The organism is Sulfurimonas indica (genome assembly GCF_009192995.1).
GTDB lineage: Bacteria > Campylobacterota > Campylobacteria > Campylobacterales > Sulfurimonadaceae > Sulfurimonas > Sulfurimonas indica.
In genome coordinates this window covers 57,672-115,342 of the sequence record NZ_SDID01000002.1, presented here as the reverse complement: position 1 = coordinate 115,342, position 57,671 = coordinate 57,672, and the positions used below count along the sequence as shown (strand labels likewise).

At 37.6% G+C, this 57,671-nt stretch carries 58 protein-coding genes, 1 tRNA gene and 1 pseudogene (2 of these 60 cut by a window edge); 15 read left to right on the top strand and 45 right to left on the bottom strand.

The genetic code is table 11. The features are described 5' to 3' along the window. Positions 1–5, top strand: the 3' end of a protein-coding gene (locus tag ES948_RS01625; protein ID WP_152183183.1) for a nicotinate-nucleotide--dimethylbenzimidazole phosphoribosyltransferase. The gene continues 1,051 nt to the left of window position 1, outside the view; only the last 5 of its 1,056 coding nucleotides appear in the window; its start codon lies off the left edge, out of view; its stop codon occupies positions 3–5. A gap of 26 nt (positions 6–31) precedes the next feature. Beyond that, positions 32–1,651, top strand: coding sequence for a methyl-accepting chemotaxis protein (locus ES948_RS01620; protein WP_246153794.1), 1,620 nt, complete (start codon positions 32–34; stop codon positions 1,649–1,651). 6 nt (positions 1,652–1,657) lie between these two features. On the opposite strand, the gene ES948_RS01615 is transcribed toward ES948_RS01620, so the two are convergent. Next, entirely contained in the window at positions 1,658–4,450 is a 2,793-nt protein-coding gene (locus tag ES948_RS01615) for an SUV3 domain-containing protein (RefSeq protein ID WP_152183182.1), read from the bottom strand. Positions 4,451–4,500: 50 nt separating this feature from the next. Here ES948_RS01615 and ES948_RS01610 point away from each other — a divergent pair, with 50 nt between their 5' ends. Together ES948_RS01610 and ES948_RS01605 are read left to right on the top strand one after the other, a co-directional pair. Then, positions 4,501–4,824, top strand: coding sequence for a hypothetical protein (locus ES948_RS01610; protein WP_152183181.1), 324 nt, complete (start codon positions 4,501–4,503; stop codon positions 4,822–4,824). Continuing rightward, positions 4,811–5,128: a DUF309 domain-containing protein gene (locus ES948_RS01605; RefSeq protein WP_188109419.1), complete on the top strand. Its 318-nt coding sequence runs from the start codon at positions 4,811–4,813 to the stop codon at positions 5,126–5,128. Before ES948_RS01610 ends, ES948_RS01605 begins: the two co-directional genes overlap by 14 nt. Before the next feature lie 22 nt (positions 5,129–5,150). Here the strand turns inward: ES948_RS01605 and ES948_RS01600 are convergent, their stop codons facing one another. Both ES948_RS01600 and ES948_RS01595 read right to left on the bottom strand, forming a co-directional pair. Next, positions 5,151–6,230 (bottom strand): HD domain-containing phosphohydrolase, encoded by a 1,080-nt coding sequence (locus ES948_RS01600; RefSeq protein ID WP_152183179.1) that lies wholly within the window; start codon positions 6,228–6,230, stop codon positions 5,151–5,153. Positions 6,231–6,269: 39 nt separating this feature from the next. Continuing rightward, positions 6,270–7,394, bottom strand: coding sequence for an MFS transporter (locus ES948_RS01595; RefSeq protein ID WP_152183178.1), 1,125 nt, complete (start codon positions 7,392–7,394; stop codon positions 6,270–6,272). Between the two features lie 73 nt (positions 7,395–7,467). Here ES948_RS01595 and ES948_RS01590 point away from each other — a divergent pair, with 73 nt between their 5' ends. From ES948_RS01590 to ES948_RS01570, 6 genes and pseudogenes are all read left to right on the top strand, one after another. Beyond that, positions 7,468–7,953, top strand: a complete 486-nt coding sequence (locus ES948_RS01590) for a PAS domain-containing protein (protein WP_152183177.1) — start codon at positions 7,468–7,470, stop codon at positions 7,951–7,953. Further along, positions 7,925–8,932 (top strand): annotated as a pseudogene (locus ES948_RS11120) (methyl-accepting chemotaxis protein); the annotation flags it as partial. The gene ES948_RS01590 and the pseudogene ES948_RS11120, both read left to right, overlap by 29 nt. After that, positions 8,915–9,370 (top strand): CZB domain-containing protein, encoded by a 456-nt coding sequence (locus ES948_RS11210; RefSeq protein WP_246153800.1) that lies wholly within the window; start codon positions 8,915–8,917, stop codon positions 9,368–9,370. The pseudogene ES948_RS11120 and the gene ES948_RS11210, both read left to right, overlap by 18 nt. A gap of 176 nt (positions 9,371–9,546) precedes the next feature. Beyond that, entirely contained in the window at positions 9,547–11,043 is a 1,497-nt protein-coding gene (locus tag ES948_RS01580; protein ID WP_152183175.1) for a B12-binding domain-containing radical SAM protein, read from the top strand. 47 nt (positions 11,044–11,090) lie between these two features. Then, positions 11,091–11,714 carry a transglutaminase-like cysteine peptidase gene (locus ES948_RS01575; RefSeq protein ID WP_152183174.1) on the top strand — a complete coding sequence of 208 codons (624 nt, stop codon included), beginning with the start codon at positions 11,091–11,093 and terminating at the stop codon, positions 11,712–11,714. Beyond that, complete coding sequence (locus ES948_RS01570; protein ID WP_188109418.1) at positions 11,711–13,627, top strand: bifunctional diguanylate cyclase/phosphodiesterase; 1,917 nt, start codon at positions 11,711–11,713, stop codon at positions 13,625–13,627. The genes ES948_RS01575 and ES948_RS01570 overlap by 4 nt, the downstream gene beginning before the upstream one ends. A 2-nt stretch (positions 13,628–13,629) precedes the next feature. On the opposite strand, the gene ES948_RS01565 is transcribed toward ES948_RS01570, so the two are convergent. The 8 genes from ES948_RS01565 to ES948_RS01530 form a co-directional block, all read right to left on the bottom strand. Further along, positions 13,630–14,076 (bottom strand): hypothetical protein, encoded by a 447-nt coding sequence (locus ES948_RS01565; RefSeq protein WP_152183172.1) that lies wholly within the window; start codon positions 14,074–14,076, stop codon positions 13,630–13,632. Positions 14,077–14,224: 148 nt separating this feature from the next. Next, on the bottom strand, positions 14,225–14,656 hold the full coding sequence (locus ES948_RS01560; RefSeq protein WP_152183171.1) for a methyltransferase family protein: 432 nt from the start codon (positions 14,654–14,656) through the stop codon (positions 14,225–14,227). Next, positions 14,653–15,408, bottom strand: a complete 756-nt coding sequence (locus ES948_RS01555) for a metal ABC transporter permease (RefSeq protein WP_152183170.1) — start codon at positions 15,406–15,408, stop codon at positions 14,653–14,655. The genes ES948_RS01560 and ES948_RS01555 overlap by 4 nt, the downstream gene beginning before the upstream one ends. Continuing rightward, the gene (locus tag ES948_RS01550) at positions 15,399–16,277 is read right to left on the bottom strand and encodes a metal ABC transporter substrate-binding protein (protein WP_152183169.1); all 879 of its coding nucleotides are present in this window, start codon (positions 16,275–16,277) and stop codon (positions 15,399–15,401) included. The genes ES948_RS01555 and ES948_RS01550 overlap by 10 nt, the downstream gene beginning before the upstream one ends. Before the next feature lie 9 nt (positions 16,278–16,286). Then, positions 16,287–17,510 (bottom strand): hypothetical protein, encoded by a 1,224-nt coding sequence (locus ES948_RS01545; RefSeq protein ID WP_152183168.1) that lies wholly within the window; start codon positions 17,508–17,510, stop codon positions 16,287–16,289. A 43-nt stretch (positions 17,511–17,553) separates the two neighbouring features. Beyond that, positions 17,554–17,829, bottom strand: coding sequence for a hypothetical protein (locus tag ES948_RS01540; protein ID WP_152183167.1), 276 nt, complete (start codon positions 17,827–17,829; stop codon positions 17,554–17,556). A gap of 133 nt (positions 17,830–17,962) precedes the next feature. Further along, complete coding sequence (locus ES948_RS01535; protein ID WP_152183166.1) at positions 17,963–18,316, bottom strand: HepT-like ribonuclease domain-containing protein; 354 nt, start codon at positions 18,314–18,316, stop codon at positions 17,963–17,965. Beyond that, positions 18,309–18,617, bottom strand: coding sequence for a nucleotidyltransferase family protein (locus ES948_RS01530; RefSeq protein WP_152183165.1), 309 nt, complete (start codon positions 18,615–18,617; stop codon positions 18,309–18,311). Before ES948_RS01530 ends, ES948_RS01535 begins: the two co-directional genes overlap by 8 nt. Positions 18,618–18,699: 82 nt before the next feature. Between ES948_RS01530 and ES948_RS01525 the strand changes: the two genes are divergently transcribed. Beyond that, complete coding sequence (locus ES948_RS01525) at positions 18,700–19,095, top strand: hypothetical protein (protein WP_152183164.1); 396 nt, start codon at positions 18,700–18,702, stop codon at positions 19,093–19,095. Positions 19,096–19,673: 578 nt separating this feature from the next. Next, positions 19,674–19,847 (top strand): hypothetical protein, encoded by a 174-nt coding sequence (locus ES948_RS10810; protein WP_188109417.1) that lies wholly within the window; start codon positions 19,674–19,676, stop codon positions 19,845–19,847. Positions 19,848–20,038: 191 nt separating this feature from the next. On the opposite strand, the gene ES948_RS11205 is transcribed toward ES948_RS10810, so the two are convergent. The 11 genes from ES948_RS11205 to ES948_RS01470 form a co-directional block, all read right to left on the bottom strand. Then, positions 20,039–20,212, bottom strand: a complete 174-nt coding sequence (locus ES948_RS11205; RefSeq protein ID WP_152183163.1) for a type II toxin-antitoxin system YafQ family toxin — start codon at positions 20,210–20,212, stop codon at positions 20,039–20,041. Between the two features lie 357 nt (positions 20,213–20,569). Continuing rightward, positions 20,570–22,315, bottom strand: a complete 1,746-nt coding sequence (locus tag ES948_RS01515) for a DUF3987 domain-containing protein (RefSeq protein ID WP_152183162.1) — start codon at positions 22,313–22,315, stop codon at positions 20,570–20,572. 51 nt (positions 22,316–22,366) lie between these two features. Next, complete coding sequence (locus ES948_RS01510) at positions 22,367–22,891, bottom strand: hypothetical protein (RefSeq protein ID WP_152183161.1); 525 nt, start codon at positions 22,889–22,891, stop codon at positions 22,367–22,369. Position 22,892: 1 nt separating this feature from the next. After that, positions 22,893–23,753, bottom strand: a complete 861-nt coding sequence (locus ES948_RS01505) for a tyrosine-type recombinase/integrase (RefSeq protein ID WP_152183160.1) — start codon at positions 23,751–23,753, stop codon at positions 22,893–22,895. Continuing rightward, positions 23,753–23,944: a helix-turn-helix transcriptional regulator gene (locus ES948_RS01500; protein ID WP_152183159.1), complete on the bottom strand. Its 192-nt coding sequence runs from the start codon at positions 23,942–23,944 to the stop codon at positions 23,753–23,755. Before ES948_RS01500 ends, ES948_RS01505 begins: the two co-directional genes overlap by 1 nt. A 163-nt stretch (positions 23,945–24,107) precedes the next feature. Beyond that, positions 24,108–24,830 (bottom strand): hypothetical protein, encoded by a 723-nt coding sequence (locus ES948_RS01495; RefSeq protein WP_152183158.1) that lies wholly within the window; start codon positions 24,828–24,830, stop codon positions 24,108–24,110. Beyond that, complete coding sequence (locus tag ES948_RS01490) at positions 24,823–25,989, bottom strand: tyrosine-type recombinase/integrase (RefSeq protein ID WP_152183157.1); 1,167 nt, start codon at positions 25,987–25,989, stop codon at positions 24,823–24,825. The genes ES948_RS01495 and ES948_RS01490 overlap by 8 nt, the downstream gene beginning before the upstream one ends. 165 nt (positions 25,990–26,154) lie before the next feature. Beyond that, a tRNA-Ser gene (locus ES948_RS01485) sits at positions 26,155–26,242 on the bottom strand. Positions 26,243–26,273: 31 nt separating this feature from the next. Further along, positions 26,274–26,837 carry a histidine phosphatase family protein gene (locus tag ES948_RS01480; protein WP_152183156.1) on the bottom strand — a complete coding sequence of 188 codons (564 nt, stop codon included), beginning with the start codon at positions 26,835–26,837 and terminating at the stop codon, positions 26,274–26,276. Next, a complete protein-coding gene (locus tag ES948_RS01475; protein WP_152183155.1) occupies positions 26,834–27,556 on the bottom strand; it encodes an adenosylcobinamide-GDP ribazoletransferase in 723 nt (240 codons plus the stop codon). The genes ES948_RS01480 and ES948_RS01475 overlap by 4 nt, the downstream gene beginning before the upstream one ends. Next, entirely contained in the window at positions 27,553–28,050 is a 498-nt protein-coding gene (locus ES948_RS01470; RefSeq protein ID WP_152183154.1) for a bifunctional adenosylcobinamide kinase/adenosylcobinamide-phosphate guanylyltransferase, read from the bottom strand. Before ES948_RS01470 ends, ES948_RS01475 begins: the two co-directional genes overlap by 4 nt. A 67-nt stretch (positions 28,051–28,117) precedes the next feature. Between ES948_RS01470 and ES948_RS01465 the strand changes: the two genes are divergently transcribed. Next, positions 28,118–30,058: a DUF1538 family protein gene (locus ES948_RS01465; RefSeq protein WP_152183153.1), complete on the top strand. Its 1,941-nt coding sequence runs from the start codon at positions 28,118–28,120 to the stop codon at positions 30,056–30,058. Positions 30,059–30,070: 12 nt separating this feature from the next. Here ES948_RS01465 and ES948_RS01460 read toward each other — a convergent pair whose 3' ends face one another. The 5 genes from ES948_RS01460 to ES948_RS01440 form a co-directional block, all read right to left on the bottom strand. Next, positions 30,071–31,441, bottom strand: coding sequence for a chloride channel protein (locus ES948_RS01460; RefSeq protein WP_188109416.1), 1,371 nt, complete (start codon positions 31,439–31,441; stop codon positions 30,071–30,073). Between the two features lie 78 nt (positions 31,442–31,519). Further along, positions 31,520–32,962, bottom strand: a complete 1,443-nt coding sequence (locus ES948_RS01455; RefSeq protein ID WP_152183152.1) for a TrkH family potassium uptake protein — start codon at positions 32,960–32,962, stop codon at positions 31,520–31,522. After that, positions 32,952–34,268, bottom strand: a complete 1,317-nt coding sequence (locus ES948_RS01450) for an NAD-binding protein (RefSeq protein WP_152183151.1) — start codon at positions 34,266–34,268, stop codon at positions 32,952–32,954. Before ES948_RS01450 ends, ES948_RS01455 begins: the two co-directional genes overlap by 11 nt. 5 nt (positions 34,269–34,273) lie before the next feature. Next, positions 34,274–34,909 carry a DNA-binding protein gene (locus ES948_RS01445; RefSeq protein ID WP_152183150.1) on the bottom strand — a complete coding sequence of 212 codons (636 nt, stop codon included), beginning with the start codon at positions 34,907–34,909 and terminating at the stop codon, positions 34,274–34,276. An 11-nt stretch (positions 34,910–34,920) separates the two neighbouring features. Further along, positions 34,921–35,418, bottom strand: coding sequence for a YajQ family cyclic di-GMP-binding protein (locus ES948_RS01440; RefSeq protein WP_152183149.1), 498 nt, complete (start codon positions 35,416–35,418; stop codon positions 34,921–34,923). A 119-nt stretch (positions 35,419–35,537) separates the two neighbouring features. Between ES948_RS01440 and ES948_RS01435 the strand changes: the two genes are divergently transcribed. Further along, on the top strand, positions 35,538–37,253 hold the full coding sequence (locus ES948_RS01435; RefSeq protein WP_152183148.1) for a nitrite/sulfite reductase: 1,716 nt from the start codon (positions 35,538–35,540) through the stop codon (positions 37,251–37,253). Between the two features lie 5 nt (positions 37,254–37,258). Here the strand turns inward: ES948_RS01435 and ES948_RS01430 are convergent, their stop codons facing one another. The 9 genes from ES948_RS01430 to fliK form a co-directional block, all read right to left on the bottom strand. Then, positions 37,259–37,975 (bottom strand): succinate dehydrogenase/fumarate reductase iron-sulfur subunit, encoded by a 717-nt coding sequence (locus ES948_RS01430; protein WP_152183147.1) that lies wholly within the window; start codon positions 37,973–37,975, stop codon positions 37,259–37,261. 3 nt (positions 37,976–37,978) lie between these two features. After that, positions 37,979–39,487, bottom strand: coding sequence for an FAD-dependent oxidoreductase (locus tag ES948_RS01425; protein WP_152183146.1), 1,509 nt, complete (start codon positions 39,485–39,487; stop codon positions 37,979–37,981). Between the two features lie 95 nt (positions 39,488–39,582). Beyond that, on the bottom strand, positions 39,583–39,987 hold the full coding sequence (locus tag ES948_RS01420) for a YqaA family protein (RefSeq protein ID WP_246153793.1): 405 nt from the start codon (positions 39,985–39,987) through the stop codon (positions 39,583–39,585). A gap of 6 nt (positions 39,988–39,993) precedes the next feature. Then, positions 39,994–40,917, bottom strand: a complete 924-nt coding sequence (locus ES948_RS01415; RefSeq protein WP_188109415.1) for a D-2-hydroxyacid dehydrogenase — start codon at positions 40,915–40,917, stop codon at positions 39,994–39,996. Position 40,918: 1 nt separating this feature from the next. Beyond that, a complete protein-coding gene (gene purT / locus ES948_RS01410) occupies positions 40,919–42,082 on the bottom strand; it encodes a formate-dependent phosphoribosylglycinamide formyltransferase (RefSeq protein ID WP_152183144.1) in 1,164 nt (387 codons plus the stop codon). A 54-nt stretch (positions 42,083–42,136) separates the two neighbouring features. Then, complete coding sequence (gene flgE, locus ES948_RS01405) at positions 42,137–44,278, bottom strand: flagellar hook protein FlgE (RefSeq protein ID WP_152183143.1); 2,142 nt, start codon at positions 44,276–44,278, stop codon at positions 42,137–42,139. Positions 44,279–44,515: 237 nt separating this feature from the next. After that, positions 44,516–45,787 (bottom strand): flagellar hook protein FlgE, encoded by a 1,272-nt coding sequence (locus tag ES948_RS01400; protein ID WP_152183142.1) that lies wholly within the window; start codon positions 45,785–45,787, stop codon positions 44,516–44,518. 11 nt (positions 45,788–45,798) lie between these two features. Next, positions 45,799–46,467, bottom strand: coding sequence for a FlgD immunoglobulin-like domain containing protein (locus ES948_RS01395; RefSeq protein ID WP_152183141.1), 669 nt, complete (start codon positions 46,465–46,467; stop codon positions 45,799–45,801). Between the two features lie 10 nt (positions 46,468–46,477). Then, positions 46,478–47,971: a flagellar hook-length control protein FliK gene (gene fliK, locus ES948_RS01390; RefSeq protein WP_152183140.1), complete on the bottom strand. Its 1,494-nt coding sequence runs from the start codon at positions 47,969–47,971 to the stop codon at positions 46,478–46,480. Between the two features lie 108 nt (positions 47,972–48,079). Here fliK and ES948_RS01385 point away from each other — a divergent pair, with 108 nt between their 5' ends. Continuing rightward, the gene (locus ES948_RS01385) at positions 48,080–48,298 is read left to right on the top strand and encodes a hypothetical protein (protein ID WP_152183139.1); all 219 of its coding nucleotides are present in this window, start codon (positions 48,080–48,082) and stop codon (positions 48,296–48,298) included. Positions 48,299–48,301: 3 nt separating this feature from the next. Here the strand turns inward: ES948_RS01385 and ES948_RS01380 are convergent, their stop codons facing one another. The 9 genes from ES948_RS01380 to ES948_RS01340 all read right to left on the bottom strand — a co-directional run. Beyond that, the gene (locus ES948_RS01380) at positions 48,302–48,721 is read right to left on the bottom strand and encodes a hypothetical protein (RefSeq protein ID WP_152183138.1); all 420 of its coding nucleotides are present in this window, start codon (positions 48,719–48,721) and stop codon (positions 48,302–48,304) included. A gap of 119 nt (positions 48,722–48,840) precedes the next feature. Further along, on the bottom strand, positions 48,841–49,290 hold the full coding sequence (locus ES948_RS01375; protein WP_152183137.1) for a hypothetical protein: 450 nt from the start codon (positions 49,288–49,290) through the stop codon (positions 48,841–48,843). A gap of 15 nt (positions 49,291–49,305) precedes the next feature. Continuing rightward, positions 49,306–50,973: a DNA primase gene (dnaG, locus tag ES948_RS01370; RefSeq protein ID WP_152183136.1), complete on the bottom strand. Its 1,668-nt coding sequence runs from the start codon at positions 50,971–50,973 to the stop codon at positions 49,306–49,308. A gap of 36 nt (positions 50,974–51,009) precedes the next feature. Continuing rightward, positions 51,010–52,059, bottom strand: a complete 1,050-nt coding sequence (locus ES948_RS01365) for a sensor histidine kinase (protein ID WP_152183135.1) — start codon at positions 52,057–52,059, stop codon at positions 51,010–51,012. After that, the gene (locus ES948_RS01360; protein WP_152183134.1) at positions 52,046–52,684 is read right to left on the bottom strand and encodes a response regulator transcription factor; all 639 of its coding nucleotides are present in this window, start codon (positions 52,682–52,684) and stop codon (positions 52,046–52,048) included. The genes ES948_RS01365 and ES948_RS01360 overlap by 14 nt, the downstream gene beginning before the upstream one ends. Positions 52,685–52,693: 9 nt before the next feature. After that, positions 52,694–53,539 carry a porin family protein gene (locus ES948_RS01355; RefSeq protein WP_152183133.1) on the bottom strand — a complete coding sequence of 282 codons (846 nt, stop codon included), beginning with the start codon at positions 53,537–53,539 and terminating at the stop codon, positions 52,694–52,696. 58 nt (positions 53,540–53,597) lie between these two features. Further along, positions 53,598–54,104: a hypothetical protein gene (locus tag ES948_RS01350; RefSeq protein ID WP_152183132.1), complete on the bottom strand. Its 507-nt coding sequence runs from the start codon at positions 54,102–54,104 to the stop codon at positions 53,598–53,600. A gap of 477 nt (positions 54,105–54,581) precedes the next feature. Further along, positions 54,582–57,638: an efflux RND transporter permease subunit gene (locus ES948_RS01345; protein WP_152183131.1), complete on the bottom strand. Its 3,057-nt coding sequence runs from the start codon at positions 57,636–57,638 to the stop codon at positions 54,582–54,584. 11 nt (positions 57,639–57,649) lie between these two features. After that, positions 57,650–57,671: the 3' end of an efflux RND transporter periplasmic adaptor subunit gene (locus ES948_RS01340; protein WP_152183130.1), read on the bottom strand. Its footprint extends 1,064 nt past the window's final position; 22 of the gene's 1,086 nt are visible here — the last part of the coding sequence; its start codon lies beyond the right edge, outside the window; it ends in the stop codon at positions 57,650–57,652.

Genomic DNA, 57,671 nt, shown 5'->3' with positions numbered 1-57,671 from the left:
TGTGACAATTCAAAGACAATCTTTAGCTACAATGGTAGAAAAATTTTTCACAGGGCTTGTCATGTTTCATTCAGTAAAATCAAAAGTAATCATTTCTATTTTGGGGCTTAGTATTGCCGGACTTGTCTCTATCAGCTACTATCTATCATCTACGCTTCATGAACTCTCCAATACAACTGCTAAAAAATCACTCAAAATGCTCAGTGAATCCATCTTTCAAACCATGACAACAAGTATGATGATGGGTGATCCAGAAATCGTTCAGGATGCTTTTAAACATGCCAGAAAAATTGATGGTATCGAATATTTGGATATAGGCAAATCAAAAGCAGTTATCGAAGTTTATGCCCCTGCAGAAAAATTTACAAATGATCCACTTCTTATAGATGCGCTTACCAACAAAACAACAAAAATTTTGGAGAAGGATATAAACAACCATCATACCATTCGTATGATAAAACCGATGATAGCAGAAAAACGATGTCTGCAGTGTCACTATAACGTAAATGTAGGTGATGCACTCGGAGCAATGGATCTTGTTATCTCCCTTGATAAAAACGATGCAGAAATTCAAAACACAAATATGATGCTACTCATCTCTCTTGTTGTAGCAGGTATTCTTTTTGCCATTCTTGCTTCTATCTTCTTTGTCAAAGAGATCTTTTCACCACTTGAACGACTCAAAGCAAAAATCGCCAATCTCGTCAGTGGTGATAAAGATTTGACAAAAAGACTTGCCTATAAAAAAGGAAATGAGTTCGGTGCGGCTGCCAATGAGGTCAACAACTTTATAGAGATGATTCAGACTACTGTAAACAGTGTCAAATCATTAGGTCACCAAAACAAAGCTATTGCCAATGAGATAGAGATGGCATCACATGTTATTCGCAAAGGAACACAACAAGAACAGGCACTCGTTGAAAAAACTAGTCAAAAAAGTGCAGCTATTCAAGATATCTTACGAGAGACAATAGAAGCTGCTACTGAAACCCAAGCAAAAATTCTCGCAGCAGAAGAGGAACTCTCCAGTGCCAAAGAGTCTCTAGATACTTTAAGCTCTGAAGTTACCAGCTTTGTAGAGACAGAAGCTGAACTGCATCAAGAGCTCTCTTCTCTTAAAACTGATGCCGATCAGGTAAAAGATGTACTCAACATCATCCGTGAAATTGCAGAACAGACAAACCTGCTCGCACTCAATGCTGCCATAGAAGCGGCACGTGCGGGAGAGCACGGACGTGGTTTTGCCGTTGTTGCCGATGAAGTAAGAAAACTGGCGGAGAGAACACAAAAAGGACTCAGTGAGATAGATATCAGTGTCAATACAATTGTTCAAGCCATTAATGATGTCAGCGATAAAATGGCACATAATACCAAAAACATTGAAGCACTTGCTGATATCTCTGCAGATGTCGAAGCAAAAATCAACATCACAACCGATGCGATGGACAACTCGACACAAGTTGCAAACAAATCAAAAGAGGATAGTCTTAAGATGAGTGAAAATCTCAAAGAGATTATTCAATATATTACCGACATAGAGACCCTCTCTACTGCAAATAAAACAAGTGTAGAGAGTATTGAGAGTGATCTGCAGAAACTTGTTGATGTTGCCTCCTCTTTACAGGCAACCATCAATGAGTTCAAAAGCTAGAAATTTTTAATGGGGGCGTCTTGGTCCCCGTCTATGCGTGTAGTTTTTTCGAAAACAGGACTGGCAGATCGCATACTTTGAATTGAGCGGCAGTGGAGCTGAACAGAGTTTACAAACCTGTGCAAGCTGTGTCTGTTGCAAAGTATTTTCTATGTACTTATTCAACACACCTCGATAACGCCGTGCTTTTTCTTCATCTACAAAATTCTCACCAAACCTGTAAGAGAGCCAAAGATAAAGAGATATCTCTTTGACCATATCTTCTGCACGCAAAAGTTCATCAGAAGTTTGTGCATGTGAACCCTGCAGGCGTGGTGGATGGTAGTAAACAGGTTCCTTTTTCTCCAACGCATGGATATAACTCTCATAGGCCTCTATAATATAGGCAGATTTCAGTGTCAGTGGTGCACATGCCAAATGATACTTCGTAGCGATATCCAAATCATATGAATCCACTATACGTGAGGCCTCAAGCATATCATCCAAACTTGCCGCATAAAATGGACCGTTAAATTCCATGTTTTTAATAAAAAAGCGTAAAATCTCCTCGAGCGAGTTCTCTTCCAAAATAGAGCTGACAAGCCTGATATGGTCAAGCGAGGCCATCACTTTAAACGGTGTTTTTATCTTTTTTGGCTCTTTTGCAAAATTTTTCTTTATAATTGAAAGAGCTTCTTTATTGAGTGCTCCCACATAGCCGTTTTCATGTAGACCGTATCGCCCTGCCCGACCGGCGATTTGTTGAATCTCTGAAGCAAAAAGATTACGTTGCGCAATGCCGTCAAATTTCTCAGCCTTTGAGAAGAGTATAGTCTTAATCGGCAGGTTCATCCCCATGGCAATAGCATCTGTGGCAACAAGGATCTGTGTCTCTCCTTCACGAAAACGTCGAGCCTCTTCACGTCTGACCTCTGGGGAAAGATTTCCATAAACAACACTCACACTAAACTCTGCAGAGAGACGCTGTTTGAGACCAAGCACATCTTTACGACTAAAAGCTATCACAGCGCTCCCTGCCTCTATCTCTTTAAAATCACACGGTTTTTCTAAGAGTTCAAGCGGATTTTTTCGCTCAAACTCTATGATCTCAAGCTCTTCTCCAAGATACTCTGCAAGGGCTATAATGGCATCTTTAACATTTGGTGAGCCTGTCATTATCACCTCAGATGCGGGTGCTCCAATAATGGCATTTGCCCATGCCCAGCCACGATCACGGTCATCTATCATCTGCACCTCATCGATAACACAGACATCCACATCCACATCATAGTTCATCATCTCAATCGTTGAACTGATATGTGTCGCATCATCATCAAGTATCTGCTCTTCTCCTGTTATCAAAGAAGCATCTATTCCCTTTGATTTAAGTGTCTCATACCCCTCTAGAGCAAGCAGTCGTAATGGTGCAAGATAGTAACCGGTATCTGCCTCTTGAAGTTGCTGCATTGCCGTATATGTTTTACCGCTGTTCGTCGGACCTATATGCAGTGTCAGTTTTCGTTGCATTCCCCGTGCAACAGGAAAAAGGTTTTTAAAATCACGAATCGTTCGTGCAAGCAGTTCCTGACGTTGTTTTTTAATCAACTCACCTTGGATGGAGTGTAGAAACCTTCGGGTAATCTTTCGCTTGATCTTCTCCGTGAGATGAAGTGTTCCTGGTAATAACTCCAAAACGAACTCATAGACTCTTGCGTGAAGCTCCTCCTCACTAAAGTGAAGCAATTCGGCATATCCTCTGCACTCCTCTACCAGCTCACACAGCTCTTCTAAAAACTCATCCTCATACTCTTTTTTTACTTCAATATGGACTGCATCAAAATTAAAACGCTTGGACTCCCATATCTCTTCTAAAAGTCCATCAAGTTCTATATGCAGTTCCAGATTGTAAGCAACTTCCAGCTCCGAATATGGCAGTGTAAGACGCTCATCTACAACAATAAGTACCTCTTCACTGTGCAGCTCTATCTCTTTGGCATCAATCTTCTGGGCGACGATACGCTTTAAAACTTTCGCACTCATTAAGGGATATGTTAGTGTTGTTTTAGGAGGTGAAGCTCGCAGGGAATCCAAAATCTCTTTTGTAGAGAGATATGCGTGAGGATATTTAAGCCCTTGTAAAAAGGCATCTATTTGCTGCTGTTTTTGTTCTACGACTGCTACTTTGTCCCTGCCTATGATTGCAACTATCTCTTCATAGGGATTGTCTTCTATGAACTCATAGAAGTAGGGTTTTGTATGCAGTGTTAAGATCTTATGAAAACTCTGCTCATACAGTTCGTATTTGAGTGAAGCATTAAACTCAAAACTGTTATCAAGATCAAAAAAACCCTCCAGCTCACGCTCGAGCTTCTCTTTTTTCAACTCAAAACGAATATATCGGAGCTTTGACTCCATCTTCTCAATCGTTATCTTCTTAGAGCGCACTGTAGAAAACACCTCACGCAGACGCAGTGCCTCTTCATCATTGACATCTAACTCTGCCAAGATAGCTTCAATCTTCTCTTGGCGATTAAAGTGTGGTTCATCTTTTGGCTTTTGGGACTTATAAACTTTTCCGTCTGCTTCAAAAAAGTGCAAGATATCCTGACGCATCGCACTCTCGGCTTCTGACCATATCATACGAAGTGTTTTGACCATCAGTTTTTTGTTATGCTCGATATCATAGATACCAAGTGCACTAAAAAGCTCGCTGAGTGTTTTACTCTCAACACGCTCTATCCCTACATCAAAAGGATCTCCATCAAAAAATTTTCGTATCCGCTGATTGATTTTGCTGTTTTTCTTATTTTTCTTTGCCATTATGTTATTGTACTTATCTTAACTTAAAAGTGCCACAATATAATTACACTATGAATTACCCAAATGAATGGACTCAAAAAGAGTTTTTAGAAAACAAAAAGCGTTTTGAAAAAGAGGGAAAAAAAGTAGTTCTTGTTGACACAGTTCTCTCTCCTATAGAAAAAGCCGATACCGTTACATACAATCCTTATGAGCTGAAAGAGTACCCAGAGGGAAGTGTTTTTGTCTTTTACTGTGATACAGGGAAAGCTACACTGGAGAGACTTCAAGAGTATAAAGAGAAGTTTCCAAAGCACCACTGTATCTCACTCAAAGGCGGACGTGGCTACTGGCGTAAAAATATGCAGCTGTTGGATGACAATGACACAGAGTAAAATTGACGAATTCAAAGCGTGCCTGCGTGAGGAACGCTTTTATGATGCGCATGAGGCACTTGAAGTACTCTGGTTCCCTCAACGTTTTGAGGCGACAAATGAGACAAAACTCCTCAAAGGCTTTATCAATGCTGCTGTAAGTTTGGAGCTTATCAAACGCGGAAGAGTAAAACAGAGCAAAAAAGTATGGCTGAACTACCTCAAATACAGACAACTTCTCTTCTCTATAGACTCTCCTTATCTCAATGAGTACTATAAACTCTCACGTACACTCGAACACATTCAAAGGGAATTAAATCAGTGAGAGAGTCAATTAATTTTCTCATTTAACAGTCACTAAATCTATCTCTTATCTTTAAAAAATCATCTCTATTATTAAGAAATATATCAATCAAAGTCGGGTCAAAATGTTTTCCCTTCTCTTCTTCAAACATTTTAAAAATATCTTCATCTCTCCAAGCTTTTTTATAGACTCGACTACTTCCAAGGGCATCAAAAACATCTGCAATGGCCGTAATCCTTGCGTATATACTAATCTCTTCACCTTGCAGACCTCTCGGATATCCACTTCCATCATATTTTTCATGATGCTCATAAGCAATTGTTGCAGCAATTTGCAAAAGTTCCTTATCAGAGTGTCGTAACATATCATAACCCAACGTTGTGTGTGTATTCATTATCTCTTTTTCTTCAAAAGTTAACTTCGAGGGTTTGTTTAAAATACTGTCAGCAATACCGATTTTGCCAATATCATGCATTGGACTTGCCTCTTTTAACATCTCTGCATAATAGTTGTCAATACCACAGTATTTTGCTAAAAGTTTTGAATACTCAGCAACTCTTTTGACATGATTACCTGTCTCTTTTGAGCGAATCTCACCGATGGCTCCCATGGTAAATATAATCTCTTTTTGTGTTTCACGTATCTCTTTATTAAGCGCTACAACCTCTACAACTCTTTTTTCTACCTCTACTTCCAAATACTCATTAATACTCTCTATCTCTTCTTTGAGCTTCTCTATCTTCTTTTGGTTTGTAATATTGTGTCGTAGAGCATGATAGCCTATATGTTTACCCTTTGCATCAAAATAGGGCTCAATATGAGCAAGAACCCAATAGTCACTCCCATCCTTTGCTCTGTTTTTTATCTCACCAACCCATCTTTTTCCTGCTTTTATTGTACGCCACAACTCTTCAAATAGTGTGTCCGGAACATCTGGATGGCGTACGATATTGTGATTTTTTCCAATAAGTTCATCTGCATTGTATTTACTTATCTCACAAAATGCATCACTTACATAGAGAATTTTTCCACTCAAATCAGTAGCTGAAAAAATAACATTTTTATTAAAAGAATCAAGTATATATTTTAAATCGATAGCACTGCTTAAAAAATCATCCTGCATACTCTTCCTTTTTACATCTATTCTATTATATCAAATATATCAAAAAAGTCTCTCTTTGACACCTCTCTCTTTTTCCTGCTTATACCAAGAGATCATTGCAAATGCCATGAATGCAATCAATGAAGAGCTTAGAAATAGCTGCTGGGCATAATACTCATAGATAAAGCCCGCTAACAGTGCTCCAAGAAGCCCACCCAAACCATATGTAATACCTGAAAAAAACTGCTGTGCAAGACTTTTGTGCCTGTAATTAGCAAAAAGGTAAGAAATTGCTGCAGAGTGAAAAAGTGCAAAGCTCAGTGCATGCAGAGATTGAGCAAAAAAGAGCACGCTCAAGTTTGTCGGATATGCAAAAATCAAAAACCATCGAATGATTGTTGCAAAGATGGTTATCTGCAGAACGCTCAAAAGATTAGCGCGAAGAAACCTTCCCTGAAAATAGAGCATTGCCACCTCAACGATAACACCAAAACTCCAGAGATATATTGTCATATCAAGCGAAATACCTCTGTCTGTCTCATAGATTGTAAAAAAGTTATAAAAAGAACCAAAACTCATCTGCATCAACAGCAGTCCTAACCAGAGTTTATAATCACGCAGAAGATGGATGTCATTTTGATAGTTCTCTTGGCTTTGTGATTCCTTGGCCACCGCAGTGCTTTGTACAAAGTAGGCAACTGCTGTCATGATTAGTGTCAAAACAAATAAAAAATTTAAAGCGACATAAGCAGATGACAAAAACTTCACAAGCACAAGTGCCACGATGATAAAACCAAGCGAGCCAAAGAGTCGCACTTTCCCATAACGCTCTTTACCAATCGAGTCCAAAGAGATAAGCTCAACATAAGGGAGTATCAGACTAAGCCCCACTCCAAGGCCAATGTTTGAAAGCAACAGAAAATAAAAATGCTCTAGCGAGAGATAAAAAGAGAATGCACTCACAGCGACTAAAACCAAAGAGCCATTAAATATCTTGGAGTTTAACTGCAATCCACGCATAAACAAAAACGGCAATATAAAACGAATAAGCGGTGCAGCAGCGAAGATAATCCCTATCTCACTGGCACTGTAGCCCACGCCGCTTAAAACCTTTGGTAAAAAGATAATATAGATACCGACAACAGAAAAATAAAAATAGTAAAAGATGCCTAGTAGTAAAATCATTCTAAAATTATAACCGCATTTGTAATACTTTTATGATAAAATACTTCCTATCACTAAAAACAAGGTGGAAATTATGTTACGAGAGATGAGTGAAAATGACTTCATCGTATCTAAAACAGATGCCAAAGGTCGCCTTACCTATGTCAATAAAATTTTTATAGAGATGGCAGAGTATACAGAAGCTGAACTTCTTGGAAAACCACATAATATTGTGCGTCATCCTGATATGCCAAAAACAGTATTTAAACTTCTATGGGAACGTATCCAAAACAAGCAGGAGATTTTTGCCTATGTTATCAACAAAACAAAAAATGACAATGCCTACTGGGTCTATGCCAATGTAACGGCTTCTTTTGATACAAGAGGTAACATTATTGGCTATTATTCGGTAAGACGAAAACCAAATCCTGAAGCACTTGCTCTTATTAAACCGCTTTATGAACAGATGGTTCAAGCAGAAAGAAGTGGTGGTATAGCTGCCGGTGAGAAGATCCTTGATGATCTATTACATAAAGAAGGAGTAAGTTACGATGAATTTATCATCTCTATTCAAAAATAAACAGTCCCTTGTATTGTTTGTCGCTTTAACTGTTGTTACCCTCTATGCTCTTGTTGCAAGCAACTATATTTTAGCTGCGCTTCTGCTTCTTGTTTTGGTCGCATCTCTTTTCATACCGACACAGAACTCTTCAAGTTCAACATCTAAAATCATATTAGATATTCAAAGGGTTCTTGCTCACGCAGCCAAAGGAGAACTCGAAGATCGTATTACAAACATTCCAAACGACAACTCTAAAAATGCAAAAATCGCATGGGCTCTCAACGATACCATTGACCAGCTCGAAGCTTTTATGCGTGACATTGCAACAACCATTGAAGCGGCTTCCAAAGGGAAAACATATCGTCATACCTATCCACAGGGGCTCCAAGGTATCTTTAAAACAACTGCCGTAAACGTCAACAAGGCGATTGCATCTATTGCCGATGGCTATGAGACAAAAATCCGAGGAGAGATGTCCGAAAAGTTTACTTCTCTTGGGGGTGGTGTCGCAAGAGGTCTTGGCATTATTCAGCAAGATTTGACAAGCTCATCGGAAGATGCAAGTGAAATTGTTGATGTATCCCAAAAAACTGCAAAGGAGTCTGCAGAATCACTCAGCAGTGTCTTGGAAATTGGCGAGCATCTGAACTTACTTGTAGAACTTATTGCCTCATCCCATGAAGGTATTGTCTCTCTTGAAGGCAGAAGCCGTGAAATCTCCGAAGTTATCGGTCTTATAAAAGATATCGCCGACCAGACAAATCTTCTTGCACTGAATGCGGCAATCGAAGCTGCCCGTGCAGGGGAGCATGGACGCGGATTCGCTGTTGTTGCCGATGAGGTAAGAAAACTTGCAGAACGCACACAAAAAGCGACAAATGAGATAGAAATTACTATCTCAACACTCCAACAAGAAGCAAACGATATGCGTAGCAACTCTGATGAGATCAGTAATATCGCTCAAGAGTCCAGTACGGTTATCAATGAGTTTGAAACAACTTTCAAAGATTTAAATCATCTTGCAGAAGATGCTTCAAATACAGCAATTAACATCCAAAACAGACTCTTTACAACGCTTGTAAAAGTAGACCATATTCTCTTTAAATCTAATGCATATTCAGCAGTACTCGATGATGATACAAGTAAAATCTTCCCTGACCATCACAACTGCCGTATGGGGAAATGGTATGAGGGTGTCGGTAAAGAGAGATTCGGTCATACCAAAGCCTTTAAAGAGATGGATGCACCACATGCTCAAGTACATGAAATGGCTTTTAAAAATATGGAATTTGTTCATAATGGAACTGTGATCAAGTATGACAATCCAGAGAAAATCATACAAAACTTTGCTACAATGGAAGATGCATCCGCTCTGTTATTTGCCAAACTTGACCAAATGTTAGTGGAATACAAAGAGAAAAAAGGGAAAGTTTAGATATTTACCTAATATTTACTTATAATTATTATAATTTCACATCTCAATTATGTTTTCCCCCTTTCATAAGCGAGACACATATACTCCTATAAATTTTTCAAACAGCCGAGTTTTTCCCCTTTTATTTCTCTTGGCTGTTTTTCTTTTAATCTCTCTTTTTATGTTACACTTCCTTTATGAAAATCATTTTAAGCACGCTAAACTCACGCTATACGCATTCAGCAATCGGTCTTCGTTATCTCTATGCAAATATGCAGGAGTTGCGTGAGCATACAGAGATTTTAGAGTTTAGCATCAATGATGCCCTCCAAAGTGTGGCAGAGAAGCTTCTTGATAACAATCCTGACATCATCGGACTTGGTGTCTACATCTGGAATGCAAGCCAAATCCATGAACTCATTCATATCTTAAAGAAAGTTGCACCCTATACTACCATCATCTTAGGTGGTCCGGAAGTAACCTACCTGCCCTTCCGTGTGAACTTTGATCTGGCTGATTATATTATCCAGGGTGAAGGTGATTTAGCATTCTATCAACTCTGCAAAGATATCAAAAACGGTACTGCCCATGAGCGTATCATCCGTATGAGCATACCCAACCTCAAAGCAATAAATCTCCCGTATGAGCACTACAGCGACCATGATATCCAAAACCGATATATCTATGTAGAGGTCTCACGTGGATGCCCTTTTGAGTGTGAGTTCTGTCTCTCTTCCATGGATGAAAAGGTCCGTGCATTTGATTTGGAGAAAGTTTTAGAGGAGTTTGAAAAACTGTGGCAAAGGGGAGCGAGAAACTTTAAATTTGTCGACAGAACTTTTAACCTCAACATGAAAACGGCCAACAGCATCTTGGACTTCTTTTTAGCCAAAGAACCACCCTATTTTGCTCATTTTGAAGTCATTCCAGACCATTTTCCAGAGAGTCTGCGCCAGAAGATAAAACGCTTTCCCCATGGAGCCCTGCAGCTTGAGATCGGTATACAGACACTCAATCTTGAGGTTGCAGACAATATCTCACGCCAACTCAAGCTTGATAAAATCAAAAGCAATATCGCCTTTTTGGAAAATGAGACAACAGCGCATATCCATTTGGATTTGATTGTCGGTCTTCCGGGAGAATCGCTGGAGAGTTTTGGACACAACCTTGATGGGCTAATGCGTCTGAGCTCTTGTGAGATTCAAATCGGCATACTCAAAAAACTATCAGGCACACACATTAACCGTCATGATATCAAGCACGGTATGGTCTACAGTGACATTCCACCTTATGATATCTTAAAAAACAATCAGCTCTCTTTCAAAGATATTCAGATTATGAAGCGTTTTGCACGCTTTTGGGACCTCTACTACAACTCGGGTAATTTCAAAAAATCACTCCCGCTTCTTTGGCAAGATGCAAGCGTTTATGAAAACTTTTATGCTTTTTCACTTTGGATATATGCCAAAACAGACTCCACATACAAAATCTCCCTGCCTCGCCAAGGCGAGTTGCTCTTTAGCTATCTCACGCAGGTAAAAGAGCTCTGCGAAGAAGATGTCGCCAAACGAATGCTGCAAGATATGATGAAACTCAAAGGCAGAGCCATCCCAACTTATCTCAAAGCTTATGCAAAAAACTTTCAAATTGAAGCCAAACTTGGAACTTCAGGATTTAATAAAAGACAGCAGTAAAAATAGATATATCTTAGTTATGCAAGAAGTCTATAGTATAATAAAGCATGAATTTTTTGACAAAGCTTCTCGTGATTTTTATCATATCTTCTTCCGTGCTGCATGCAGATCAGCTTATAGATAAAAAACTAGAAGAGCGTGCGCTGAAAAAATATGGCGTTTTTGCAAAAAATCGTTTTGCCGATATAAACACATCTTTACTGCAGAAACTAAAAAATGCTTCTACTATGAAAAAGCTCAACACTGTAAACACATGGGTCAACTTCATAAAGTATGCAAGTGATAAAAAAGTTTACGGTGTCAGTGACTACTGGGCAACGCTTTATGAGTTTATCGGCAAAAACAAAGGGGACTGTGAAGATTATACTATTGCAAAGTATTATATTCTCAAAGAACTCGGTATTGACCCACATAGAATGAAATTTGCTTATGTAATCTACAAAAGCAGACGAGGGAAAAAGAGTTCACATATGGTTTTGGCCTATTTTAAAGTGCCAAATCCAAAATCTAAAAATGACATTCTTATTTTAGGAAACAACAACAGACTTGTTCTTCCGGTATCTAAACGTCCTGACCTTATCAAGGTTATAAAGATGATAAACGGAGACACCGGACCAAAATCTAAAAAATGGAAGAAACTCGAAGCCAATATGAAAAGGAAAAAACTATGACACTATTTAAACAGATGGCATTGGCACTCTCACTGATGATAATAACAATTTTAGGCTCTGTTATGGTCATTAACTATAAAACAGCCAAAGAGGATATGGTTGAGAGTCTCTACCAGACTACTGTTAACAACATCTCCTCACTAACCAACAAAATAGCCCAAACCGGGGGAGAGCCTGTTATGATTACGAGTGTCATTGACTCAGAATTTGACAGTGGCTACTACAAACGCATAGAGTTCACCTCCAATGATGCAAGCTTCAGCTACAAACAAGAGGATAACGACCCAATAGAAGGTGTTCCTGCATGGTTTATCGATTTTGCAGATATCCACTTAAAGCCTGTTAAATCTGATGTAACATCAGGATGGAATATTATCGGAAAAGTCACCGTTGAAGCAGACACTGCAATCGTTTATGAAGCACTCTATCAAACATTTACAAAACTGCTTTATCTGTTTGTGATTTTCGCTACTATCTCTTTAAGCCTTTTAAGCATTATGCTGCACTTCATCCTCAAACCGCTCAAACGCATTCAGCATCAAGCTGAAGCAATCCTCAACAATGAGTTTGTTATAGAGACAAAAGAACCCTATACTACAGAGTTTAAAGAGGTCTCTCACGCAATGAACGCAATGGTGAAAAAAGTTGAAGAGATCTTCAATAAAGCAAATGAAGCAGCACAAAGAAACCGTGAACTCCTCTATAATGACCCTGTTACAAAACTCTTCAATCGCCGCTATCTTATGCTCAAACTTCCTGAACTACTACAACTTGAGACAAAAAATGATGGTGGATGTATTATGCTTATCGCCCTTAGCGGTGCAGAGATTCTCAACAAACAGCTCGGACGAAAAGAAGCCGATGCATTTTTTTGCTCTCTTGCAGATATCTTTAAAGAGGAATCAAAAAGCATTGACGAACATCTCATTGCTCGTGTGAATGGAACCGAATTTACGCTTATGTTACCAGACTGTGAATCTTTTCTCTCTGAATCAATCTCAAGAAATATCTTTGAGAGTTTTCTGGAACTTGCGGATGAATATGATATCAACACTAAAGAGGTCTATATAAACATCGGTATCTATCGATACAGACCGGATGTTAGCATCAGTGATCTGCTTACACGTGCTGATGATGCACTGATAAAAGCCAAAGCGGATGAGCAAAAAAATATCTATGTATATGAAGAGAACAATCATAATGCCCTTCCAAAAGAAGAGTGGCGTGCTATTTTAGAAGAGTCCATAGAGAAAAACTACTTTAGTCTGAAGTTTTGGGCAACAATGGATACACAGACCAAAGAAATTAATCATAAAGTCATGACCTTTACTATTGATGGCGGGAAAGATAAACACTTCTACTATGGTGACTTTATCGCACCGGCTATCAACCTTGGACTTGTTGGTAAAATGTACCTTGTAGCCCTCAAAAATCTACTTACCATCGATCATCCTGAGCTCAAAGACAGTATCTGTTCCATTCGTCTCTCTAATGAGTTTTTAAAAGATACAAAAGCATTTGATGAACTCTCTACACTCTTTTATCTCTATGCGAAAAAATTGAACTTCAAACTCTATTTTGAGGTCTCTGACAGTTTTGCATTACATAACACCGCAACAGTCAAAGGTTTTGTTGATCTTTTTAGAAAATATAATTTTGGTTTCGGTATTAATGCTTTCACAGGTGAGAGCAGTGATTTTAACTATCTCAAAGAGCTTAATCCTGAGTTTATCAAAGCAGATGTCACATTCCTGCTTGACCAGACAGAGGAGTCTATGAATGCGCTTGAAGTTGTAACAAAATCACTTGGCATAGAAATCATTGCAAGTTTTGTAAAAGACCAAGAAGAACTCGCAGCACTGCAAAAACTTCATATCTATAAAGTACAAGGTCCGATTACAGACAGTTTTTAGAACTATATTCCTCTTGAATTGAGCCCCTTTGTCAGAGAGTCGTTTATCTCCCTGACATAGTCTGGATTTAATTTCTCCAACTCTTTATCAAACTTTATGATGATACCTTTGTTTGTGTTGGGATGGCGACAAATACGCAAAAGTACCTCTGAATAGATATCAAAATCAGAATGTGTCCGGATTCCAAGTTTTGGATGAATATGCCCATGATATTTGATGATTAGCTCCAGTGCCTCCGCTAGTTCTTCAGTTGTTGCATGCTTATTGCGAATAACTGCAAGCAGGTCCTTTAGTTCATGTTTTGGCTTTGGCTTACTCGGTTGTATATAACTTTTTTTCTCTTTTTTTTCTTTTTTCTTTCCACTTGGAGTATAGAGAAAAAATGCTATTAAAATCCCTAAAATTACGACCAGACCCATTATGGATTTTATAAGAAGAACAATATCCATCACCTACTCCTTATTCCATGGTCTTCTGGCATAACGATTTAGATCATACAAACCGGCTTGAATTGGCTCTTCTTCAAAACTCTTTGTCTGAACGAGAGATAAAATCGTATACACCTGCCCTTTGTGTCTATCTTATTATATCGAATTGTTAAAATATAAAAGGAACAAGCCTTTTTGTATGTTTTTTATAGACTTCGTACTCTTGGCTGTGGTACTGCCACAGATGTTCTTCATAAAAAAGTTTTGTAAGCATAACACTCACTAAAACTATATAGAGAACAATTTCATAAAAACTAAAATAGATAAGCACTACACCTAACATTATAGTAAGAACAGAAAGGTACATCGGATGTCTGATATAGGTATAGATACCATGAGTAACGAGCTCACACTCCTCTTTGATATCTGGGCGAATATTGAAATTTCCTCTTTCATGTGTATTGATCGCGAGCAAGCCTATGATTACACCAGCTACAGAGAAAAACATACCTGCATAAAGATAATGCATCTTTTCTCCAAGGGGCAAAAGCATCAAAAATATAATAAAGAACTGTAAAAAAACCAATATTTTACTTTTCATCTCTTTCCTTTTATAATGCTCAATAATACCACAAAGAGCAGTGAAAAGGTAACTGTTACGAAAATGATTGCATAACCGGTTGGCAAATCTAAAAAGTAAGATGCCACAAGGGCAATAACGAGGGCAAAAGATCCAAAAAGTGTTGCAAAAGCAAAAGAGTTAAATCGTTTTTGCATCACTCCTGCATAAGAGGGCGCTATAAGCAGTGCAAAAACAACCAAAACTCCAGCAGACTGTACTGAAGAGGTTACAGTTACAGCTAGCATCACAAAGAACAAAAACTCTTTTTTTATCCCCTGCAGTCTTGGATAAAGAACAAACATAACAAGACTAACAGCACTGTAAAGAGCCATGCTTTTGTAAAAATCATTCGGTGATGTAAATAAAATATCAGCCGCACTCAGTTTTGAATAGAGTTCGGTTCCTTCTGAGCTTTGTGCCAAAACCAACATTATCACAGCAATCCCAAAAGCATACAAAAGACCAATGAAAGCCTCAATCTTTTCAACATTTTTCGTTGCCCATGTGATAATAAGTGCTGCAAGAATGGCAAAAGAAAAGCTCAGTATCGTCTGATAGCTTCCATCCATAAATGCAATACTAAGAGCCATCCCAATAGCAGCGAACTGCCCTATCGCCAGGTCTGTAAAAATCACACCTCGTCTGATAATCTCCAAACCAAAAAGTGTGTGAATAAAGACAAGTATAAAGGCCAGCAAAAATGCCGGCCAAAAAAGTTCTATCAGTGACATATTCGTTTCGCTATTGTGTCGTAAAACTTCTCTAAAGTATCACTCTCTTCTACTGCTCCGACATCATGCGGGATAACAACGACTTTTACGCCGGTTTTTGCAGCAATAAACTTTGCCGTTTTTTGCTCATGATAAACATCCTGTAAAATCTTTTTTATGCCATTTTCTTTTATAGTGTTAATGAGTGCAACAGTATGTTTTGAACTTGGTGCAATTCCCGGAAGCGGTTCGATGTTGCCATAGCTTTTAATGCTATAACGCTTTAAAAAGTAGTCATATAATTCATGGTACTCTATCACTTTTTTTGTTGTACACACTGTCATTTTTGCATCAAAACTCTTGAGATAGGCTTGCCACTCTTTTTCAAACTGCTCAAAATTTTTGCTATAAAACTGTTCTTTTTTTGGGTCAAGTTCTATGAGTTTTTGCTCTATCGCTTTTGCAATGAGTAAGATATTATACGGATCAGTAAAGTAATGCGGATTACCTTGTGCATGCACATCCCCATAAGCACGAGAAACAGAAGTCGGTACTTCAATCATCGCAATAGCGTGTGATATATCTAAAAATCCTTTTGCGCCGTTACGAATTTTTGGGTTGTTGGCATTTCTCAGCAGTGGGGGCAACCAACCTATCTCCAAACCTCCACCATTGATAATGAGTAGATCAGCTCGGCGAAGTTTGGCTATCAGTGATGGTTTTGGTGTAATAAAGTGTGGATCGTACTGAGGCGAAGCTAAAACAGTCACCTCGATAGCATCACCGCCTATCTTTTTTGCTACTGCACCAAGTGTCGCATATGTTGTATCTACTTTTAGCGAAGCAAATAGTACAGATGTTAGTAATAGTGTTAGTAATATCTTTTTCATTTTACTCTCCTAATAATCATGTGCACTATGTGCACCGGCTGCGATGTTTAAACTAAGCATCACTTCATTGATGTTACGTCTTTCATCATTAATGACTTTTGTTCTGTCATAAGAGTAAGAAAATCGCAGTCGTGACATAGGAAAGGGTTTATATTCTACCATTACACTGTACTTATCCAAACCACTCGTATCGACACCATTGTAAGAAGTCAAATCTGCTTCATTCTTTGTAATGGCGTCATAGCGAAAGCCTGCCGCATAGTTTTTATCATACTGATAGATAAGCTCACTATAGAGACCTGCCTGCGTATCACTCCTTGTAGCTAGCTCTTTTTCTCTGTGAAGATATTCACTCTGCCAAAGAAGAAACGAGTAACTCCCAAGCTCTTGGCGCAGTGTCAAGTCAAGGCCATAAACGTCTGTCGCATTTGTAGTTGTATTTTTTCCGTGCGCATAACTGATACCACCAAGAATGGAGAGCTCATCTGTTACATCAAGACTTGACTTAACATAGCCTACATAGAGATTATTACTCTCATTGTCGCCAAAACTTCTCGCATTTGTCCCTTGAAGTGCTTCTGCTCCAAACATCAAATAAGCATCAGTTGGGGCTATCCACTGCAGTTGTACACCAGGGTCACTGATGCCATCTGGTCCAAAAAGAGCTTTATAGATGATGGGCTGTGCATCAAAATACCAGGAGTGGTGGTGCTTGGAGTTTATACGACCGAAAGAGCTCTTAAATTTTCCAGCTTTTACTCTTAGATAATATGGAAGCGATGTTGTCTGTACATAAGCCTCACCTATCTCAAACTCATTTGGCTGCAAGTGGAAATAGACTACTGCCTCAAAATATGGATCGACTACAGAATGTAAAGCAACCTCTGCATAGTTAAGATTAAAACCTCTCTCTTTGTTAAATGGCATCGTTGCACCTGAGGCATCAATAAAGCCCGGAATTGCAAAGTTTTCATAGTCTCCATTTGCTACATCTCTGCCAACAGCAGACATATTTAAGATAAACGCAATATCTGGCAGATAAGCATTTTGTGAAAAACTTGCACTTCTATTTACAGAAGTACTCTCTTGTTGTCGGCTCAATGCATCAAGCTTCTCTTCTAGTTTTTGTGTCGTCTCTTTTTGTGCTTGCAATTCTGCTTTTATAGCATCAATTTCACTCTCTGCCATAAGTATTGCAGAGGCAAAAAGAGACAAAGCTAATATTTTTTTCATTGTCTGTTTCTCCGTTATAAAAATAGTTGTTTAATTGTAAAGTTTAGGAGAAAAAAGGAGGAGCTCTTGCGTGAAGTGGATTTTCAGACTGCTTATCATGAAGTGTTGTGAGTTGTGTGACGATAGATTCTCTGTAAATATCAAGCTGCGTGAGATATACAACATCAACAGGTGTATCTGCATGCGCAATGCTAGACTGAATCGTACATATCTGACAATCACTATGCTGCTTGAGATCATTATGATGATGCATCGTACCCATAAGTGTTGCAAGTACGAAAACAATACTAAGATATTTTCTAAGAAATCTACTTATCATAATGAAATGTTAACATAATTGGTATAAAAGAGAAGAATGGTGGACAGCACCAGTTCTATATATGCTCAAAATCCCTATATATAGGTGCTTTATCCATATCTTCTTTAAAAAAGGTAACATATAGGTAACACAATTATCTATTTATCACTCTTTTGCACTGTGTTTTAAACTTTGGAAGTCCGTTTCTTATGATCCATTCTACAATGGCAAGGTTAACGCCTTCATAATCATGAGCAATATATGTTCGTACATCATACATTCCCTTAATGTCTTTGTCATCAAAAGCACTCAAAATATCATCTGCATGAGACTGTTTGAGCTTGTTAAACTGTTCAGCTATTGCTGTAAGATGCATAAGAATTGCCGGCCTGTTGATAACTGCATCCTCAAGTGCACCGGTAATGCTTCCAGCTTCTTGTACTATCTGCTCTATGTATTCGATTTTCTCAATTATGAGATGTACTTTTGCAATGGATTCTTTAGACATATATCGCTCTGTCTATAATGAACTTTTTGGCAGTTTTTCCCATGCCTGTACTGTCTGCCAGGTCTACTTTTGTACCCAGTGCAACACTGAGTTCTTTTTCTATCTCACAGATACGCTCTATCGCTCCAAATCCATAGCGCGCTGCAAACTCTGGAGTAGCTTCTACAAGAATATCAACATCACTCTTTTCATCTGCCTCACCACGAGAATAGGAACCAAAAAGAGCCTTAATCATAAAACCCTCTTTTTGGTACTTCGTTTTAACACTGCTAAGATAGTTGAGTATTTGTTCTTTTTTCATATGGGTATTATATCATACTGCACACTCAAGAAAAATTTCTTCTATTGTATGCTAAAATACCTGTCGCACAAAAAGGATCTTTATGAAATCTTTTCTTATTTTTATTCTCATCACTTCAACATATGCTATTGAAATCACAGGCACATGGAAACTCTCAAGTAATGTAAAAAACCGTCCTTTTAAATGTTGCGCACTCGTTGCATATGGAACAACTATCAGATTCAATACAGATAAAACTATCAATATAATAAATAAGCATGGAATAAATGTTACTGGAACAAAGAAAAAATATACACTTAAAAAGCATGATCTAAACATATTTTTAGATAATAAACAAATAGGAATGCTGCCAAATTTTTTCCTAAATCATTCATCCAGTAATAAAACTTTTAAACTACATCAATTAAATAAGAACTGCTACCTTGCCGTAGATAAAAGGAACAAAAACAATACTTTTCAAATGTGCAAACAACATTAAATTTATTTACCGAATTTTTCCGAAACAACTCCAATATTACATCCGTTATCCGTTCCTATGTCCAACCCGCTACACAGAAATATTACTCCCCAATCACTTAGGATAGGTATTTAGGGCGATTTTTTACAAATTGCATATTCAATATATTTTTACACTGGAACAAAGGAAAATAATTTAACTACCATAAGCCTCTTTTGCATTAAAAACCTTGTCTTTTTATTTTTCCCTCTCTGGAAGAGCGTATAAGTGTATAACTTTCGTTTTTTTAGATAAAAAATCCCTAAATTACGATGTTTCAAGGCTATTTAGACTTATACACTAGCGTATAAGAGTTATACAAAAGTGTATAAGTCTGGAAGTGTAGGAAGATGAGAGTTATACAAAATGTATAAGTTGTATAAGTCTTGTATAACTCTAAATGGAGTAAGAAGATGCTTTAAAGTCCTATATATAGGGATATATATAAATATATTTATACAACTTATACACTTATACACCCTTTTACATGTCTTCTTTTTATATCCCTTTAGCAGATTCACTAAAAACTTGTTATAATTTTTAAAATGCGAGGAATTATTATGACTAAATCATTAAGTATCACGAGAGGATTATTTTCAGCTTTTGCAGGCTTGATTTTAGGTTTACTGATTGCTATCAGTTATGAGCTATACAATGGCGGGATAATGATTGCAGGAGAATATAAAGTTTACTACTGGGCAGATGTATTTGCATACATAAAAAATCTCTTTTAACTTTCGGACATCCTTGTCCTGTACTGCCAACCTCCATGTCGGCAAGGTACTAAAATATATACCTGGTATGATTACACCAGGTATATAATCTACATGCTATTAAAAATTTTGGTATGCTTTCCAATATCAACAAAGACTAGTACACCTTGAACTCTTTTATATACAACAATTAGGTCACCGGCAATATGAAACTACCTGCATCCAATATGTTCTTTTAAGAGCTTATGGTCTCTAGCCTCTTTTGGCAGCTGTTCCCCTTGTAAAAGTAACTTGATGTAAGTTTGCAACCTTTGTAACTGTTTACTTGCTAATCTTACTTTATTATAACTTTTGCTATACTTCCGTGTCTTAAAATATTTAAACATGCTTACCTCCCTGTATCTATGTTTAAATGTAAATTGGTTGTCGAGCTGGAACTCGACGACTAAATTTTTAAATCCGTTTATAGTTTTCTACTGTGCACCTCCCATCATAAATTCAATACATGTCATATCCAAAATAAAAGTTCCTAAAAATATTAAATCATATTCACATTCACTTCTACTATTTATCCAAGCCATAATTATTGTAAATATTCCTTGTCCTTTAATCTGTCGCCTTCTCTTCATATTGGAAGTATGAAAAAAGTAAGTTTACTTATTTTTTATTTTCTATATTTACGCTAGAAACGCTTTTCTCTTTTCTTGCGTGTACTTATACCCATAAAAACGCTTCTAGCGCATCTATGGTTTACTCAAATATTCCGTTCTATCGATTTTTGTCGATATTAACATCCCTGTTGCTATGAGATGGTCTATTTTTTCCCTATTTAATCCTCTTGTATTGACTGCCGCAGATCTCTTTATTTTTCCATTTGGTGATTTGTCTATTTTCTTATAAAGTTTTTGCACATAATCATCTATTTTATAGTTCAATTTATCTGCTTTATCAAAGAGACTTAGTAACTTATCACTTCCCTCTCTAAAAATCTGCATGATTTCAAGCGCTTCATAAAAATACTCTTCTGGTATTTCAAGCATATTATCACTTGCCAAAATATCTATCTTTTTATATGCATTATTAAAAATATAGCTAATGAGCATAAACTTAAGCACATATGTTCCAAGTCTCACAGATGATGCTATCTCCTCTTCTGTCTCCGTATAAAATGCATCACTTGAATATGCATTAAACCACTCTATGTATTTGTGCACAACATTTTTTGACAATCTAAATTCTACCGGCTCATCATATTTTTCAAACATATCTAAAATAAACTCACCAACTTCCGCATATTTCTTTTTGTCTATATGAATATCTTTAATCTGTAATGGTTTAAAATCTAATTTTGGATGCACACTAAATAGATACCGTGCCATATATCCGCTTGCTATGTCATTTTTATGTGTAGCATCCAAAAGCCATTTTTCCGTAATCAAACCGACTTCACTTAAAATTGGAGTTCGCAATATCATTGTCCCACCCTTAACGAGTTCCTTATGAAAGACACTCCCATCAAATAGTGATGTTTTCAATGCTTTATACTCTTCGTTACTATTTCCTTTTTCAAGCTCCGACTTCATTTCATCATAAAATACAACACCGCCCTTTGGATTGTGATGTAAACTTTTAATCTTTGCTTCGGGTGTTCCGCCAGCGTGAAAGATAAGTTGCTTTAACACCGGTTCTTCTGGCTCATCTGTTTGTAGCTTTTCTTCTTTTGGCAATGCCATATACCCTTTATACAAAGTTTTATAATTTATCTTTTCTTCTTCATACTCATCATAGTATCTATTTTGAATATCTCCAAAAACACACTCTTTTGCGAACTTATAGAGTGTTGATTTAGCGGCTAAAGATGACGGGGCAACTATCATAGACCATATAACCGGAAATACGGTAATGTTCTTTGTATTAGTAATCTTTGCTCTTGCTCCTATGAGTCCGGCCATTGATGCTAGCATGACAGAAAACACCATTCCATCTGGATATTCATTTATTGATTTCAAATCATAAAATAAGCTCTTCATGAAAGGAGTTAAATGCTCATACTCCCTTTTTGGCAGCTTTGATTCTTCCTCTTTTTTATATAAGCTGTTTGCTTTTGTAATCAACGAGGAAAGCTTTATATGGTCTATCTCCCCATGTTGAAACTTTATAGTAGCTTCATATATCTCTCGTTTTATATGTAACTCTTGAAGTTCTTTTATATAGTTCACTATATAGTTACTTGGCGTTTTCACCATAATTTGGATAAGTACATTTTCATCAAAATTGCCATTCTTGGACAACTCTTTTTTAATGAACTCCTCTTCTATAGGCAAGTTCCGCTCATTTAGTGCCAACATTGCCTCATAGATATTTTTATGCCCTATAGGAAAAAATATATCTTTATTCAGCTCTTTACTATACTCTGTAAATCTTTCAGGTGCATACAACAGCGAGCTTAAAACTGCTTGTTCTGCATTTATGTTATAATTCTCATTCATGGTTTTATTTACAGGGGGTACTATTCTCTATCCCCCCTGCTTTCTCCCTTTTTAAATTGTTTCGTCTTCTTTACTGCAAATTTGCAAATTTTCTTTAATGTAATTAACCAAAGCCACTTGTAACTCTTTTCCGCTCATTGCCTCAAATTCTTCTTTTCTGTTTTCCATCATATATGGATGAAAAGATGCAATAATCTCCGTAATATGATTATTTACTTCCCGGTATCCAACCTTACTCATAAGTTCTGTTAAATAATCCCCATACGCATCTAAATCTATATCATTTAATATTTGCATTACCCTTTCTTGAACATCTTTACTTAAACAAATTTTTGGAATATATTCTCCTAATTCTTCATTTATAAATCTTGTAAAAATACATATCTGCTCTTCACGATTTAAACCCATTAGCGAAGTTCCATACCACTTCGTGATAATCAACTCCCCTTTGCGGTTCCCTAGCATCGCATTTGCAATACTGCCAACTGTACTGCCAAGCTCTAACTGTTTTTTTACAAACCGATACACATCTTCATATGTTTCTTCTTTTAAATAAGGATCTTTATAATTTTGCATACTAAATTACCTCCTGTTTCATCGGATGATATTTATTTACCGTATCTGCTAGCTGTGGTCTTTGGATATGTGTATATATCTGTGTTGTAACCAGATTTGAGTGTCCCAATAATTCAGATACTACACTTATATCCGCTCCACCTATAATCATATGTGTTGCGAAATGGTGTCTCAAGCTGTGTGGATTCATACCCATTGCATCCTCAACAATTTTATAAGCAGTGACTCTGTTTAATGCTTTACCTTGATAATTGATAAAAGTGGCTTTCAGCGTTGAAAAAGGAGACACTTTAATATACTCTTCAAGTGCCCTAATCGCATCATCCGCAATAGGTACATATCTATCTTTAGATCCTTTTGCATTTTCTATGCGAATCCATCCATTTTCTATATCTGACATACGAAATTTCAATGCTTCCGACACCCTCATTCCTGTAGCATATAAGAGCATGACAAAAGCATAGTTCCTCTTATCTAACCATTTGGAGCTTTCTTGTGCTTTGTGCTGCACACGCTCTAAACGCTCCATAAATCTCTCAACTGATAATATATTTGGAAGTTTACGGCTAGATTTTACATAGGGGATTTTTATTTGATAGGCACCAGGAGTGACATTTTTATCTAAATGCTTTATAAATGCCCTCAAAGAACCATAGCGAAGATTTTTTGTACCTGCGGACATATCATTATATTTTGAAAGATATGCTAAAACTGTAGCTCTATTGATAGATTCAACACTATCTATAGACTCTAAAAACTGCTTTGCTTCTTTGAGATATAAATCTACAGTAGATTTAACAAGACCTCTTATAAGTAAGTGTTGCGCATATGTATCATATATGCTTTGTTTTTTGGCTTCCATTATGAAGCCTTTGGAGTCGTTTCTACTCTTGACTTTTCTATAGCCTCTAAAATCTCAGACTCTTTATAGAAAACTTTTCTTCCAAACTTATAGAATGGAAAACCTTCTTTTTTCATCCTCATATTAGAGAGGACACCTTTACTATAGCCGGTTAGTTCTGAAACTTTATCCGGTGTAATAAAATCATTCATACTATACTCCTTTTAAGACTGAATCACTTTGAAACAGTTTGAAACTTTAGAAGTATAGCGAGATTATTTTATATTTGTCAATACTCTTTAAAACATTTTAAAACATTTTGATTGTTTGTCGATATTATTGAGAAAGTTTTAGCATTTCATAGTTATCAAGTATCTACATGAAAAAATAAGATTTCCAACCATCATGATTAATTCTATCATCTGCTTCCCTTAATGCTCTTTGGAGTTGTGTTTTGGCTCCATTTTTATTATTATATAAATATTGCATTAATTTATTTTGAGCATCCTCTTTTGTTATATTGTAATAACTAGTCATATAAATTGGAAATACTTCCATAATGTCATATACAAATAGTCGTTTTGCTTCAGCATTGTATCTAATCTTCTTTTGTACCTCAAAAACATATTTATAATTATCATGAAAATATAGCAAAAAAGGTGCCTCATCTAGTATAAAAATTTTGTCATGTAAAGTCTTAAATTCTATTTCTGATAATGGCTTTTTTTTCTTAGAACTAATAAAATATGTAGAATATAATTCTTGGGCATTTTCATCTGAATAATTCGATAATAAATGAATAAAATCTTTATTTCTTAATAAATATAAAAGCCCTATATCTGCTGATTTTAAATAATGATAATAACTAAAATATTTTTTAAATTGTTCTTGCCATTCTTCTACTGGAATTTTTTCCATTGCAGTTAATAAATGTAAAATTTTTCGTAAGTGTACAATATGGTAACTACTTTGTGATAAATCATAATTATGAACTGATAAGCCACTTATTTTTTGTTCATGCATTATCTTTAGCCATTCATCAATAGGCACTATTGCATGGGTTTTATTTCCATATTCGTCTACAATGTAATTAATCATTTTTACCCTTTACTTGAACTTTTTTTAAATTTATATCTACACGAATTTTATTAGTTCGCATACCATTTTCAACTTTATCTATATGCTCTTGTAACTGCGAACTTGCAACATCAAGATATCTTTGTGTTGTCTCGAGGTTTTTATGATTTAATGCCTCTTTTATAACGATTGCCGGTGTTCCTTGCATAGCCATTCTAGTTCCATAATTATGCCGTAAACTATGCAATGGTCTATAGTTATGGGGGATTCCGGCCATATCTGCCATTCTACGGGAATGATAACTAAGGTATTGCGCCCGCACAGCTTCTCCGTCATGCTCGAATATATAAACGGAAGTTTTCCCTTTTTGTCTCTCTATTATAGCTTTACTTTCAGAAGAAAGCACTTTTTTCTCATCTCTTCCGCTCTTTGCATCCCGAATTATCACATGACTTTCCAATTCATTATAGTCACTCCACTTTAATTTCAATGGCTCCGAACGACGCATACCAGTAAGGAGAATAAACTCGACAATATCAGATACAACTCTATATGGATATGCTTTTATGACTGCGATATAATTCTCTAGCATTTCATCCGTATATATCTCTGTTACTTTATCATATGAACGAGGAATAGATGGAATTTTAAGAGGAGTCTGCTGTTTTATAAGATTTATCTCGCTGGCATACTTTACAACTTTATTGTAAAACTCTTCCACCTTGATGTATGTCACATGTTTTACGCCTCTATCTCTCATTACCTGGTGTACTTTTTTTAAGTCACTAATAGTAATCTTCGATATTTCAACAGCATCAAGATGTTTTAAATCATTATACCGATATATATCTTCTTTGATTGATTTTTTAGTGGCATGATCTTCAAAATATCTTTTAGCAGCTTCACCAAAAGTAAGCTTTTTACTGTCTGGCAAATCATCTCCATGCTGTATGGATACTATTCTCTGTGCTCTTATATTTCGTGCGAACTCTGCTGTTATACCATCGGACTGCCAACCTATGCGTTCATTCTTAGAACGACCATTGACTCTATAGCGAATTTTATATGATTTATCAGGCTTACCATTGTATCTACGCTTTTTAGAATAGCGAAAATATACTCCATCATACTTTGTTGAGTAATCTTTATCATATCTTATCGGTTCTTTGTTAGCTGCCACAATATATATCCTAAAAAAAAGGTAACACTATTTTCAATAAAAAGGTAACAAATAGGTAACACTAAGAGTGTTTTAAAAGTATTATAACTGATTGTATATTATTATGCAAACACCTAAACATAGGCATATATGATTGTAAATTGATATAGATGATATGTAGTTCAGTGGTGGACAGCGTGGGATTCGAACCCACGGTAGGTTGCCCTACACCCGCGTTCCAGGCGAGCGCCTTCGACCACTCGGCCAGCTGTCCATTAAAGAAGAGTGACATTTTAGCTAAGCTTTTATTTAATAGTGCTAAAAGTCTGCTCTTTTGTATCAAAAACTATATAAGAAGAGTACGACACATCTATACAAAAAGCCTCTTCTAATGAAAGTTTTTGCACTATTGCGATTAAAACACGAATAACACCTGCATGTGTTATGACCAAGATGTTTTCCGCCTTATGTGAGGCTAGATACTCTAAAAAGAACTCTTTTACTCTTTTTATGTAAGCTTCATACGGTTCACCATCAAGGGCATCTATCCACTGTTCAAAATGTTCATACACTATCTCACCTTCAGCCATTATCTCATCAAAACTTTTTCCTTCATGTTTTCCCCATGATTTTTCCCGTAGTTTGTCAGTGTAGATTGCTTCTTTTGCTTGTTTGAATGGCTTGAGTGTCTCCTTTGCACGCAGAAGATCTGAGCAATAAACAAGGTCAAACTTTTCATCTTCAAATCGTTTTGCCAAAGCTTTTGCCTGTTCTTTGCCTCTGCGTGAGAGTCCTATATCAATATGTCCGTTATATCGCTTATGGTAAGCAACATCCACTTCACAGTGGCGAACAAGTATTATCCTCACGCAAGCCCCACTATGATCAGATTGAGTAAAAGAAGTTCCATTATCTCAATAGTAAATCCGTATATATCTCCTGTAAAACCATCATAACGTTTTATAAAAAATCGTTTGACAAGCAGCATGATAAACAGTGCTCCAACCAGTAAAGACCAACTATTATATAAAAAAACAAATAGTAAACTATACAGTATTGCTATAAAAACCTGTTTTGATTCCAACTCCTCTTTTGCCAGACTACTCATCCCACCCGAAACATAGGAATAAAAATAGATAAGTAATACAATCATCAGGCGAGGTAAAAGCAGTACCAATGGTAACAAAGTATAACTTTCCAAAGCCATAATAGATGATGCTTTCAAGATCAAAAATGTACCCCCAAAGAGCATACCCATGCCACCGTTATGAGGATCTTTCATCACTTCTAAAGCTTTCTCTCTTGGAACAAAAAGCCCATCAACAGTATCTGCAAAACCATCAAGATGCAGTGCACCGGTAAGTAGAACCCACAAAGCAAAGAGAATGACTCCCAGATGAAAATGCGGCACATATGGCTCTAAAAGAAGAGATGCCACGTAAAGAATGAAACCTAGAATCAAGCCGACTAAAGGGTAAAACATTACAGCATAACCGTTAATGCCTTTATAAAAATCGTGGACTTTGAAAAAAGGTAGAGTTGTCAGCATCGAGAGAGCCAGTGCAAAGCCTTTAAAAATTCTACTCATTTGATCCTCGTAGCAATTCCAGCTACAACATGATAGATCTCATCACATTCATTTGCAACAAGTTGTGCGATTTTGCCATTGGCATCGACAAAATCACGGGCCAGTTTGTTCTCAGGTATAACACCACAACTAACATCATTGATAACAAAGACAATATCTTTTTCTTGCATCATCACTTGATTTATCTCTGCTATCATATCTTCTACACTCTTTTCATGATAGAGCATGTTGTTGACCCAAATGCTTAAACACTCTACCAAAATAGGAGTTTTTTCATGTTTTTGTATCTCTTTTGCAAGTGCTAAAGCCTCTTCAACGGTAATGAATCTATCTTCACGTTGTACTTTATGCTGCTTAATTCTCTCTTGCATTTCATCATCGATAAACTCAGTAGTTGCAAGATAAAGAGGTTTTGTTTTTGAGAGTGTCTGAACATACTTTTCTGCATTAAGAGATTTTCCACTCTTAATTCCGCCTATAAATAAAACTTTCATCTCGTAAGTATAGCAATAAATACAGCAACTTTTGCTATTATTACAAAAAAATATATGAGGGTAATATTTGTTAAGTATTAAAACTTTTTTACAACTTTTAAAAGAGTCTTTTCGTGACCTTTTACCGATTGTACTTGTTATCATGTTTTTTCAGCTTGCCATTATTCAAAACATCCCTGATAATTGGCTAAGTACAGCAATAGGTCTGGCAATTGTAGGTGTTGGCCTCGCTCTTTTTTTACTAGGTCTTGAAATTGGAATCTTCCCTGTCGGTGAGGGACTTGCTAGTGAGTTTGCGCACAAAGAATCAACTTTTTGGATCATTGTTTTTGGTTTTATGATAGGCTTTGGTACTACTGTAGCTGAACCTGCTCTCATTGTCATCGCTCAAAAAGCAGCAAGTATCAGCTCCGAACGTATTGATGCAACTACACTGAGAATGGTGGTTGCTTTTTCAGTAGGCTTTGCCATTGTTTTAGGTGTTTGGCGTATCATTAAAGGACATCCCATCCACTACTATATTATCAGTGGATATATTCTGGTTGTAGCTGCAACTGCCTTTGCTCCCCAAGAGATTGTAGGACTTGCCTATGACCTTGGAGGTGTAACAACCTCAACAGTTACCGTTCCACTTGTTGCAGCTCTAGGAATAGGACTTGCATCTACTATCAAAGGAAGAAACCCTGTTTTAGATGGTTTTGGACTTATCGCTTTTGCATCTCTTACTCCTATGATTTTTGTACAGATTTACGGTATCGCCGTTTATGAGTTCTTTGAACCTTCTGCACATATAGAGCTACCCCTTGCTCCTCTTTCTGAAGCAGTTGCAGTAGACAATGCATATGCTTTTAATCTTAATTTTCTTGATATCCTCAAAGATCTCTTTGGTGTTGTGTTGGATGTTGCACCTATTCTTGCAGTCATTCTCTTTTTTCAGTACATTATCTTAAAAAAACCCTTAGAGAATTTAAAACAGGTAATCATTGGTTTTGCACTTGTTATCTTAGGGCTTGATGCATTCATCGTTGGTTTGGAGATGGGGCTCTTCTCTGTCGGTGAGATGATGGCGTATGAGCTCACGCAGTATGATAACAACATTATTATTTACTCTTTTGGTTTTCTTATCGGTTTTTCAACAACGATGGCAGAACCCTCCCTGACAGCTATTGCAAGAAAAGCAAAAGAGATCAGTGATGGTAAAATAAATGACTTTGTGCTACGCCTCTTTGTTGCTCTTGGTGTTGCCATTGGTATCTCTTTGGGAGCTTACAGAATCGTTGTAGGTGGTGAGATAGTCTATTACATTATGGCAGGGTATCTTTTTGTAATTGTACTTACATTCTTGGCACCAAAATACATCATTCCTATTGCTTATGACAGTGGAGGGGTTACGACCTCAACAGTAACTGTACCTCTTGTCGCTGCTATCGGGCTAGGTCTTGCTACAAATATTCCCGGGCGTGATCCACTAATTGACGGCTTTGGACTTATCGCTTTTGCTTCACTCTTTCCAATGCTTACAGTCATGCTCTATGGACTGATAACTGAAAAAATCGGTGTTAAAGGCGAACAAGAGAAAGAGCAGATGCATCTTAATGAACTGCGTCATGCACTTGAAGATGTACACAATATGAAGCTCTCAACAATCAATGTTGAAGGAACAAACAAGTCTCACTCTTATGATATGGCATTTTCTGCTGTACACGTTGTTGTACCAAAAGAGAAAACAGAAGAGGCACTTTTGGCTGCAAAAGAAGCGGGCGCGAGAGGTGTTACGATCATGGAAGCTCACGGTATGGGGCTTGCTGAAATGGACAACTTTTACCATCGCCTCCATGTAGAGGCTACAGACTCAAATCTGATGTTTATCACCAAAACAAAAAATGTTGATAGAATTATAAAAGCAATACTGACAGAACTTGACATTACAGGTGAAGGACAAGGACTCACTTTCGCTTATCCTGTATCACATATCAAAGGGCTACGTCTGAAAGTAAATGATATTTAAGAGATAAACAAGCTATTTTTTACGCTTTTTATGTAGTTTTCTTTTAAGCTTTTCTATTTTATTCATCTCATGTTCTTCCAGTGAGATGTTGATATTTTCAACCTCTTCACCGATTTTTACACTCAGCATCTCAGATTTTCGCATCGCTAAAATCTGTGAAGAGAAGATACTTCTGTGCCCTGAAATCAAAAAACTGATAACTGCTGCAAGCGCCGCATAATGTGCAATATCAATACCAAAAAGCTCTACGGCCATAATCGTTGAGGCAATTGGTGTGTTTGTCGTAGCCGCTACAACACTTACAAATCCAAGTGCTGCAAAAAGCGGAATATTCTCTGGCGATATAATAGAGCCAAAAAAGTTACCACTTGTTGCTCCGATGTAAAATATTGGTGTAATAACACCACCACTACCTCCTGCACCTAAAGAGAGAGACGTAAAGATGGTCTTAAGAACAAAAGTGTACCAGTGAATCTCTTGATATGCAGCAGGATTTTGACTGAGTGCATCTTCAATGGTCCCTAGACCAAGGCCTATATACTGTTCTCCAAAAAGCAGTGTAAGCCCAACAATCAAACTCCCTCCTACAAAAGCTTTGATGTACATGCTGACTTTTATCTTCTTGATAAAAGAGTGTGTATGTGCAATGGAAGTGATAACAATATCTGAAACAAAACCAAAAAATAGACCTGCAAAAACAACTTTTGCAATCAGCACAAGGTCAAGTGATACATCTTGAAAAAAGTGCAAATCATAATATGTGTACTCAATACCTAAAAACTGCGCTGTTGTAAAAGCAGCAAAACCGGCAATGAAGGATGGAAGCAGTACATCATACATAATTACACCGATAATAAGCACTTCTACACCAAAAATCGCTCCCGCAATAGGTGTACCAAAAACCGTTGCAAAACCGGCACTGATTCCACAGATAACCAGTTTTTTTCTATCTTGTTTTCGGAATTTCAAAAGATTGGAAAGTAGTGATGCCACTCCTGCACCTATTTGCGCACCCGGGCCCTCTTTACCGACAGAACCACCTGCAAAAATTGTTAAAACCGTTGTCAGGGTTTTTACAGGAATAACAGAAACATCAATTTTTCCATCTGCTTTATGCACAGCGGAGATGACCTTTTCTGTTCCATGTCCTTCAGCAGAGGGAGCAAATGTTTTTGTCAGCCAGACCGTTAAAATAAGTGCAAAGGGAAGCAGATAGTAAAAATCAAAAGGTAAAAGTGCACGTGAGCTTTCACTATGGGCTAAAATCTTCAAAAAAGCAGTAACCGTTGCACCGATAACCACCCCTACCATTGATGATAAAAACACCCATTTTGCAACACTGAAAAAGATAGCAGTCTGTTCTGTTATATGTTTGTGAATCATCTGTTTATCTGCTTGTTGAGAGATTTTTTATAATTATGACACAAATAGTAGAAATTATCTCTACTTATTTTAAGAGTTTTAAAATTTTTTCCAAAAAGCACTACTGAGTAGCACAAAAACAGTATAGCACTCCAGTCTTCCAACGATCATTGCAAAGGAGAAAAAAAGTTTGTCAAAATCACTAAAAAATGCAAAGTTATCTGATGGGCCGACAAGAGAAAAACCAGGTCCAACATTACCAACCAGAGCAAAAGCACCTGAGATTGCACTCATTGCATCATATCCTCGTGCATAAATGTAGATAGTTACAATCGCCACAGTCATCATAAAGAGTGTAAAAAAACCAAAAGTAGATGAAAGTATGCGCTCTTTTTGTTTTACACCATCAACAAAAACAGAGATGATGGTATTTGGGTGTAGGATACGTTTCATCTCTGATGAGAGTGTTTTAAAGATAATCACATGGCGAATAATTTTGATACCCCCTGCCGTTGAGCCTGCATTACCACCCATCAAAAGGCCTATAAAGATGATAGCAATAGCTAGATGGGACCATGAACCATAATCAATCGTAGCAAAACCCGTTGTTGTTATAACAGAGGCAATAGTAAAACTGGAGTGTTTGAGCGCATCATAAAATGTGTCTCTACTAATGTCAATATGAACAACTGTTAATGCCAAACTCAAAGCCAGAAAAATGAGAAAATACCATCGCACCTCTTCACTTCTATAGCCGGAAAGATCTTTGTGATACATCTTTAAATGCGCTAAAAAGTTGATACCCGATAGCATCATAAAAACTGTTGTCACCCAGACAATTCCATCATCTGTAAAATATCCTAGAGAGCTGTTCTTTGTTGAAAACCCACCTGTTGAAATAGTTGAAAAAGCATGGTTAATCGCATCAAACCAATCCATTCCAAAAAACTTTAAAAGTAGCATATCTGTTATAGTCAAAACAAAATAGACCACCCAAAGGCTGAGTGCCGTATCTTTAATCTTTGGTGTTAGTTTCTCAAGCTGCACACCTGTTGACTCTGCTTTAAAAAGGGAGAGACTTCCTGTCGGATTTATCACAGAGAGCAGTCCAACACCTAAGACAATCACACCAAGCCCGCCAAGCCAGTGCATCAAACTTCGATGAAACAAGATTATATGAGACAGAGACTCGATGTCATTAAAAACCGTAGCACCTGTCGTTGTAAATCCACTTACAGCTTCAAAAAATGCAGAAGCCAGCGATACATCCGTATAGAGTACAAGAGGAATCGCTCCGGCAACTCCCAAAAGTATCCAGAGCAGGTTTACCACCAAGATGCTCTCTTTTATTTTGAGATTAAGTTCATGGTTTTTCAATAAAAGCCAAACAAACAGATTTATAACAAAAAAGAGTCCATCATAGAGTAAGAACTTCTCAAAATGCTCTTTATAAATCACTCCAACAGCAATATCAAGCAAAAAGATAACAGAAACAGTTATACCGATTAATGATAAAATCTTAAATATATTTTTATAGTTCATAAATCCACTGTTTTACTTTCGGGCTCTCTTTACTTGGAGAAAAAACTACTATCAAATCATTTTCCTGTAAAACAATCTTCTCATCAAAATGAAATACTTTTTCATCTCTTATGAAAAAGAGTCTTGAACTTTTCGTCGAGAGTGGTTTTATCCGTTTGCCTAAAAGTTTTGAGTCGGCAAAAATCTTTCGCATTAAAACAACAGCTTTTGCACCACAAAAACTTTTTTGAATGACAACACCTGTAGAGCTTATCTCCTCCATTATCTCATTATAGGCGCTTATCTTCGGTCCACGTACGACTATGATACCAAGCGAATGCATCAGATTATAGTACTCCATCTCATTGTTAATGGCCACGACTTTTTTTATACCACTCTCTTTTGCTTCAAGACATTTGATGATGTTATACTCGTCGTTATTGGTTGCAGCAACAAAGATATCGGCACTCTCCAGAGCCTCTTGCTCAAAAATATCATGCGAAGAGTATTTTGAGTTTATAATAGAAGCTTTTCCTTTGAGTATCTCATCAGCTTTCTCACAAAGCTCTAAATCTTTTTCAACAAGTTTAACATCCCGTCCACTCTCCAGTAACTCCTGTGAAATTGCAATACCAAGCTCCTCTCCTCCAAAAACGACACATCGCTGAATATTGTTCTTTGCATCCAGTTCCAGCTGACTACACAACGGTCGTATAACATCCTCTGGACCAAAAAAATAGACCAGATCATTTGGAAGAATCTCAATGCGCTCTTCTTGGGGAATAAAAAACTCTTTTTTTCTCTCAATACCTACTATTTTATACTGCTGCAAATCAAACACTTTTGGTATAAAATGAGCAGAGACCATAACTGATATAAGTTTATGTTCCGTATATTTAAAGAATTTTACATTATTTGCTTTTGGATATTCCAACAGCGATGCTATCGCTTGGGAAGCCAGAGCGATGGGAAAAATAAGTCTGTCAATATCAAGTCTGTTTTTTATCTTGCTTCCATCAAAAAACTCTTTTTGCAGACGAACAAATTTTCGCTTTATATTAAGAACCGTATCGGCAACCAAAACAGAGATAAGATTGACATTGTCCAGGTTTGTTACAGCAATGAAAAGATCTATGTTCTTATCTGTAAAACTCTCATATGTTTTTGCATCTTCCACATCTCCACCATGCGGCATGATATCAAGACTCTCTTGAATACGGTGCAGTGCTTCTGAATTTTTATCTATAATGGTTACATTATGACCAATACTAAGTGTTTTCGCCAGATTAAAGCCAACTTTCCCAGCTCCGGCAATAATAATATTCATTTACTTTACTTCACTAAATCACTATAATCATATTTGGCAGTGTCAAGATAGTATTTTGAACCTATTTTTATGACTCTTTCATCACTATCTGCATTTTCTTTAAATCTTTTTTTGATTTTTTTCATCTTTTTCTCTGATAAACCAGATTTTTTTAGATATTTTTTTAGAGAAATCACATTACTCTCTATCTCTTCTTCGATTTCTACCATCTCAGCTTCAAAGGTCTCCTCATTTTCCTCTAACGGAGCACCAAGCATAAATTTCGAAGATATTGTTTGGAGAATATTTTTAAGTTGTTCATCTTTTTCTTTATAAATACGTTCTATTTTTTTACGCTCTTCAATAAGCATCTGCTCTTTTTGGTCACGCAGCGTTCTTGTCTCATTTTCAAGTACCTCTACCCGTTCCTGAAGTTTTGCATTTTGTGCTTCAAGCAGTTTATAGTAACGCTCATCATTAGAAGCACTTTTTGTTGCTCTTTTTGCAACTGGTTTTTTTATAGTTTTTGTCTCATCAACAAAGACCATTTTGACATCATTTTCCATCACACTCTGCAAGGAACCACGTCTTATACGATTATGTACCGCCTCTTTGGATACACCAAAAAACTCAGCTGCCTCTGCTACACTCATCTTTTTCATCTGTTTGCCTTTTATCTCATATTTTCAAAAACAATAGGTGCTTCCCAGTCACCCTCACGCACCATCTTCATCACTTTTTGCAAGTCATCGAGTTTTGCACCTTTGACACGGATATGATCTCCCTCTATCTGGGCATTGACTTTTAACTTCATCTTTTTAATGTCCGCTACTATTTTTTTAGCCTCTTTGGACTCTATATAATCCACCACTTTAAAGGTCGCTTTTCGTGTTCCCCCGCTTGCATCTTCAACACGCAACTCATCAAGTACTTTAGAAGAGAGGCCCTGTTTTAAAAGTTTTGTGATGACAATGTCTTTAATCGCATCAAGTTTGTTATCAGAAGATGCCACTAACACTAAAATATTCTCTTTCTCTTTGTAAGTAATCTCGTATGTTGTCCCTTTAAAATCATAACGGTTAGAGATTTCTCTCTCAACCAAATTGATTGCATTTTTAAAAAGCTGCATATCTATTTTTGCGCTGATATCAAATGAATGCTCTTTTGCCATAACGAACCTTTTTTTTGTTTTAATTATAGCACAGTTTGTTAGTGGAAAAAAATCTTGACCTATATCAAGAATTTTCAGGATTTTTTTGTTAGTATTATCGCAATTATTATGGAGTTTTTATGTCTGAAGATTTAGAGAAAAAGTTAAACAAACGTGAGCAGTACAAAGCACGACTAAAACCGTATGACTATTACGTCAATGAGTTTGAGACTATTGATTTTGAGTCACTTGGGGAGGGAGACAGATACTATCTTCAAGACTTCGGTATCTTTAATATCGACTTCCTGGAAGATGAGTTTACCATCCGACTTCGTAATGGTAATGGTGGTCATTTCAGTACAAATGCTTTTAAATTTTTAGCGGACTTGATTGAAGAGTATGATCTTACTTTGGTTATTACAGCCCGTGCAGGCTTTCAACTCCATGATGTCTATGCTGATGATGTAGCAGAGATTTGGCACAAACTCAACGATAACGGCCTTACGACATGGCAGAGTTTTGGTGACAACATCAGAAATATTGTCACCGATGTCTATGACGGTGTCAGCAGATACGGGCATATTGAAGTACATCCAATCATTAAAGCAATGAATGATTACATCATTCAAAATCCAAAATATGTCGGAATGCTTCCTCGTCGTGTAAGTATCGGCATCTCTGGAAACTCCGCAAATGTAAACTCCTTTTTTGCAAATGATCTCTACTTTGCACTAGCCTTTAAAGATGGTGACTATGGATTTAATGTTTATATGGGTGGGAAAAATACTGAAATTGCTCAGGATGCCAATATCTTCTTGCGTGAGGATGAAGTACTGGACTTTTTCAAAGCATTTGTAGAGACGTTTTACACGCACGGCTCACGATTTTCCCGTTCAAAAACACGCCTTTTCTATATGATCGAAGAGATAGGGCTTGAAAAACTCAAAGAGCTCATCGAGTCTGTTTATAACAAAAAATTTGTTAGTGCAGGGGAATTACAGCTTGAACATGTGGACTTTGAAGAGTTTGAAGAGCTACCTGATGGGACTTTTGCTTTTTGTTATCAAAGTGATTTTGGACGCCTAAGTCCAAAAGAGATGCGTGACATCAGTGACTTTGTAACGCAAATAGATGGTGAAATTCGAGTAGGTATTGACCAGAATATCTACATCTTAGGATTACAAAACAAAGAAGTCCCTTTCAACTCACCGGCACTCAGTTCAACTATCGTTGCCTGTGCCGGCAACCTCTGTCCTTATGCTGTTTGGAGCATCAAAGATGAGGCACACGACTACCTTCCATTGGAGAAAATCTATACTAACCGTATCAAAATCGGTTTTTCTGGCTGTGCAAAAGGGTGTGGAAGACATCGTCATACCGACATAGGACTCATTGGTCTTAAAACAAACAACTTTGGAGATACCGATGGTGGAGCACGTGTCTTTATCGGTGCGGAACATGATAACGGACAAAGCGTGGCAAGACAACTCTTTTCAATGGTACCCTATGTGCATCTCAAAGAGACGATAACACTTGTTATTAGTCTATTTGAGCAAAGCGGTTACCAAAACTTTCAACTCTATGCACACCATATCCTAAACAGATATTCAGAAGATTTTCTCGCACTCTGGCACCTCTATAATCTTAAAAATAATACAGCACTCACACTACAAAAACAAAAAGAGATACTCCCACAAGAGGAAGAATTAAATCTTCTGCGTGAGAACTTTAGTGATTTTGAGTTAGTGGAAGATGATATGAAAAAAACAGTAAGTCATCTTGCAAAAGAGTTATGGACAGTAGCAGGAAAAGATCCCCACTACAAACCACCTATAGAGAGAACGAACTTTCGATAGAGCTCCTAGAAACTAGGAGTTCCATCAAAACCAAAACCGCTATCAAATCCTCCGCCAAAACTTCCGAAGTTTGGATCCATATAACCATACTGTGAAGATTTTGCTCGAAGTTTTTCAATATCGGCTTTACTTGATATTCCCTGTGGACAAACAACTGTACACTCATTACATAAAGTACAATCCCAGACACCATTTGTCTGAATAGTATCGATTTTTTCTTTAAGCTCTGCCTCACGCTTGTCACTTACAACCTTCCAGACACGTGTCAGTGCAAACGGTCCTAAAAACTCTTCATTGACTGCATAGACAGGACAAGCTGAATAGCACGAAGCACATAAGATACAATCACTCTGTGTTTCATTTATCTTCTCATCTTCATGTGTCTGCTTGGCTTGGGAGTTATACTCACTTATCCATGCTTTGGCTCGTGCATTTGTCTCGTAAGCTTTGTCTAGACTCACAACCAAGTCACGAATAACAGGAACATTTTTAAGTGGTTCTATCTTGTCACCCTCTTGTACTTTGTAAGAACATGCCAAAACCTCTTTTTCATTGACACGAACCCCGCAGGAACCACAAACACTACTGCGACAACCACTGCTGTAAGCAAGGGAACTGTCTACTTCACTTTTAATGTGATTTAACATCTCAAGCAGTGTTACATCTTGCATATCTACATCATACTCGATAAAGTCAAACTCTCTTTTTATGCTTATCTTCATACTCTACTCCTGCTCCATCGTATGTGCACCGACACTCTCTTTGCGTGAGAGTGCTGATTTGATGACAACTTCTGCCACATCTAACATATTTCGAAATTCCAAAAATTCTGCAAGATCTGTATTATATCTTAGTGAGTTGTCTTTTGCACCCATTAGTGGCAGTTTTTTCTTTGTCTCTTCTATAAACGCCTCTGCCTCACGCAACTCACTCTCACGTCTAACAATTCCTACTTTGTTATAAAGCAGGTCGCCCATCATCTGGCGTAGAACATAAAAATCTATCTCTTTAGTAAACTCCTGTTCTAAAAAATCATCTTTTGGTGAAGCTGCCACGTGAGACTCCATTGTCTTTGCTCTTTTTGCAGCATTTTTTCCAGCCTCTTTTCCAAAAACAGCAATCTCTAGAAGTGAATTTCCTCCCAATCGATTTGCTCCGTGGACTCTGTGGTTAGAACACTCACCACAGGCAAAAAGTCCTTCTAAATTTGTTTGTGAATTGTTATCAACCTCTATACCACCCATAGTATAGTGAGCAACAGGTTTAATGGGAATGAGATCATATACAGGATCTACATTTTCATACAGTTTTGCGAGTTTTCTCTCTTGCGGCAAACCCTCATCAATGAACTGCTCTCCAAGATGGCGAATATCCAAAAAGATCTCTTCGCCCTTTTTTATCTCCGCATCAATTGCACGACTCACTTCATCACGCGGTGCTAACTCATTAGTAAAACGCTCACCTTTAGAGTTGAGAATATAGCCACCTTCCCCTCGAGCTGATTCACTGATAAGAATAGAAGAGTTTTTGAGTCCTGTTGGATGAAACTGTACAAACTCCATATGTAGTAGTTTTGCTCCCGCTCGTTTTGCAACAGCTATGCCATCACCCGTTGCTTTTGTTGAGTTTGTAGAGTTTTTACCATAGATGCGTGAGTATCCACCTGTTGCCAAGATGACTGACTTTGCAAAATAGCGCTCTTTTTGCCCGCTTCGAAGATCAAGCATCAAGGCACCACACACCATGTCATTCTCATCTTTCAAAAGCTCTAAAAGTATCTTCTCATTTTTTATCTCAATATCTAAAGAGAGTGCTTTGTCATAGAGTGTATGCAAAATTTTTAGACCTGTATAGTCCTGTGCATAACAGGACCTAGCTGCTGATGCACCACCAAGTCGTCTTTGTGCGATTTTTGCATCCTCACTGCGAGAAAAACAGACACCAATACTATCAAGCCATGCAACCGTTGCCGGTGCTTCAGAACACATATACCGCACCGTCTCCTCGTTAGCTAGTCCATGAGCAGATTTTAAAGTATTTTGAATATGTGCCTCTATGCTGTCTTCTTCAACATTTCCAAGTGCTGCATTAATGCCACCCTGTGCCATACAGGTCTGACTTCGAGTTGGATACTCTTTAGTAAGTACTACAACATCCACGTCCTCTTCTTTTGCCGCTATCGCAGCTGTAAGCCCTGCACCACCTGCACCGATTATCAGTACGTCTGTTTTCATCTCCACGCTCCTAACGCTTTTTATCTTTTTACATTTTTATGAGATGACTTTTGGAGGCTCGTGAGCCAAGGAGAATTTGTCCTCTAAAAGTTATCTTATAAAAATGTTGCCAGAAGATAATATCTCCCTATTCTTAAAAGCCCTGCTATTATAACAAACCAAACAAACTTTAGCCTAACAAGTCCAGCAACTATTGTTAATGGATCACCAATGATGGGAAGCCAGGAAGCAAAAAGAGTAATATAGCCATACTTATGTCCCCAAAGAAAAGCACGTTTGCCAATTTTAGAGCCAAAAAGTTTGCGTTTTGTCTTCTCATAGAGAAAATACCCCAGATAGTAGTTAAAAACAATGGCTAAAATATTACCACTTGATGCTGCAAGCATTGCGTGAGAGAGAGGCATTCCACTTTTAAGTGCTGTCATAAAAGCTACTTCAGAAGAAAAAGGTAGGATTGTTGCTGCTACAAATGCAGAGAAAAAGAGAGCCAATTCTGCCATAAAAGGCTACAGACTCTCTTGTATATTTTGACAGACTGAGGCAATAAGTTTCTCACGCGCCTCAATACTCGTCCATGCAATGTGTGGTGTAAGATAGAGTCGATCAGGATTTTTCACAGCCAAAAGTGGACTCTCTTGCGGCAGTGGCTCTTTTTCAAAGACATCCAGACCAAAATAAAGCTCACGCTCATCAACTAACTCAGCTACCGCCTTCTCATCAATAATACCGCCACGACCAAGATTAAGTACAACAGCACCCTCTTTTAAATGTTGCAATTTATCATAATTGAGAAGATTTTTTGTCTTCTCATTGAGCGGTGCATGAATAGAGATAATATCACTGCTCTCTAAAAGTCTGTGCAGTACCACCTGCTCAAACTCATCGGAACTGTTACGTCCACTTGTTGAGTAATAGATGACATTGGCACCAAAAGCACGGGCTATACGAGCAACCTCACGCCCGATAGCACCAAGGCCTATAATACCCCAGGTTTTGCCTTTGACTTCATAAAAAGGATGACTAACATCAGTAAAAACTCCACTGCGCGAGTACTCTTTGGATTTGACTACCTCATCATAATAGCGTGAGTGCCCTATTAGATAAAAAAGCATTGAGAAAGTATGCTGTACTACTGAATCTGTTGAGTATCCAGCTACATTTTTCACCTCAATCCCAAGCTCTTTGGCAGCCTCCAAATCAACATTGTTCATTCCTGTAGCTGCCACACAAATGAGTTTCAGTGAAGGAGTATTTTGCATATGCTCTTTTGTAATAACGACCTTGTTCGTGACGACCACATCCATATCTTTGATACGTACTTCTGTTAAAGAAGGCTCTGTAGAAGCAAAAGTATAGACCTCACCAAAGCTCTCAAAACAGCTTAAATCTGTACCACCAAATGTTATGGCATCTAAAAGAACAATCTTCACTTTAAGAATCTTTTACTTTTGTAATAAGCTCACGTGCTTTCTCTAACGCTGCTTCTACCTTGTCAAATACAAGAGCAACTGCTAAACGGCGACCTTTATGTGCCTCTGGTTTTCCAAAGACTCGAACATATGAGTTCTCACTAAAGAGAGAATCATCAACATCCACTACCGGTGCATAGTTATGTGCCTCTGATTTAAATGCAGCCGATGCACCATCACCATAAAACGTAAAGCCTAAAGGAAGACCAAGGACAGCTCTTAAATGCAATGCAAACTCACTTTGTGACTGCGTGATAAGTGTCACCATCCCAGTATCATGTGGACGAGGGCTTACTTCTGAGAAATAAACTTCATCTCCTTTGATAAATAGTTCAACACCAAAAAGCCCCTGTCCACCAAGACCATCCGTAATAGCCTTTGCAATCTCTTGAGATTTTTGTTTTGCTACTTCACTCATCTGCATCGGTTGCCATGAAAATACATAGTCTCCATCACGCTGTTCATGTCCTATCGGCTCACAGAAAACCGTCTCTTTACCATTACGAGCCGTAAGCATTGTAATCTCATAATCAAAATCAACAAATGCTTCAACGATAAGCTCGCTTGCATCCCCACGTGCCTCTTTTGCCTCTTCCCATGAAGCGTCAATATCATCTTCACTACGAGCTACTGATTGCCCATGCCCAGAAGAGCTCATAACAGGTTTAATCACACATGGAAAACCAAGCTCACGCGCAGCCTCCAGCAGTCCCTCTTTTGTTGTGACAAACTTATAAGGACCCGTTTTTAGTCCCAATGTCTCCGCTGCAAAAGTACGAATGTTTTTTCTATTCATCGTTTTACTAACAGCGTTAGCATTTGGGATAACATTGTAGCCCTTGTCTTCTGCTTCAAAAAGAGCATCAATGCTGATAGCCTCAATCTCCGGGAGAATATAATCAGGCTTTTCACGGTAGATGACTTCTAAAAGAGCATCTTTGTTTTGCATATCGACAACATGACTTCTGTGTGCTACTTGATGTGCAGGAGCATTTTCATACTTGTCTACAGCAATAGTCTCAAGACCAAGTCGCTGTGCTTCGATAATAACTTCTTTTCCTAGCTCACCAGAGCCGAGTAACATGATTTTTTTGGAGTTTGATTTAAGAGGAGCTGCAAATCTCATGGATATAATTCCTTACGTTTTTATTGTAGGAATTATATCAAAATAGGATTAAATTTACTGTTTTAATCCAATGAGTGTCTGTAAAAGTTGGTCAGATGTTGTAATCGTTTTACCATTTGCCTGGAAACCACGCTGAATGATAATAAGCTGCGTAAGTGCACGTGAGAGGTCAACATTTGATGCCTCTAACGCCGCAGACTGAATAAATCCACGTCCTGCAGTTGCAGCTGTACCGATGATAGGATCCCCAGAGTTGGCAGTTTGATTGTACACATTGCCACCCTCCGTTGAGAGTCCTTCATTATTTGTAAATTTTGCCATAGCGATTTGTGCTAGACCAAATGAACGACCATTTGAAAATGATCCAACCAAAGTACCAGACTGATCGATTCTAATACCAACCAGATCACCACCTGTGTAACCATCTTGAGATATTCCGGAAGTCGCTGAGCGACTATCAAATGATGTCATACCATCAAATTTATTTGCCGTACCAAAAGAGAGGCTTACCTGCTGGTCTGGTGCTGAGCCGTTATTCCCTGAAAAAGAGATATTTGGCGGATTATATGTTGCAAGTGAACCATCATTGTTAAATCTAACGGAACCTGTCTTTTCATTTGTTGGTGCTACTGTATCAATCGTTGCAGGAGCAGGAACAGAGATTTTCATATTCCATGTACTTCCTGTTGAAGTATCAACTGCAACTTTTCTGAACTCCATTCTCAGTGTATGTTTCGAACCAAGTGAATCATAAATATCAATGGAGCTTGAATGTGTAGCTGCATTAAAACTTTGTGAAAATGCTTTTCCTGTAGTACCTGCTGGTAAAACAGAATTCAGTGCCTGCATATTTCTTGTAAAGCGTGTATTTTCTGTCACACCTGCTGCTGTTAATCCTGTAATATTTAGTGCAATATCATAATCATCATCGGCACCACCCGGGTTAATAATCTCGAATTTTCCCTGCTCATTGATACTGATTTGAATATTACTCTCTGGAGTGACACCATCTCCATCTGCATCAACTGCCTGTGCTTCTTGCTCCATTGCATAACGAAGGTCTGCCAGTGTTGTAAATTTTTTATCAGAGCCTGCTGCTGTTACTGCTGCATTTGGATCATATTGATATCTGTATGCTGTTGTTACTGTAGATGTTGGCACTCCACTGTTACCATTGTTATCTGTAAAACGGATATTATGTGATGCTGCTGCATTCGAGTTTGTATTGACAAGATCAATATAGTAATTTGGCCCTGCTGTTACACGAACACTTGCTGAAACACCAGTAATCGCACTTTGTGCATTAATCGCAGCTACATATCTATTTGCATTATCTGCTGCAGTATTTCCTGCCGCACCACCAGATGTTGTAATCTGTTGTGTTGTACCGTCATCCAAAGTAAATGTAACATCTAACTCTCCGGCACCACCCGCAACTGCTACCGTTCCATTGAGTGTTGTATTTATAAATGAAGCCCAGATTCCTTGATCTTTTTGTAAAGCAAAAGCTTCCCCAACTTCATTGAACATCACACCTACATCACCAGACTCTATCGGATTTCCATTTTCATCAAGTGCTGGTGGTGTTGGTGCTGCTGGTGGTGGTCCACTTGGAACTTGGTATGCTGGTGAAAAACTTTCAACCAATGCACCAGAGTTCAAGTTTGCTTTAAGCACAACTTCAGTTGTTGGAGATGCTGGTGTTGTCAGTCCTGGTGGAATATTGATATCTGTAATTGGAGCTGTTGAATCAACCTTTCCAGTCACCGGATCACGCAGCCAACCCTGAGCAATAAAGCCGTTGTTATCAACGAAGTTTCCACCTGCATCAAATTTAAAATCCCCTGCACGTGTATATTTATATGTATTCCCACCATCTGGAGAGATAATAAAGAAACCATCACCCTGAATAGCCATATCTGTATTTTTATCGGAATTTTGAACGGAACCTTGAGAGAAGATACGGGTCATTGAAGAAACCGTTGAACCAAGCCCAACTTGAACAGGGTTTTTACCGCCAAGCTGACCTTGAGGTGCAGTAGCTATCGCTTTAGTCTGTGCTAAAAGATCAGAAAAATTTGCACGTGAGTATTTAAAACCTATCGTATTTACATTTGCAATGTTATTTGATTCTACATCCATCGCAACTTGATGAGACTGTAGTCCGGAAACACCGGAAAAAAGTGATTTTAACATAAGAAATCCTTTACCTCTGCTCGTGTTAAGCAGATAATTAGTAAAGAATTAAAGCATAAACTGTTCCAGTTTTAACCTAAATTATACAATAGAGATTTCTAAAATTTGACTATGCTTGTGCATAAGGGATGTTTAGTGAAAATTTTAAGCCACCCTATTGGTGGTGTAAATTTTTAATGAATGTGCATTATGTGCAATGATGGTTAAAGTTTTTAATTTCTTATTGCATAATTTGGGTTAAGCATCCATATTGAGAGCTTTTTGAATCATCTCATCTGCCGTTGTTACAGATTTTGAGTTGGCATCATAAGCACGTTGTAAGATGATAAGCTCAGTAAGTCCTGCACTCATCTCAACATTTGAACCTTCTAATTTAAAGTTTGTAATCTCAGTACCGATGATATTTTGTCCTGTTGCATCTTTAAAAAAGAGTGCTTGGCCACTGTTTGAACTCTCTGCAAAACGTGTCCCGGTAATTCGTTCAAGACCCTGGTCATTTTGAAAATGAAACACTGCAATTCTACCAACGCTGCTCTGTCGACCATTGGTAAATGTAGCAATAACTTCCCCATTTTTATTGATAGAGTAACCTCGCAGATCTCCACCAATCGTTCCATCGGCTACACTTGAACCCGATACTACAGGAATATCAATAGAGACAATACCATCATAGCCACTTCCCAAGTCAATTGCTACTGGTGTTCCATTGTTATCGATAGTTGTTAGGCTTGAAGAAACAAGCGCACCACTCTCATCAAAAGCAACCTGACCTGTCTGTGTATCATATGTTGTCTGTCCATCTAGTGATTTTACAGTTGCAACAACGTCCCACTGTGTTCCAGGAGGTGTTTGCACAGCAGAACGAGTAAATGTCAACTTTAACTCATTGCGTTCATTTTGCCTATCAATAACACTCGCACCTACCGTAATGACTTCATATCCTTCTTTTCCAACGCCAAGATTAGCTATAAATTTCGCTTCTGTTGTAGGTTCAGGTGGATATGTAAGTGTTTTTGGAAAACGGAGTTTCTCTTGAGCATTAATATCACCAAGTGGAACTTCTGCAAGAGTTTGGGTTAGGATATTGTCTGCACTGATATTACCGCCCATTGTTCCAAGAACATAGTAACCATCATTTGTGACCAGATCATCATTTGCATCAAAAGTAAAATCACCTGCTCGTGTATAAAGCGGTGCTCCATCTTGCTGAATACCAAACCAGCCATCTCCCATAATAGCCAAATCTGTACTTCTGTCTGAAAGTGTTAAAGAACCTTGATCTAGAGACATAGAAGTCGTTTGCATCTGTACACCGACTCCCACACTGTTACTCTGAAAAAGATTACTTGATGCACTTGCCAAACTATCTTCAAAAAGTGCTGAGTATTCAGCATTGTAAGCACGAAAGCCCGGTGTAGAGATATTTGCAAGATTGTCTGAGACGACATCAATACCGTTAGAGTATACCTTTAAACCTGATATACCCGTATAAAAAGCTTGTGTCATCATAGCAAAACTCCTTAATAAATCTCTGTAATATTCTCTAAAGGAACATAAGAGGAACCAAGTTTCAAAAGTGTTGTTCCACTGTCAAAACGAACTGATTCAATAGGGTATGTACCTACTCTTGTTGTTTGTGCAACATTATTCGCATCGGTATATGATGCGCTTGCGTAGTATATACCACCTTCTACTTTCGCATCTGTATTGTCTGTTCCATCCCACGTGAATTGGTAAACGCCAGATGGATTTGTACCTACTTCAATAGTTTTGATAATATTTCCATTGACATCAGTAATCTCAACATTTCCTTGTGTTACATCAGAAGGAAAAAACATCTCAAATGTTGAGCTGCTACCCTCATCAATCGATATAGCATTACTTCCAAGATCAGCTGTTTTTCCAATGGCTGAAATTGTTGAAAAGTCATTAGACGCAGACAACGAAGCCGCTAAATCTTCTAGAGCCTGGTTTGTTTTATCTGTCGCTTCTAAAGATGCAAGCTGTGAAGTTTGCGTCAAGATCTGTTCTGTATCTGTTGGTTCAGTTGGGTCTTGATATTGCAACTCAACTAAAAGCAGTGTCATAAAATCATCATTACTTAAACTTGTTTTATCTGCTACAACATCTGCTGAAGTTGCATAATCACCATACACGGCTTGGTCTAATCCTACTGCATTAATTGCCATAATTTATCCTTTATGCGTAGTGTGGAACTACAATTTCTAAAGAGCTTAAAACTTCTTCATTTGTCTCTTCATTTTCAAAATAGTTGTACTCATTTTGAGCATGTTCTCTATTTTGTTGTTGCTGCTGTGATGCAGCCTGATCTTGCCCTTGGGAGTTATTACTAAAGTTTAAGGAAGCATTATTTATTCCATTGTTTTGTAACTGCATTTTCAAATCATTTGCATTCATGGCCAAAGTATTGATGGCAGCGTTGTTTGAAGAGAGATTGACATGAATATTTTTTCCACGTTGGACCACAGTTACCTCTATCTCGCCAAGTTGCTGCGGATTTAACTGTACTTTTACTCTTGTAAATGGAGCTTTATAATTTTCTATCGCCTGTTTAACATCAGATGAGAGATACTTTATCATCTGCTTTGCTTCATTAAGCTTGAGCTCAAAACTGTCTGCTTTAGCAACATTCAACCCATCAACTTTTGAAGCAGCTTTCTCATCATCATTTACTGTTTCTGGTTTTAAAAGTGCCTCTAAAGATTTTTGCACTTCACTTTTAGCACTAGGGGCAATGACTTTGGCACTGTTGCGTGAAAAATCACTCGTTAAAACAGATCCCTCTTTTTTTGCAACTTTTTCACCCTGTAATAGCTGTTTGAGTGTATCATCTGCACGTTTTTTTGGTGTTTGCACCTCAGTTGGATTACTGTTTACTGCTTTGGCATGGACAATCTGTTCTGTAGAGATTGTTGTACGCTTTTGTACTTTAAACAGTAGTGGTGAGTTCACATCTTTTAAGGCATTTTTTTGCTCTGACTTTAACTGCTCCTCTGTTCTTGCATTATCATTCTCTGCATTTATTCTGTTTTGCGCAGTTTTTTTACTGTTTTTTGCTTTTATATCAATTGCAACATCAGCATCTATATTATAACTCTCTTGTTTACTCGAACGTGTCTCTTTTTTAATTGTATCTAAATCAACTACTTCATTATCTGTATCAAGCATTGCAGACGTACTGTTTTTCACTGATGAACGTACTTCATCCAGAGTAATTTTTGATACATCAATACCCAGTTTTTTTGCAACTTGAGCCAAACCCTTTAATGTTTTTGGCAGCATATCAATCTCTGCTCGTTTAAAGCCTTCTGAAGAGAGAATTTGATCTTTGAGATATGCTTTTGCATCTTTTATCAGCTGTTTGAGATCTTGCGATGAGAGCGATGATTTTACCTCAGGATTTATTTCCAAAAGTTCTAAATCTTCAATATTACTGCCTTTTTCTAAAAGTGAAAGCAGAACATCACCTTTGGAACCTTTGAGTGGCAGTTTGTCTTCTTCGTCATTCAGAGATAAAACAAGTGCTCCATTTTGTACAAGTTCATCACTCTCTTTAATACCTTTCAAAAGAGCAGAAAAAGAGAGACTCCCCTCACTTTTCTCACCTTTTGGCTCAACAATGATTCCTGTTGCAGAAGCGAGTGTTTCTTGCGTGAGATCGAATGCTATCATGCTCTGCTCCTTTACATTTACTCCAAAAAATTGGCAGTTTTTATAAAAGAAATAGCATAAATCGTTCCATTTGATAAATAATTCGTCTATAATACCGATATGTTGTTTATGAAAAAAGTACTCTTCTTACTCTTGCCATCACTATTGTTTTGTGAAAAGATTTATGAAACAAAACTCTCAGTGGAGAATCGTGCAGCTATGGAAAATGAGAAGATAAAATGTCGATGGGTATGTGATAAGAAGATATATAAAGAGCAGAAGATAGCTGAAGCTATCTCTTTTTATAAGAAATCAAAATATTATAAGTTTGATACGAAAAAGTTTTAAGTTTTAATAGTCTCGCGTAAATCTGTCCAGACAATGCAGGTCTCTTTTGAAAAATGTACTTACACTGTCCTGCATTCCTTCCATTAACTCTTTTGGTGTCTCTCCGTCAGCAGGGTAAGAAAGTAAAAAGGCATTAAGGTATTTTGCAAAGAACTCGTCAAACATCTTCTTCACTATCTCTGCACCATATTTGTCTGTATATGGCAGTACAAAAAAATAATCTCCCTCTAAATTAACGATAGAATCTGATGTACGGAGCGTTGACTCCAGAGAGGTTTTGATTATCTCTTCATCAATTCCAGAAAAATCACAATACAAGAGAGTAAAACTTTCAGCCCGATTTTCATCAAGTCTGTCTGAAATACCTATATTTAAATGCAGAAGCTGCTCAAAGTTGTCAAAAGAGAAATGAATACCTGCCATAAATCAACCTTTTAAAAATTGCATTGATCTCAGTATAACAAAAAATCTATAAAATTATATAAGATTTCCCAAACCAAACAAAGCAGTGCTAAGAAAGCTGTAACTTTTTAGAGGTGCCCTTAAGCCATTATACTACGAATCATAATTGCATAATGCAATACAAACAAATTAACAAAAAAGATAAAGAGTGATGATCCACGTGAGAGAAGATTTTGTAATTTGGTCCGCTTTTTGTTATTTGTCCGATACGCAACATAAAAGTGAAGAACTGTTGCAATTATCAAAGAGAACACCAACCAGAGTTTCATCTTTAAGAGCTCCGTGACTCTGCTTGTATCATTGTTCCAAAGCAGATCCCACAAGCCATCACTCTGAATCATCAAAGTACCACTTACTAACAAAATAAAAAGTGAGACAAGCTCAAAATACCCAAAGATTGGTCCCACATGAGGATAAACCTCACGCTGTTTTTGTTTATCTGTCAGCGTAACACCCAAAACAAACATAAATATCGAGCCTCCTATCCAAGCAATTGCTGCCAGGAGGTGAAAATGTATCAAATAACTCATTTTTTTGCTTTCATCTTAATCATTAAAACCTACTAATTCGCCACGTTTTAATTTGCCTATCTTATCTCGGTATTTTCGAATATAAAAGGCTTTTTCCTCAAAAGAGATGTTTGTAGCAAAATTTATTTTTTTCAGCTCTCGCTCATAATATTTCATCAAAAAAGTAATCAGTTCCGCATTAAGAGCATCCTCATCTTTAAGAGCAGTTATTGCCTCATCTATTAAAATCTCCATTAACTCCGGTGCATCTTTTTTCCCAGCAAGTGCCAAAGAGAACTCTCTTGCATGAAACTGCAGTAGTGAAGGGTCGATAACATCTAAGATATGATCGATAAACTGAGGATGTTCCAACACAGTTTTAATGAGGGAGAGCTCCCACATATCTCTGTGTCTGTTGTTTTGCACTAAAGGTGCATTTTGCATATCTCTTTGATTTGTATTGAGCCGAATAAGCGATGGTGAAACACCCAATCCACCAAGACGTGAAGCAAGGTAAGTTTTATACTCCTCTTGTAAAATCGGGGAGAGTGTTTTTAAATATGCCACACCCTCTTGCATACAGGCTTCTTTTGCTTTGGGATCACGCAGATTAAACAAAGAGAGTATCTCATCAATAACAAACTCAATAAAAGGCTTGGCATTTCGGAACATATTGCTCAGCTCTTCAACTCGTCCCTCTTTTACCATATCAGCAGGGTCAAGTCCACCATCAAAAACAACTACTCCACCGTTAAAACCAGAAGCAGAAAGTAGTTTCGAAGCTTTGAGTGCAGCAGCACGTCCTGCCTTATCTCCATCATAAGCCATAATAACACGAGGCGTGCCTTTGCGAAGCAGTGGCAGGTGCTCTTGCGTGAGAGCAGTCCCAAGAGTTGCAACTGCATTGTCAAAACCGGCCTGATGCAGCATAATCACATCAAGATATCCCTCTGTAATGATAATCTCCTGCCTTTTATAAAGTGCTTGTTTTGCCAAGTTATATGCATACAAAAGTCGTGACTTATTAAAAAGAGGCGTCTCGGGAGAATTGACATACTTGGCCTGATGCCCTGTTATCGTACGTCCACCAAAACCGACAACCGTACCATTTGCAGAGTAAATTGGAAAAGTAATACGTTCGATAAAACGAGCATAGGTTTGATTGCGTGAGGGTTCATATCCAACTACACCTACATCAATTGCTTCTTTTATAGGAAATTGCTGAGCTTTTATGAAGTTAAGTGTCTCATGAGAAGCCGGCGCGTAGCCTATACCAAACTTCTCTATACTACTCTCATAAATCCCACGCTCACGCAAATAACTCATCGCAGTCTGGTTACGTGAGAGCAGAGACTGGTACCATTCATTGAGTTTTTCTATAACTTTTGTACGTGGTTTGTTATGTTTGTTATCAGTATATGTCAGTGTGAAGTTATAGGTAGCTGCAAGTTTTTCAAGTGCTTCAGGGTAGTTAAGTTTCTCATACTCCATCACAAACTTAACAGCATCACCACCCGCTCCACATCCAAAACAGTGAAATATCTGCTTTTGCGGACTGACTACAAAAGAGGGGGACTTTTCATCATGAAAAGGGCAAGGAGCCTTAAAGTTTCCACCTGCTTTTTTCAACTCAATATAAGAGCCAACAACATCAACAATATCAAGTCGTGCCTTGAGGGCTTCTATGGAGTCTTGTGAAATCATAAGTAGGATTATAAGATAATGGTTGTTAAAAAACGGTTATCTTTTTAAAATATTATGCAAATTGAGCCTCAGCAGACTTCCACGGCCTAGTTCACTCTCTAAGGCAATAGTAATCCCCAACTCATCACACAGTTTTTTTACGATATGCAGACCTATACCAATGCCACGCTCCTGCTCTTTATAAAAACGTTCAAAGACCCTTTTTGGATTTTTAATCCCTTTTCCTGTATCTTTAATTATCAATTGTTCATTCTCAAAGCGAATGTATACTTTTCCATCTTGTATGTTATATTTGCCAGCATTTGAGAGAAGATTGTCAACTATGCGACTCAGCGCATCTCTATTTGTCTCAACACGAATCTGTGGTACTTCACTCATAAATTTCACATCTTTATAGTTGAACTCAAGCAGTTCTACCCTCTCTTGTATAAACTCACTCAAATCAAAAGACTCTTTCTGACTTTCATGAGCATGGAGATAGGCTCGTAGATTTGACTGTAGGTTTAAGATATTTTGTACAGCATTTTGTACTCTTTTTATCTTGGTATTTTCTCCCAACTCTTCTACCAACATTGAGGTATTGAGACGCAGAGTGGAGAGTGGTGTATTAAAATCATGCAAGATATCTTTTATAAACTCTTCTGTGAGATGCAGCGCATTTCGAAGTGGAGAGAGTGTGTAAACAGAAAACACAAAAGAGAGCAACGCAATAACAGCAAGCACTAACAAGAACTCCACAACAAAACTTTTACGCAAGTTTGCAACTTGTTTATCATATGCACTCTTTTGCAAGTAAATTTTCAAATAATTTTTTTGGGAACCAGGCAGTGTAAAGTAGGAGCTGAGTTCGTTGTTCTTTTTATAGAGCTTATAGAGTTCTTGACTTTTTTTTGGAACAAAATCTATACCGAACTCTGTACAGCGCAGATCAAAAGAGCAGATTCGCATCTTGGAAAATATCTGTTCATCCAGGGTTTGGAGCTCTTTTTGGTAGTTGATAACAAAGAGTGCGCCCACAAGCAATGATTGCGAGATGAAAAAGAGTAAAAAACTCTTAAGAAGAGACTCTTTCTCAACTTTTTTCAAGAATATACCCCACACCCCGAACATTTTTTATCGGTAAATTTGTTATATGTTTGAACTTGTTGAGTGCAACTCGAAGTGCCGTATCAGAAGGATGTACCAGACAATCCATCAAAATGGACTTATCTAAAACATTCCCGATGTTATTCATAAAGATCTCACACAGGCACTCTTGTACTTCTCCAAGCGAAACAATTTTTCCATCAATGAAGAGCTCTTTTTTATCCGGTTTATAACGAAGATTTTTATACTCTATATCTTTGTTTGTTTGAGAGAGTTTTGCCTTTACACGGATAAGAAGCTCTTCTGGGAAAAAAGGTTTTTTTATGTAGTCATCAGCACCGACTTCAAAACCTTTTGCAATGGTGTTTAAATCTATCAAAGCACTGATAAAGATTGTAGGCGTTGTATCATTAGCCTCACGTAGGCTTTCTAAAAGCTCTATTCCTGAGAGATTAGGAACATTAATGTCAAAAACATACAGATCATACTTGTTATCATAAGAGGCATCCATGGCATCATTTCCGGTATGAACCATATCAACACCATAACCATTTGACACTAAAAGTTCTTGTAGTGTCTCTGCCAACTCATAATCATCTTCAAGTAGAAGTATCTGTTTTTGCATTGCTAACTCTTAGAAATAATAACCAAGCTTTATAGAAGCTGCATGATCACTTGCACTGTCACTTAGTCCATAGGCATAGAAAAAAGTTAAGAACCAGTTTTTATCTATACTTCTGTACCCATAAAGAGAAACTGTATCTACATCTTCTACATTTTTATAGATACTGTCTGCACTATTGTAAGATGCACTCATATAGAGTTTGTCTGTAAAGTAATATCCTGCACCTATACTTAAAGCGTCTGTATTTTGATAACTATAATTGACAGTTGTTCCATTAACTATGGTAGTTGTGTCATCATCATTTATCATTGTATGAATATAGCCACCGAAAATATTAACCCTTCCAAGCGTATAACTCACATTAAGGGAACCTGTATAATCTGTATTATTGTTATTGAGTCCCGTATCATAAGTGGGCAGTATTGCACCAATACCTACGCGTACTAACAAATCTTTATTTGGCTTAATATTATAAGCAACTCCGACAAAAGAGTCATTCATTCCATTTTCACTATATCCATCTCCATCTGTTTTATAGTATGAAGTAGAAGCCTGCAGAGAAAAATTTTCATAATAATAATCAACCTGCAAAGAACTTGACATAGTATCAGTTTGATTTAAAGAGGTAAAGTTTGAACCTGAATAGTTAGCTCCAACTATAATATCGAAATGGTGTTTGTTTGATTTTGGAATAAGAACTTTTTTTGTACATCCATTGATGTCTACTAAGTCTGTTAAAGGGGTATTTGGACATTTGTCCACTGCATCAGCCACACCATCCATATCGGCATCCGAATACGCGAAAAGTGTTGTTGAAAGCGCTGTTATCATTGTCAAAAGTATAGTTTTTTTCATATGTTCTCCTAGAAATAGCCATCATCATATTTGATGGCTATTATTGTAGCACTATTTATTATCTATTTGGGAAATTCATAGGGCTAGTTGCTCCGCCACTAACAGCCGCTCCACCATTCATAAATTGGTTACCTGCTCTGTTTTGATTCATATTTTGCATTTGCATCATTTGCTCATTTGTTTGCATTTGCATCTCTTGAACATGTTCTTGCGTTCTTGTTTGCATACGTGTACGTGTTTGTGTCATAGCTTGTGTAGCCTCTTCACTTTGTGCAGTTGCATCCTGTGCTCTTGTTTGTGTTCTCGTTTGCATTCTTGTTTGAAGCTGCTCAATTGCAGCTGCACGGTCTGCTTCATTCATAGTTGCAAGTCTTTGTTTAAACTGATTCATCAGTCTTACACGCTCTTGTGCAGGAGCTGCTTGAATCTCAGCGATTTGTGTATCAACACTTACAGTTGGTTCTGTAGTTGTTGTAGTCTCAACTGAAGCAGTAGTATCTTCTGCCATACCTAAACTCATTGTTCCGATTAATGCTAATGAAAGTGCAATGTTAGAAAGTTTCATTTTCTATCCTTTTAAATTAAGATTTTATTTCAAACCCTTGTTTGATGTTGGTATTGTCACATAAAAAAGTTAGCGGAATGTTAGTACTTTAAAAAGAAGCATCTCTTTTTTCTTTTGCTTTAAGTCTCTTCAGGGTTATATTACAATCATGTGGATTCTTTTTACAATATTTTTTCTTCATTTCTCTGCTAGAACCACCAGAAACATCATTCAAAACAAAAACAAATGAGAGCAAATAAAATATAGAGAGCCCACCGATCAGAGCCGTGATAAAGTATATATTGAAAAATTTATTCCTTTTAGCCATAACAAACTCCTTGTATAAAAGATTTTATGACTTTTTAGCTTTCTTTTTCTCACTGCTTTTATGCTAATTTTATTTATTAAAGTATTTCGCTACAATCTCGTGATCCTCTTCTTTCCCCTTTTTATAAAAATTAGAACCACAAGCAAAAGTAGCGAAGTATAAGTACCTTACTAACCCTTTTTCTTGTCATAAAATAGCAGATAGGTTGATGGTAATATCAAAAGTGTCAAGAGTGTTGAGCTGATGATTCCACCTGTAATGACCACTGATAAAGGGTACTGTATCTCACTTCCTACACCTGTTGCATAGAGCAGAGGCAGTATTCCAAAAAGTGTGGTAAAGGCTGTCATCAGCACTGGACGCAGTCGCAAGAGTGTTGCATCTTTTAGGACTGTTTTTAAATCCACATCAGGAAATTTTGTACGCATCTCATCAATAAAGCTCACCAGCACGATTCCATTGAGTATCGCAATGGCAAAAATTGCCAAGAAACCGACAATTGCCGAAACAGAGAGATAGATGCCACTTACAAGCAAAGCAAGTATACCTCCTATAAAACCAAAAGGGACATTGAGCAGAATAATCAATGCTTTTTTGAGTGAATTAAATGCAGTATAGAGCAGCAAGATCACCAGAGCTATCGTTATCGGGATGATAATCATCAAAGTACGAGTTGCTTCTTGCATATTTTTAAAGTCTCCCGCCCAACCTATATAATAGCCGGTAGGTGTGCTGACACGCTTTTGAATAATCTTGTCGGCTTCTTGGACAAAAGAGGCGATATCTCTTCCTTCAACATCCATAGAGACAACCATATAACGGCTGAGATTCTCTCGTTTTATAAACGATGCACCCTGGACTATGCTGATAGTACAGAGATCTTTGAGTCGGACAATATTACCGTTCTTTGAACGCAGTGTTACATTTTTAATAGCTTCGATATCATCTTTGGCATCTACTACCTTTACTACAATTGGGAATCGTTTAATACCTTCAATTTTCTGTGTGACACCCTCTTCTCCAATTCCGTTACGAATGATCTGCATCACCTCAGCGACACTCACACCATAACGTGCCAATGCCAGATAATCAGGTACTATCTTTATCTGTGTCTGGCCGAGTTGAGATTCCACTTCCATACGCTCTAGTCCGGCAATACCCTTTAGTGCGGTTTGAATCTCATTTGCAATTCGAGAGAGCTCTTTTTGATCCTCTCCATAAATTTTTACAGCAAGCTCTGCTTTGACACCCTCTAAAAGCTCTTCTATACGCATTGCAATCGGTTGTGTTGGAATGAATTGCACAAAGGTAAAATGGTGCTCCAAGTCTTCACTCATTCGCTGTATGAGCTCTGGCAGATCTTTTATATTAGGGTTGAGTGTAAGCAGTACTTCCATATAGTTTGCCTGTGCAGTTTCGCCTTTTTCACTTCGCCCTATCATTGAGAGAACAGAAGTGACATCATCTGGATAGTTTTGTAAAATATACTCTTCAATCTCTTTGGCAGTAGTTACTGACTGCGTGAGCGCAGTTCCAGGAATGGCAATAACCCTATACATGATGGACTCTTCATTGAGTGAAGGCATAAACTCTCGTCCTTGCTGCGTGAGGATGTAAGCCAGTACTACAAACACGATACTAACAACAGCCAGAATCTTTTTGGCATTATCAAGTGCAAAAAATAACAGTGGAGTGTAGACTCTTTTGATAGCTCGCATAACACTGTTTTGGGCTGATTTTGTCGGTTTGAGTAGTAACAGTACCAAGACAGGGACTAAAACAAGTGCTACAAATAAAGAACCTAACATGACAAAAACAATGTTGAGTGCCATCGGTGTGTAGAGCTTTCCTGCAAGCCCATCAAGTGAAAGCAAGGGAATAAAAACAGCAGCGATAATAAGTATCGCAAAAGTAACCGGCTTAGCAACCTCACGTGCAGCTTCACTCACCACTTGGAGTTTTGGTAGTTCTGGATGGTCATGCAATTTTCGAAAACTGTTCTCGACAATCACAATGGTACCATCGACTATCATTCCAACAGCAATGGCCAGACCACTCAGACTCATCAAGTTTGCTGAGAGATGATAATAGTCCATCAGTAAAAAAGCGATAAGAAGCGAAAGCGGTAGCGAGAGAATAACGATAAACGCACTTCTCAGCTCAAAGAGAAATAAAAAGAGCACAATAGCAACCAACACAACACCACTGAGCAGTGCCGATATCATTGTACTGACTGCTTTATGTGTTATCTCTGTTCTATCATAAAGCGTTACGACTTCCACTCCTTCTGGCAATGCGGCATTAACTGTTTGTATCTTTGCTTTGATATTTGCAACAACCTTGGCAGCATTGGTAGCACTGCGCTGGAGCACCATTCCCATAACAGCCTCTTTACCATCTATGCTCACTGCACCAAAACGTGGTGCAACTCCAGGCATAACTGACGCAACATCACCAATAGTAATGGCTTGTCCCTGGCTTGGTTTGATAACTGTATTTCTAATATCATCAAGTGTTTTATACAGACCTGCTCCACGGATGAGATACTGCTCACGATTAAATTCCAGATACTGTCCGCCTGCAGCTTGGTTGGAGTTTTGCAAAGCCCCTATAATGTCATTATAGGTGATACCAAAATCCTGCAGTTTTTTTGTATCTATCAAAACATTGTACTGCTTCTCATAACCTCCCCAACCTATGACCTCTTCAACACCACTGACACTTTTAAAAAGCGGAGCAACGATATACTCCTGCATCTCTTTAAGTTCAGCAAGAGAGAATTTGTTTGTTCTGTCTTTTACCTGATACCAAAAGACCTGTCCGAGTCCTGTAGTATTTGGTCCCAATACAGGTTTTCCCCACCCTTTTGGAATATCTACACTGCCAAGCCGCTCAGAGACAAGTTGACGCAGAAAATAGATATCCATATCGTCTTCAAAAAAGACCGAAACATAGGAGAGCCCAAAGATAGAGTTAGACATAATGAGCTTCACCCCTGCCATGCCTGAGAGAGCTGATTCTATTGGATAGGTAATGAGCTTTTCTATATCTTCAGCAGAATTACCCGGACTCTCCGTATAGATAACAACCTGTTTGGGAGTGATATCGGGAAAAGCATCGATGGGTATCTGTGTGTATGCTCTATAACCAAATGCAGTGATAACAATAAAAAGTACAAGAACTAAGATCCTGTATTTGAGCGAAAGCTCTATGAGTTTGTCTAACATAACATCCCCCCCTAATGCCCATGCTCGCCAAGA

What these genes read in the sequence shown, in the direction of transcription:
- ES948_RS01620 (WP_246153794.1), top strand. Translation starts at nt 32, where the DNA reads ATGGTAGAAAAATTTTTCACAGGGCTTGTCATGTTTCATTCAGTAAAA.
- ES948_RS01615 (WP_152183182.1), bottom strand. Translation starts at nt 4,450, where the DNA reads ATGGCAAAGAAAAATAAGAAAAACAGCAAAATCAATCAGCGGATACGA.
- ES948_RS01610 (WP_152183181.1), top strand. Translation starts at nt 4,501, where the DNA reads ATGAATTACCCAAATGAATGGACTCAAAAAGAGTTTTTAGAAAACAAA.
- ES948_RS01605 (WP_188109419.1), top strand. Translation starts at nt 4,811, where the DNA reads ATGACACAGAGTAAAATTGACGAATTCAAAGCGTGCCTGCGTGAGGAA.
- ES948_RS01600 (WP_152183179.1), bottom strand. Translation starts at nt 6,230, where the DNA reads ATGCAGGATGATTTTTTAAGCAGTGCTATCGATTTAAAATATATACTT.
- ES948_RS01595 (WP_152183178.1), bottom strand. Translation starts at nt 7,394, where the DNA reads ATGATTTTACTACTAGGCATCTTTTACTATTTTTATTTTTCTGTTGTC.
- ES948_RS01590 (WP_152183177.1), top strand. Translation starts at nt 7,468, where the DNA reads ATGTTACGAGAGATGAGTGAAAATGACTTCATCGTATCTAAAACAGAT.
- ES948_RS01580 (WP_152183175.1), top strand. Translation starts at nt 9,547, where the DNA reads ATGAAAATCATTTTAAGCACGCTAAACTCACGCTATACGCATTCAGCA.
- ES948_RS01575 (WP_152183174.1), top strand. Translation starts at nt 11,091, where the DNA reads ATGAATTTTTTGACAAAGCTTCTCGTGATTTTTATCATATCTTCTTCC.
- ES948_RS01570 (WP_188109418.1), top strand. Translation starts at nt 11,711, where the DNA reads ATGACACTATTTAAACAGATGGCATTGGCACTCTCACTGATGATAATA.
- ES948_RS01565 (WP_152183172.1), bottom strand. Translation starts at nt 14,076, where the DNA reads ATGGATATTGTTCTTCTTATAAAATCCATAATGGGTCTGGTCGTAATT.
- ES948_RS01560 (WP_152183171.1), bottom strand. Translation starts at nt 14,656, where the DNA reads ATGAAAAGTAAAATATTGGTTTTTTTACAGTTCTTTATTATATTTTTG.
- ES948_RS01555 (WP_152183170.1), bottom strand. Translation starts at nt 15,408, where the DNA reads ATGTCACTGATAGAACTTTTTTGGCCGGCATTTTTGCTGGCCTTTATA.
- ES948_RS01550 (WP_152183169.1), bottom strand. Translation starts at nt 16,277, where the DNA reads ATGAAAAAGATATTACTAACACTATTACTAACATCTGTACTATTTGCT.
- ES948_RS01545 (WP_152183168.1), bottom strand. Translation starts at nt 17,510, where the DNA reads ATGAAAAAAATATTAGCTTTGTCTCTTTTTGCCTCTGCAATACTTATG.
- ES948_RS01540 (WP_152183167.1), bottom strand. Translation starts at nt 17,829, where the DNA reads ATGATAAGTAGATTTCTTAGAAAATATCTTAGTATTGTTTTCGTACTT.
- ES948_RS01535 (WP_152183166.1), bottom strand. Translation starts at nt 18,316, where the DNA reads ATGTCTAAAGAATCCATTGCAAAAGTACATCTCATAATTGAGAAAATC.
- ES948_RS01530 (WP_152183165.1), bottom strand. Translation starts at nt 18,617, where the DNA reads ATGAAAAAAGAACAAATACTCAACTATCTTAGCAGTGTTAAAACGAAG.
- ES948_RS01525 (WP_152183164.1), top strand. Translation starts at nt 18,700, where the DNA reads ATGAAATCTTTTCTTATTTTTATTCTCATCACTTCAACATATGCTATT.
- ES948_RS10810 (WP_188109417.1), top strand. Translation starts at nt 19,674, where the DNA reads ATGACTAAATCATTAAGTATCACGAGAGGATTATTTTCAGCTTTTGCA.
- ES948_RS11205 (WP_152183163.1), bottom strand. Translation starts at nt 20,212, where the DNA reads ATGTTTAAATATTTTAAGACACGGAAGTATAGCAAAAGTTATAATAAA.
- ES948_RS01515 (WP_152183162.1), bottom strand. Translation starts at nt 22,315, where the DNA reads ATGAATGAGAATTATAACATAAATGCAGAACAAGCAGTTTTAAGCTCG.
- ES948_RS01510 (WP_152183161.1), bottom strand. Translation starts at nt 22,891, where the DNA reads ATGCAAAATTATAAAGATCCTTATTTAAAAGAAGAAACATATGAAGAT.
- ES948_RS01505 (WP_152183160.1), bottom strand. Translation starts at nt 23,753, where the DNA reads ATGGAAGCCAAAAAACAAAGCATATATGATACATATGCGCAACACTTA.
- ES948_RS01500 (WP_152183159.1), bottom strand. Translation starts at nt 23,944, where the DNA reads ATGAATGATTTTATTACACCGGATAAAGTTTCAGAACTAACCGGCTAT.
- ES948_RS01495 (WP_152183158.1), bottom strand. Translation starts at nt 24,830, where the DNA reads ATGATTAATTACATTGTAGACGAATATGGAAATAAAACCCATGCAATA.
- ES948_RS01475 (WP_152183155.1), bottom strand. Translation starts at nt 27,556, where the DNA reads ATGAGTAGAATTTTTAAAGGCTTTGCACTGGCTCTCTCGATGCTGACA.
- ES948_RS01470 (WP_152183154.1), bottom strand. Translation starts at nt 28,050, where the DNA reads ATGAAAGTTTTATTTATAGGCGGAATTAAGAGTGGAAAATCTCTTAAT.
- ES948_RS01460 (WP_188109416.1), bottom strand. Translation starts at nt 31,441, where the DNA reads ATGATTCACAAACATATAACAGAACAGACTGCTATCTTTTTCAGTGTT.
- ES948_RS01455 (WP_152183152.1), bottom strand. Translation starts at nt 32,962, where the DNA reads ATGAACTATAAAAATATATTTAAGATTTTATCATTAATCGGTATAACT.
- ES948_RS01450 (WP_152183151.1), bottom strand. Translation starts at nt 34,268, where the DNA reads ATGAATATTATTATTGCCGGAGCTGGGAAAGTTGGCTTTAATCTGGCG.
- ES948_RS01445 (WP_152183150.1), bottom strand. Translation starts at nt 34,909, where the DNA reads ATGAAAAAGATGAGTGTAGCAGAGGCAGCTGAGTTTTTTGGTGTATCC.
- ES948_RS01440 (WP_152183149.1), bottom strand. Translation starts at nt 35,418, where the DNA reads ATGGCAAAAGAGCATTCATTTGATATCAGCGCAAAAATAGATATGCAG.
- ES948_RS01435 (WP_152183148.1), top strand. Translation starts at nt 35,538, where the DNA reads ATGTCTGAAGATTTAGAGAAAAAGTTAAACAAACGTGAGCAGTACAAA.
- ES948_RS01430 (WP_152183147.1), bottom strand. Translation starts at nt 37,975, where the DNA reads ATGAAGATAAGCATAAAAAGAGAGTTTGACTTTATCGAGTATGATGTA.
- ES948_RS01425 (WP_152183146.1), bottom strand. Translation starts at nt 39,487, where the DNA reads ATGAAAACAGACGTACTGATAATCGGTGCAGGTGGTGCAGGGCTTACA.
- ES948_RS01420 (WP_246153793.1), bottom strand. Translation starts at nt 39,987, where the DNA reads ATGGCAGAATTGGCTCTCTTTTTCTCTGCATTTGTAGCAGCAACAATC.
- purT (WP_152183144.1), bottom strand. Translation starts at nt 42,082, where the DNA reads ATGAGATTTGCAGCTCCTCTTAAATCAAACTCCAAAAAAATCATGTTA.
- flgE (WP_152183143.1), bottom strand. Translation starts at nt 44,278, where the DNA reads ATGTTAAAATCACTTTTTTCCGGTGTTTCCGGACTACAGTCTCATCAA.
- ES948_RS01400 (WP_152183142.1), bottom strand. Translation starts at nt 45,787, where the DNA reads ATGATGACACAAGCTTTTTATACGGGTATATCAGGTTTAAAGGTATAC.
- ES948_RS01395 (WP_152183141.1), bottom strand. Translation starts at nt 46,467, where the DNA reads ATGGCAATTAATGCAGTAGGATTAGACCAAGCCGTGTATGGTGATTAT.
- fliK (WP_152183140.1), bottom strand. Translation starts at nt 47,971, where the DNA reads ATGATAGCATTCGATCTCACGCAAGAAACACTCGCTTCTGCAACAGGA.
- ES948_RS01385 (WP_152183139.1), top strand. Translation starts at nt 48,080, where the DNA reads ATGAAAAAAGTACTCTTCTTACTCTTGCCATCACTATTGTTTTGTGAA.
- ES948_RS01380 (WP_152183138.1), bottom strand. Translation starts at nt 48,721, where the DNA reads ATGGCAGGTATTCATTTCTCTTTTGACAACTTTGAGCAGCTTCTGCAT.
- ES948_RS01375 (WP_152183137.1), bottom strand. Translation starts at nt 49,290, where the DNA reads ATGAGTTATTTGATACATTTTCACCTCCTGGCAGCAATTGCTTGGATA.
- dnaG (WP_152183136.1), bottom strand. Translation starts at nt 50,973, where the DNA reads ATGATTTCACAAGACTCCATAGAAGCCCTCAAGGCACGACTTGATATT.
- ES948_RS01360 (WP_152183134.1), bottom strand. Translation starts at nt 52,684, where the DNA reads ATGCAAAAACAGATACTTCTACTTGAAGATGATTATGAGTTGGCAGAG.
- ES948_RS01355 (WP_152183133.1), bottom strand. Translation starts at nt 53,539, where the DNA reads ATGAAAAAAACTATACTTTTGACAATGATAACAGCGCTTTCAACAACA.
- ES948_RS01350 (WP_152183132.1), bottom strand. Translation starts at nt 54,104, where the DNA reads ATGAAACTTTCTAACATTGCACTTTCATTAGCATTAATCGGAACAATG.
- ES948_RS01345 (WP_152183131.1), bottom strand. Translation starts at nt 57,638, where the DNA reads ATGTTAGACAAACTCATAGAGCTTTCGCTCAAATACAGGATCTTAGTT.